This window comes from Mesorhizobium sp. WSM4820, from assembly GCF_055811075.1.
The window spans coordinates 1-54,779 of the sequence record NZ_JBVVQN010000010.1 but is presented as its reverse complement, the minus strand read 5'-3'; the positions used below and the strand labels follow the sequence as shown (position 1 = coordinate 54,779).

The 54,779-nt window shown below is 63.3% G+C and carries 56 protein-coding genes and 1 pseudogene; 28 read left to right on the top strand and 29 right to left on the bottom strand.

Going from position 1 to position 54,779, the window contains the following annotated elements; genetic code table 11:
- Positions 1-66: 66 nt before the first annotated feature.
- Positions 67-1,505: pseudogene (locus tag AC0L2R_RS17405) on the bottom strand (FAD-binding oxidoreductase).
- Positions 1,506-1,697: 192 nt separating this feature from the next.
- On the opposite strand from AC0L2R_RS17405, the gene AC0L2R_RS17400 reads away from it, so the two are divergent.
- Entirely contained in the window at positions 1,698-1,961 is a 264-nt protein-coding gene (locus AC0L2R_RS17400) for a hypothetical protein (protein WP_091600379.1), read from the top strand.
- 281 nt (positions 1,962-2,242) lie between these two features.
- Positions 2,243-2,539, top strand: coding sequence for a hypothetical protein (locus AC0L2R_RS17395; RefSeq protein ID WP_473510677.1), 297 nt, complete (start codon positions 2,243-2,245; stop codon positions 2,537-2,539).
- Between the two features lie 59 nt (positions 2,540-2,598).
- Here the strand turns inward: AC0L2R_RS17395 and AC0L2R_RS17390 are convergent, their stop codons facing one another.
- The 3 genes from AC0L2R_RS17390 to AC0L2R_RS17380 are packed head-to-tail and all read right to left on the bottom strand — an operon-like array spanning position 2,599 to position 5,644.
- On the bottom strand, positions 2,599-3,870 hold the full coding sequence (locus AC0L2R_RS17390; protein WP_473510441.1) for an NAD(P)/FAD-dependent oxidoreductase: 1,272 nt from the start codon (positions 3,868-3,870) through the stop codon (positions 2,599-2,601).
- Positions 3,867-4,580, bottom strand: coding sequence for a methyltransferase domain-containing protein (locus tag AC0L2R_RS17385; protein WP_473510439.1), 714 nt, complete (start codon positions 4,578-4,580; stop codon positions 3,867-3,869). Before AC0L2R_RS17385 ends, AC0L2R_RS17390 begins: the two co-directional genes overlap by 4 nt.
- Positions 4,577-5,644 (bottom strand): type III polyketide synthase, encoded by a 1,068-nt coding sequence (locus tag AC0L2R_RS17380; protein ID WP_473510437.1) that lies wholly within the window; start codon positions 5,642-5,644, stop codon positions 4,577-4,579. The genes AC0L2R_RS17385 and AC0L2R_RS17380 overlap by 4 nt, the downstream gene beginning before the upstream one ends.
- Before the next feature lie 888 nt (positions 5,645-6,532).
- Between AC0L2R_RS17380 and AC0L2R_RS17375 the strand changes: the two genes are divergently transcribed.
- On the top strand, positions 6,533-7,201 hold the full coding sequence (locus tag AC0L2R_RS17375) for a phytochelatin synthase family protein (protein WP_473510435.1): 669 nt from the start codon (positions 6,533-6,535) through the stop codon (positions 7,199-7,201).
- A 32-nt stretch (positions 7,202-7,233) separates the two neighbouring features.
- On the opposite strand, the gene doeB is transcribed toward AC0L2R_RS17375, so the two are convergent.
- The 10 genes from doeB to ehuR all read right to left on the bottom strand — a co-directional run bounded on the left by doeB (position 7,234) and on the right by ehuR (position 17,021).
- A complete protein-coding gene (gene doeB / locus AC0L2R_RS17370) occupies positions 7,234-8,235 on the bottom strand; it encodes a N(2)-acetyl-L-2,4-diaminobutanoate deacetylase DoeB (protein ID WP_473510434.1) in 1,002 nt (333 codons plus the stop codon).
- 5 nt (positions 8,236-8,240) lie between these two features.
- Complete coding sequence (gene doeA, locus AC0L2R_RS17365; RefSeq protein WP_473510432.1) at positions 8,241-9,431, bottom strand: ectoine hydrolase DoeA; 1,191 nt, start codon at positions 9,429-9,431, stop codon at positions 8,241-8,243.
- Positions 9,432-9,469: 38 nt separating this feature from the next.
- Positions 9,470-10,462 carry an ectoine utilization protein EutC gene (eutC, locus tag AC0L2R_RS17360; RefSeq protein ID WP_473510431.1) on the bottom strand — a complete coding sequence of 331 codons (993 nt, stop codon included), beginning with the start codon at positions 10,460-10,462 and terminating at the stop codon, positions 9,470-9,472.
- Complete coding sequence (gene eutB / locus AC0L2R_RS17355; protein WP_473510429.1) at positions 10,459-11,451, bottom strand: hydroxyectoine utilization dehydratase EutB; 993 nt, start codon at positions 11,449-11,451, stop codon at positions 10,459-10,461. The genes eutC and eutB overlap by 4 nt, the downstream gene beginning before the upstream one ends.
- Before the next feature lie 4 nt (positions 11,452-11,455).
- On the bottom strand, positions 11,456-12,232 hold the full coding sequence (eutA, locus tag AC0L2R_RS17350) for an ectoine utilization protein EutA (protein ID WP_473510427.1): 777 nt from the start codon (positions 12,230-12,232) through the stop codon (positions 11,456-11,458).
- 37 nt (positions 12,233-12,269) lie between these two features.
- Complete coding sequence (gene ehuD, locus AC0L2R_RS17345) at positions 12,270-12,929, bottom strand: ectoine/hydroxyectoine ABC transporter permease subunit EhuD (RefSeq protein WP_473510426.1); 660 nt, start codon at positions 12,927-12,929, stop codon at positions 12,270-12,272.
- 16 nt (positions 12,930-12,945) lie between these two features.
- The gene (ehuC, locus tag AC0L2R_RS17340; RefSeq protein ID WP_292595658.1) at positions 12,946-13,605 is read right to left on the bottom strand and encodes an ectoine/hydroxyectoine ABC transporter permease subunit EhuC; all 660 of its coding nucleotides are present in this window, start codon (positions 13,603-13,605) and stop codon (positions 12,946-12,948) included.
- A 176-nt stretch (positions 13,606-13,781) separates the two neighbouring features.
- On the bottom strand, positions 13,782-14,633 hold the full coding sequence (gene ehuB / locus AC0L2R_RS17335; RefSeq protein ID WP_029350588.1) for an ectoine/hydroxyectoine ABC transporter substrate-binding protein EhuB: 852 nt from the start codon (positions 14,631-14,633) through the stop codon (positions 13,782-13,784).
- A gap of 94 nt (positions 14,634-14,727) precedes the next feature.
- Positions 14,728-15,513: an ectoine/hydroxyectoine ABC transporter ATP-binding protein EhuA gene (gene ehuA, locus AC0L2R_RS17330; RefSeq protein WP_023797847.1), complete on the bottom strand. Its 786-nt coding sequence runs from the start codon at positions 15,511-15,513 to the stop codon at positions 14,728-14,730.
- A 122-nt stretch (positions 15,514-15,635) separates the two neighbouring features.
- A complete protein-coding gene (ehuR, locus tag AC0L2R_RS17325; protein WP_473510425.1) occupies positions 15,636-17,021 on the bottom strand; it encodes a MocR-like ectoine utilization transcription factor EhuR in 1,386 nt (461 codons plus the stop codon).
- A 90-nt stretch (positions 17,022-17,111) separates the two neighbouring features.
- Between ehuR and AC0L2R_RS17320 the strand changes: the two genes are divergently transcribed.
- The 4 genes from AC0L2R_RS17320 to AC0L2R_RS17305 all read left to right on the top strand — a co-directional run bounded on the left by AC0L2R_RS17320 (position 17,112) and on the right by AC0L2R_RS17305 (position 22,093).
- A complete protein-coding gene (locus AC0L2R_RS17320; protein WP_473510676.1) occupies positions 17,112-17,594 on the top strand; it encodes an Lrp/AsnC family transcriptional regulator in 483 nt (160 codons plus the stop codon).
- A 330-nt stretch (positions 17,595-17,924) separates the two neighbouring features.
- Positions 17,925-19,418, top strand: a complete 1,494-nt coding sequence (locus AC0L2R_RS17315; protein WP_473510423.1) for an NAD-dependent succinate-semialdehyde dehydrogenase — start codon at positions 17,925-17,927, stop codon at positions 19,416-19,418.
- Positions 19,419-19,453: 35 nt separating this feature from the next.
- The gene (locus AC0L2R_RS17310; RefSeq protein ID WP_473510422.1) at positions 19,454-20,833 is read left to right on the top strand and encodes an aminotransferase; all 1,380 of its coding nucleotides are present in this window, start codon (positions 19,454-19,456) and stop codon (positions 20,831-20,833) included.
- Between the two features lie 156 nt (positions 20,834-20,989).
- Positions 20,990-22,093, top strand: coding sequence for an alcohol dehydrogenase family protein (locus AC0L2R_RS17305; protein WP_473510420.1), 1,104 nt, complete (start codon positions 20,990-20,992; stop codon positions 22,091-22,093).
- Positions 22,094-22,397: 304 nt separating this feature from the next.
- Here AC0L2R_RS17305 and AC0L2R_RS17300 read toward each other — a convergent pair whose 3' ends face one another.
- Entirely contained in the window at positions 22,398-23,768 is a 1,371-nt protein-coding gene (locus AC0L2R_RS17300) for an aspartate aminotransferase family protein (protein ID WP_473510419.1), read from the bottom strand.
- A gap of 144 nt (positions 23,769-23,912) precedes the next feature.
- Here AC0L2R_RS17300 and AC0L2R_RS17295 point away from each other — a divergent pair, with 144 nt between their 5' ends.
- The 4 genes from AC0L2R_RS17295 (at position 23,913) to AC0L2R_RS17280 (ending at position 25,985) form a co-directional block, all read left to right on the top strand.
- Positions 23,913-24,038, top strand: coding sequence for a hypothetical protein (locus tag AC0L2R_RS17295; protein WP_023797838.1), 126 nt, complete (start codon positions 23,913-23,915; stop codon positions 24,036-24,038).
- Positions 24,039-24,040: 2 nt separating this feature from the next.
- Entirely contained in the window at positions 24,041-25,162 is a 1,122-nt protein-coding gene (locus AC0L2R_RS17290; protein WP_473510418.1) for an NAD(P)/FAD-dependent oxidoreductase, read from the top strand.
- A gap of 115 nt (positions 25,163-25,277) precedes the next feature.
- Entirely contained in the window at positions 25,278-25,496 is a 219-nt protein-coding gene (locus tag AC0L2R_RS17285; protein WP_473510416.1) for a hypothetical protein, read from the top strand.
- Positions 25,497-25,610: 114 nt separating this feature from the next.
- Positions 25,611-25,985, top strand: coding sequence for a YybH family protein (locus AC0L2R_RS17280; protein WP_473510415.1), 375 nt, complete (start codon positions 25,611-25,613; stop codon positions 25,983-25,985).
- Positions 25,986-26,152: 167 nt separating this feature from the next.
- Here AC0L2R_RS17280 and AC0L2R_RS17275 read toward each other — a convergent pair whose 3' ends face one another.
- On the bottom strand, positions 26,153-26,590 hold the full coding sequence (locus AC0L2R_RS17275; protein ID WP_287219515.1) for a CBS domain-containing protein: 438 nt from the start codon (positions 26,588-26,590) through the stop codon (positions 26,153-26,155).
- 221 nt (positions 26,591-26,811) lie between these two features.
- On the opposite strand from AC0L2R_RS17275, the gene AC0L2R_RS17270 reads away from it, so the two are divergent.
- Together AC0L2R_RS17270 and AC0L2R_RS17265 are read left to right on the top strand one after the other, a co-directional pair.
- Complete coding sequence (locus tag AC0L2R_RS17270; RefSeq protein WP_027151427.1) at positions 26,812-27,249, top strand: hypothetical protein; 438 nt, start codon at positions 26,812-26,814, stop codon at positions 27,247-27,249.
- 102 nt (positions 27,250-27,351) lie between these two features.
- Positions 27,352-28,542 (top strand): NADH-quinone oxidoreductase subunit D, encoded by a 1,191-nt coding sequence (locus AC0L2R_RS17265; RefSeq protein WP_473510412.1) that lies wholly within the window; start codon positions 27,352-27,354, stop codon positions 28,540-28,542.
- 16 nt (positions 28,543-28,558) lie between these two features.
- On the opposite strand, the gene AC0L2R_RS17260 is transcribed toward AC0L2R_RS17265, so the two are convergent.
- Positions 28,559-29,311, bottom strand: coding sequence for a metallophosphoesterase family protein (locus AC0L2R_RS17260; RefSeq protein WP_473510411.1), 753 nt, complete (start codon positions 29,309-29,311; stop codon positions 28,559-28,561).
- Positions 29,304-30,116, bottom strand: coding sequence for a nucleotidyltransferase family protein (locus AC0L2R_RS17255; RefSeq protein ID WP_473510410.1), 813 nt, complete (start codon positions 30,114-30,116; stop codon positions 29,304-29,306). Before AC0L2R_RS17255 ends, AC0L2R_RS17260 begins: the two co-directional genes overlap by 8 nt.
- Positions 30,117-30,279: 163 nt before the next feature.
- Here AC0L2R_RS17255 and AC0L2R_RS17250 point away from each other — a divergent pair, with 163 nt between their 5' ends.
- Positions 30,280-30,564 (top strand): acylphosphatase, encoded by a 285-nt coding sequence (locus tag AC0L2R_RS17250; RefSeq protein ID WP_473510408.1) that lies wholly within the window; start codon positions 30,280-30,282, stop codon positions 30,562-30,564.
- Positions 30,565-30,775: 211 nt separating this feature from the next.
- Here AC0L2R_RS17250 and AC0L2R_RS17245 read toward each other — a convergent pair whose 3' ends face one another.
- Entirely contained in the window at positions 30,776-31,210 is a 435-nt protein-coding gene (locus AC0L2R_RS17245) for a hypothetical protein (protein ID WP_287211789.1), read from the bottom strand.
- 296 nt (positions 31,211-31,506) lie between these two features.
- Between AC0L2R_RS17245 and AC0L2R_RS17240 the strand changes: the two genes are divergently transcribed.
- Positions 31,507-31,686 carry a hypothetical protein gene (locus tag AC0L2R_RS17240; protein ID WP_077374092.1) on the top strand — a complete coding sequence of 60 codons (180 nt, stop codon included), beginning with the start codon at positions 31,507-31,509 and terminating at the stop codon, positions 31,684-31,686.
- A 176-nt stretch (positions 31,687-31,862) separates the two neighbouring features.
- Here the strand turns inward: AC0L2R_RS17240 and AC0L2R_RS17235 are convergent, their stop codons facing one another.
- Positions 31,863-32,795: a GntR family transcriptional regulator gene (locus AC0L2R_RS17235; RefSeq protein WP_473510405.1), complete on the bottom strand. Its 933-nt coding sequence runs from the start codon at positions 32,793-32,795 to the stop codon at positions 31,863-31,865.
- A gap of 141 nt (positions 32,796-32,936) precedes the next feature.
- On the opposite strand from AC0L2R_RS17235, the gene AC0L2R_RS17230 reads away from it, so the two are divergent.
- From AC0L2R_RS17230 to AC0L2R_RS17210, 5 genes are read left to right on the top strand one after another with little or no spacing between them, the layout of a single operon-like run.
- Positions 32,937-34,133 carry a C45 family autoproteolytic acyltransferase/hydolase gene (locus tag AC0L2R_RS17230; protein ID WP_473510404.1) on the top strand — a complete coding sequence of 399 codons (1,197 nt, stop codon included), beginning with the start codon at positions 32,937-32,939 and terminating at the stop codon, positions 34,131-34,133.
- Positions 34,115-35,056, top strand: a complete 942-nt coding sequence (locus AC0L2R_RS17225; RefSeq protein ID WP_473510402.1) for an ABC transporter permease — start codon at positions 34,115-34,117, stop codon at positions 35,054-35,056. The genes AC0L2R_RS17230 and AC0L2R_RS17225 overlap by 19 nt, the downstream gene beginning before the upstream one ends.
- Positions 35,053-35,880, top strand: a complete 828-nt coding sequence (locus tag AC0L2R_RS17220; RefSeq protein ID WP_128166589.1) for an ABC transporter permease — start codon at positions 35,053-35,055, stop codon at positions 35,878-35,880. The genes AC0L2R_RS17225 and AC0L2R_RS17220 overlap by 4 nt, the downstream gene beginning before the upstream one ends.
- A 41-nt stretch (positions 35,881-35,921) precedes the next feature.
- A complete protein-coding gene (locus AC0L2R_RS17215; RefSeq protein ID WP_473510675.1) occupies positions 35,922-37,553 on the top strand; it encodes an ABC transporter ATP-binding protein in 1,632 nt (543 codons plus the stop codon).
- A gap of 7 nt (positions 37,554-37,560) precedes the next feature.
- Positions 37,561-38,313 carry an MOSC domain-containing protein gene (locus tag AC0L2R_RS17210; protein ID WP_473510400.1) on the top strand — a complete coding sequence of 251 codons (753 nt, stop codon included), beginning with the start codon at positions 37,561-37,563 and terminating at the stop codon, positions 38,311-38,313.
- Positions 38,314-38,638: 325 nt separating this feature from the next.
- Here the strand turns inward: AC0L2R_RS17210 and AC0L2R_RS17205 are convergent, their stop codons facing one another.
- On the bottom strand, positions 38,639-40,570 hold the full coding sequence (locus AC0L2R_RS17205; RefSeq protein ID WP_473510398.1) for an adenylate/guanylate cyclase domain-containing protein: 1,932 nt from the start codon (positions 40,568-40,570) through the stop codon (positions 38,639-38,641).
- Positions 40,571-40,762: 192 nt separating this feature from the next.
- Between AC0L2R_RS17205 and AC0L2R_RS17200 the strand changes: the two genes are divergently transcribed.
- On the top strand, positions 40,763-40,954 hold the full coding sequence (locus AC0L2R_RS17200; protein WP_473510397.1) for a hypothetical protein: 192 nt from the start codon (positions 40,763-40,765) through the stop codon (positions 40,952-40,954).
- 137 nt (positions 40,955-41,091) lie between these two features.
- On the opposite strand, the gene AC0L2R_RS17195 is transcribed toward AC0L2R_RS17200, so the two are convergent.
- On the bottom strand, positions 41,092-42,678 hold the full coding sequence (locus AC0L2R_RS17195; RefSeq protein WP_473510395.1) for an ABC transporter substrate-binding protein: 1,587 nt from the start codon (positions 42,676-42,678) through the stop codon (positions 41,092-41,094).
- A 28-nt stretch (positions 42,679-42,706) separates the two neighbouring features.
- A complete protein-coding gene (locus tag AC0L2R_RS17190; RefSeq protein WP_473510393.1) occupies positions 42,707-43,552 on the bottom strand; it encodes an alpha/beta hydrolase in 846 nt (281 codons plus the stop codon).
- A 238-nt stretch (positions 43,553-43,790) separates the two neighbouring features.
- On the opposite strand from AC0L2R_RS17190, the gene AC0L2R_RS17185 reads away from it, so the two are divergent.
- The 6 genes from AC0L2R_RS17185 to AC0L2R_RS17160 all read left to right on the top strand — a co-directional run bounded on the left by AC0L2R_RS17185 (position 43,791) and on the right by AC0L2R_RS17160 (position 48,407).
- On the top strand, positions 43,791-44,291 hold the full coding sequence (locus AC0L2R_RS17185; protein WP_473510392.1) for a hypothetical protein: 501 nt from the start codon (positions 43,791-43,793) through the stop codon (positions 44,289-44,291).
- A 272-nt stretch (positions 44,292-44,563) separates the two neighbouring features.
- The gene (locus AC0L2R_RS17180) at positions 44,564-45,421 is read left to right on the top strand and encodes an aldo/keto reductase (RefSeq protein ID WP_473510673.1); all 858 of its coding nucleotides are present in this window, start codon (positions 44,564-44,566) and stop codon (positions 45,419-45,421) included.
- 81 nt (positions 45,422-45,502) lie between these two features.
- Positions 45,503-46,180, top strand: a complete 678-nt coding sequence (locus AC0L2R_RS17175; RefSeq protein WP_473510390.1) for a DUF6064 family protein — start codon at positions 45,503-45,505, stop codon at positions 46,178-46,180.
- 215 nt (positions 46,181-46,395) lie between these two features.
- Positions 46,396-47,478, top strand: a complete 1,083-nt coding sequence (locus AC0L2R_RS17170) for a methyltransferase (protein ID WP_473510388.1) — start codon at positions 46,396-46,398, stop codon at positions 47,476-47,478.
- 66 nt (positions 47,479-47,544) lie between these two features.
- Positions 47,545-47,775 carry a hypothetical protein gene (locus AC0L2R_RS17165; protein WP_473510387.1) on the top strand — a complete coding sequence of 77 codons (231 nt, stop codon included), beginning with the start codon at positions 47,545-47,547 and terminating at the stop codon, positions 47,773-47,775.
- A 20-nt stretch (positions 47,776-47,795) separates the two neighbouring features.
- Positions 47,796-48,407: a LysE family translocator gene (locus AC0L2R_RS17160; protein ID WP_473510385.1), complete on the top strand. Its 612-nt coding sequence runs from the start codon at positions 47,796-47,798 to the stop codon at positions 48,405-48,407.
- A gap of 110 nt (positions 48,408-48,517) precedes the next feature.
- Here the strand turns inward: AC0L2R_RS17160 and AC0L2R_RS17155 are convergent, their stop codons facing one another.
- Genes AC0L2R_RS17155 through AC0L2R_RS17145 form a run of 3 tightly spaced genes read right to left on the bottom strand, consistent with a single transcriptional unit; the run spans position 48,518 to position 50,747 of the window.
- Entirely contained in the window at positions 48,518-49,159 is a 642-nt protein-coding gene (locus AC0L2R_RS17155) for a LysE family translocator (RefSeq protein WP_473510383.1), read from the bottom strand.
- A 13-nt stretch (positions 49,160-49,172) separates the two neighbouring features.
- Positions 49,173-50,102 (bottom strand): dihydrodipicolinate synthase family protein, encoded by a 930-nt coding sequence (locus AC0L2R_RS17150; RefSeq protein WP_473510382.1) that lies wholly within the window; start codon positions 50,100-50,102, stop codon positions 49,173-49,175.
- Positions 50,103-50,114: 12 nt separating this feature from the next.
- A complete protein-coding gene (locus AC0L2R_RS17145; protein ID WP_287173977.1) occupies positions 50,115-50,747 on the bottom strand; it encodes a LysE family translocator in 633 nt (210 codons plus the stop codon).
- A gap of 170 nt (positions 50,748-50,917) precedes the next feature.
- Here AC0L2R_RS17145 and pdxR point away from each other — a divergent pair, with 170 nt between their 5' ends.
- Complete coding sequence (pdxR, locus tag AC0L2R_RS17140; protein ID WP_473510380.1) at positions 50,918-52,408, top strand: MocR-like pyridoxine biosynthesis transcription factor PdxR; 1,491 nt, start codon at positions 50,918-50,920, stop codon at positions 52,406-52,408.
- Between the two features lie 180 nt (positions 52,409-52,588).
- Here pdxR and AC0L2R_RS17135 read toward each other — a convergent pair whose 3' ends face one another.
- The 3 genes from AC0L2R_RS17135 to AC0L2R_RS17125 all read right to left on the bottom strand — a co-directional run.
- Positions 52,589-52,924, bottom strand: coding sequence for a hypothetical protein (locus AC0L2R_RS17135; protein ID WP_473510378.1), 336 nt, complete (start codon positions 52,922-52,924; stop codon positions 52,589-52,591).
- A gap of 107 nt (positions 52,925-53,031) precedes the next feature.
- Positions 53,032-54,204 carry an acetate/propionate family kinase gene (locus AC0L2R_RS17130; protein WP_473510376.1) on the bottom strand — a complete coding sequence of 391 codons (1,173 nt, stop codon included), beginning with the start codon at positions 54,202-54,204 and terminating at the stop codon, positions 53,032-53,034.
- A partial coding sequence (locus AC0L2R_RS17125; protein WP_473510374.1) for a phosphoketolase family protein occupies positions 54,204-54,779 on the bottom strand: 576 nt, incomplete at its 5' end. The genes AC0L2R_RS17125 and AC0L2R_RS17130, both read right to left, overlap by 1 nt.

Here is a 54,779-nt window from a genome sequence, read left to right as displayed (position 1 = left end):
CGCATGACCCGAAAATGAGGCCCGCGTCCTCCGTCGGAGGCGCGGGCCTTGTCATGCCTGCGCAGCCTATGCGGCGCGCTGCGCTTCCATCGGCCGCAAATTCTGGTTCATGCGGAACAGGTTCAGCGGATCATATCGCTGCTTGATTTCCAACAACCGCCGATAGTTGCCGCCATAGGCTGCTTCGACCCTGTCGACCTCGTCCCCGGGCATGAAGTTCACATAGGCCGTGCCGGCGGCATAGGGCTTGGCTGCTTCATAGAGACCCCGCGCCCAGTCGATGCAGGCCTGGTCCATTTCGGGTTCGCGCCAGCGGGCGTGGACATTCATGACGTAATGCGCGCTGCGTTGTGGAAACGCCGTTGCATCCGCTGTCACCCGGCCCGCGGCACCGCCGACATGGCCGATGAAAATCTCGCATTCGGGGCCGGGAAGCCTGGGTATCGCCGCCGTGACGACCTCGACCGCGGTGTCGGAAAGCTCGGTGAAGTCGTGGCTCTTCCAGTAGTTGCGGGCGCCAGGCGTCAGCAACGGATCGAATCCCTGCTGCCAGCCGGTGAACGGGTTGGGACCGACCACGTCTGCAATCGGTGTGCCGATGGCGCGAAGTCTCTGTGTCGCCTTCTCGCCCTCCTGAAGGTCGCCGCAATAGCACATGGCCAGGACCAGCACCTCCTTGCCATGCCATTCGGCCGGCAGGAACGGCAGCGGCGGCGCCTGCCGCATGACCGCCCAGCAGGTCAACTCATTGGGCGCTGCTTCGAGCGCCGCTCGGTATTCCCGCAACACGTTTTCGGCATCGGCGAAGGGATGAACGACAAGCCCCGACAGCACCTGCGGACCGACCTGGTGGAGCTTGAACTCAAAGGCCGTGACGATGCCGAAATTGCCGCCGCCACCGCGCAGCGCCCAGAACAGGTCCGGATTTTCGGTCTGGCTGGCGCGCAGCAGCTTGCCATCGGCGGTAACCACATCGGCGCAGAGAAGATTGTCGATGGTCAGGCCGAATTTCCGCGTGATCCAACCGAAGCCGCCGCCCAGCGTCAGGCCCGAAATGCCGGTGGTCGAGTTGATGCCGGTCGGCACCGCCAGTCTGAAGGCCTGTGTCTCCGCGTCGACGTCGGCGAGCGTCGCGCCAGGTTCCACCCATGCCCGCCGCGTCGCCGGATCGACCCGCACCGACTTCATCGGCGACAGATCGATCATCAGGCCGCCGTCCAGACGGCGCTGCCGGCGATGTTGTGGCCGCCGCCGCGAACGGCGACGAGCAGCCTGTTTTCCCTGGCAAAATTGACGGCGGCGATAACGTCGGCGGCACCGGCGCAGCGCACGATCAGCCCGGGCCGCCGGTCGATCATGGCGTTCCAGACGCTGCGTCCCTCGTCATAGGCGGCGTCGCCTTCCCTCAGCACGGTGCCGCGCAATTGTGCCGAAAGCGCCTCCAGGGCCGCGGCATCGACCGTCGTCTTGCCGCGATCAAGCGTGGTGAGGCTCATGCTATCCATGGCTTTCCTCCCGATTGTTTTTGAGCCGTTTTCCCTCCACCCGTTTCCAAGTCTGCCTTTATATTAGAAGTCGCGCAAGTTCCTGATCGCTCGCTGGCCGGCATTGCGCAACCCGCACAACGGTCAGTGGAGGAACTACGCAGCGGTCCGCGGAGTTAGGCGTATGAGCAACCAATGCAGAGGAGAGCTCTGATGGCACCGCGCAAAAAACCCGACGTTTCGCCCGAAGGCCCGACCATCGAACAGCAGGATTGGGACGCGATCAAAGGCGGTAAAATTCTTCCAGACAGCGTGCCGGGAAACGCCGACATCCGCTACGAACTAGAGAAAGAGGCTGAACTGCCCGAGGAAGACGACGACAATCCATACCAGGAGAGCGACGAGGCTCTGCCGGACGACGAAGAGGAACGCGCCCTCTCGCGCAACCCCTCGAAGCAGGATATCGACGAGCCGTGAGCGGGGCTGATCTGGAGCGACCGTAGCGTCACGAAGGTGCAGAACCTTTGATCGCGGCGGGACAGCGCCCAGGACAGCGCCCCCTCTGTTCTGCCGGACATCTCCCCCACAAGGGGGGAGATTGGCCAAGGCGCTCGTTCGCTGCTTCGCCAGCATTGCTGCTGGATTGCCATCGGCTCCACTCTATTAATCACGATTTCTGTCCGATGGAACAACTCCAAAAAACGCTCGTTGGATAATCATCGCAACCAGCGATGCAACTCTAATGGAGACCGACCGTGATGAAAAAAATTCTCTCCGCAGCCGCACTCAGCATCGCCCTCGCTACTTCGGCGGTGGCGCAATCAAACGGTACTGGATCCGGCACCAACAATCCGGGAGCGGCCACCGGGACAGACACTGGCACCATGGCTCCCGGCACCGATAATGCAACTCCTGCCGATCCGAACGTAACCGGTTCAACCACCGACGGCGCCGACGGCATGGGCGATCGGTGCAAGGAAACCGCAGGCGCCGATGCGAATACAAACTCCGCCAGTGGCACTGCAACTTCGGACATGGAGAACTGCCCCAAGTGAGCTAGCGCTGTTGAGGTCGCTACTTCCCGTGGGAGCGCACGAATGCGCCGCGCCACCAGTCAGACAAAGCCGGGAACCGGCTTTGTCTTGCCGCTCAGTTGCGCACCCAACGTTAGCGCTTGCGGGAAATTCCGGATAATTGCCGCCATCAAGGTGGCGCTGCTTGGACTAACGGCAATCCCGGCAAGTGCGGCGGCGGCGTAGACCCGCGTTGAAAACAGACTTTTCCAGGCCGCCTCGTAGCGTCTGCCGGCCGTCTCGCGCCCTGCGCGGCCGCGTGGCGCGCATGAGAGTTCGCAAGCCAGCAGCCAGCCGGACTGAAGCGCCATCGAGATGCCCTCGGCGATGACAGGATGAGACTCTCCGGCTGCATTGCCGACGCGAAAGATGTCGCGTTCGTAGCAGGAGCGAACTCCTGGCCGGATCGGACCTGCGGCAAGCCAAGGCCCGTCGGCGTCAGCTGACTCTAGCGCATCCCTCACGCCCCGACATGATTCCATCAGATGACGGGAGACCGCCTGGGCGGCCGACAAATGTCTCTGGTGTCTGGGGTGTTTGCGCAACTGTGCGAGCATATCGCGCCGAATGCAGCAGGAGATCGACAGCCGGCCATGATCCGCCGAAACCATGCCGCCATAACCGCCAGGAAACACCAGCAGGGGCATCAAATCAGGCGCCAGGGACGACCCGGTGAAATGCGCCTTGAAGCCGAACAGGTCCGAAGGGCGGTTGGTCTTTCCGAGCTGGCTGGGCAGCGGTCCTGGCTCCCAGGAGCCGTGTGCGGCGACAATCACCGGCGCGCGCAGCATCGTCGTTTCGTTTCCGGCTTGAATTCGCACCAATTGCGCCTCGCCATCTGGGTCGATGGCGACGGCGCGGCAAGGCTGAAAGGTTTCGACGCCCGCCGATCGCGCCGCCTGCAAAAGCAGACAGTCGAAAACATCCCGGCCAAGCGCCCGGCCGAAACCATCTTTTTTCTCGCGGGGCCTATCTTTTGCAGGAGGCCCATCTTTTGCGGGAGGCCCATCTTTTGCGGGAGGCCCATCTTTTGCAGGAGGCATTGCCGCCTCGGCGCAGGTCTCGCCGGAAAACAAGCCGACGCGGCGGATTTCGGGGCCGGCATTGGCACGCCACGCTTCGCCGATCTCCAGCTGGTCCAGAAGCGCAAGATTGCTTGCCGATATATATTCGCCGCAGACCTTGCGGCGCGGGAACACGCTCTTTTCCACGATAGCCACGGCCCATCCGCGCCGGGCCAGCGTCAGCGCGACGGACGTGCCCGCCGGGCCGGCGCCTATGACGATCGCGTCATGGGTCGACAATCGAGTCATAGGTCATGACCGGCGCTGGTGCCGACGAAAATGTGGGAAAAAAGGCCGGCGCGCCGTTCCTCGACCGGTTTGCCGTTTGCCGCGAGCCAGAGACCGGAAAGCTCGTTGCCGCGAAAGCCGGCACGCACGCTTTGAGCCGCGTCGTTTCGTGTGACGTCATTGGCGCCGATCGCCGGGAGAAGGCGGGTCGCGGCCAATGCCAGTCTGGTCCGCAACGGCTCTGTCGCCAACAGCAGCGGGGCCTTGGGCGCCATCAGCGAAAACAGACGCACGATCTTGCCATCGTCGAAGTGATGCAGAAACAGATTGACGGTGATCGCGTCGAACCGCGTACCCTCGTTCTTTCTCGCCCAGTCGAAGACATCGGCGGTGACGCCTTCGACCGTCCATCCCAGCCTGGCGAAATCGCCACGCAATTGCGCGGTGATGAGGTCGACGCGGTCGAGCATTACCAGTTCGACCCCAGGCCAATGCCCGGCCATGCGCCGCGCCAACGCCAGCATGAAGGAGCCATCGCCGGCGCCGATCTCCAGAATCCGGCGCGGCGGCCCTGGCACGAATTTCTGCAGCAGCGATGCCATGATCCTGGCCTGAAACATCAGCGCGTTGATGCGACGGAGGTCGCGACGCGCCGCAAACGCTCGCGGATCGTCGGCCGCAAGTCCGTCGAGGATTTCCGGCGCAAGCTGGCGGTGCTCCAGGCTGCTCATGACGCCGTTCGGAAAAGCATGGTTTCGGCCGCCAGCCCGGGTCCGAACGACATGCCGCAGCCGAGCATGCCTGGTGGCGCCTTCAACATTTCTTTCATCACGAACATGACGGTCGCCGATGACATGTTTCCATATCGGCGCAACACCTCGCGCGATGGCTCCAGCGCGGTGGGCGCGAGTTCCAGGGCCCGTTCGACGGCGTCGAGCACCGAACGTCCCCCCGGGTGCACGGCCCAGAGGTCGATCGCCTCGGTCGGCCGACCGCCGAGGATGGCGTTGTGATTGCTCCGCAACGCTTCCTGGATTGCTGCCGGGACCTGGCCGGAAAGAACCATTTCGAAGCCGTGGTTACTAATGCTCCAGCTCATCAGATCCCGCCGCGCGTCCGCCACGATGCCGTAAAAGCTTTCGAGCTCGATGCCGTGCGGCTCGGCGGTGACGAGCGCAGCCGCACAGCCATCGCCCCAGAGGCAGAACGACAGCAGCTTTTCCAGTTCGCTGGTTTCCCGCAGATGCATCGTGCAGAGTTCGATATTGACCAGCAGGACCCTGGCCTGCGGGTCGGAGCGGACGATGTGGCGGGCAAGCTTGAGGCCATTGATCGCCGCGTAGCAGCCCATGAAACCGATCATCGTGCGTTCGACCCTGTCCGTCAGGCCGCATCGCGCAATCAGCTCCAGGTCGATGCCCGGCGCTGAAAAACCGGTGCAGGTGGTAACGATGAGATGGGTGATGCGGGAAGCGCCGCCACCAAGCTCCAATCCGTCGACGGCTTTTTGCGCCAGAACAGGTGCGGCATGACAGAACATTGCCATTCTCTCGGCCGTTCCAGGAAAGGCGCCCCGGATGAACTTCCCGGCCAGATCTGCTGATGGTCCTTCGGGGTCGCCGGCAGGTGCAAAGCAGGAATAGCGGTGCTCGATGCCGGCAACGTCAACCATGCGTTCGAAAATTCTTCGGCGATCGGCCGCAAGCATGGAGGCGGCGAAACGCAGATAGAATTGATGAACCTCGTGCTCCGGCACCGCTGTCGCGATCCGGTTAATATACGCTTTGGCCGGCATATTCGGTCTCCTCGGCGTCGCGCACGGTATTCTTTAGGACCACCGCCGGAGGTTGTTTGGTCATCGGCACCAGGTGTCGGGCAGCAGGCATTGAGTGTTGTTGATGAACGTTTCTGAGAACTGATTTCATCCCACCTGTGCTGTTGCCGGCGATGCTGCGGTTCGCCGGCAATAGGAACATAGGCTCCATTACCGAGGCGTCCACCGAAGTGCCCGCGCTTCGGGCCGAGGCGCCATTGCTTCCGGCCCTCGGTGGGCACGATATTTTCCGAGTGATGGAACATTAGCGCATACTAACAATTGTAGGTTGACAGCGAATATCTCCCGGATGTTGGCTGCTGGACCGGACCCCGGTCGGCCCGCGCTCCTCCAGAGGCGCGGGCCTCCGGTCCAAAGAGTAATTGGCGGCTTAAGGCTCAGTTTTGGAACGAGAATGCCGTGAGGGCGTTCGCCATAATTATCGCGAGCTGCCATAAGGCTCGCGGCAAAGAGAAGGAGAGCTGTCATGAACAATATCATCTGGCTGGTCGGGGCCGTCGTTATCGTAATTGCGATACTCAGCTTCCTTGGGCTTCGTTAGGTTTCGCCTTTAGCGACGCCTACGCCGAGCAAGTCGTAATTTGGGTCGTCTCTGGAAGCCTGAGGTTTGCAGGCGCAGCAGCTATTGGCGCTAACGAAACGACCCCGCTCTTTCACCGGCGAAGTTCCCTGCCCGATTCATACTCTCCCAGACCCAGCGCTCACGGCGATGAGCGGCGGCAGCCGGCTTGGCAAGCGGCCGGTTACGGTTGCTGCAGGACCAGATTGCGACTGGCCGGGTGCGGCGCCGATTGACGTTGCGGTGCCTTTTCTTCATTCTCCTGTTGCTGCCTGCTCCGAGATTCAGCAATGAAGCGCCGTCTCGCTTTCGGTGTGATTGTGATCGCCGTCGTCGGCCTGCTGGGCGGCGCCGCACTTTTGATTGCCGGCCAGTCCAGAGTTTCGCAAGACGCGATCCAGTCGTCGGTTACCCGCACCGCTGAATTGATCGACAGCGCCTGGAAGCTGCCCGTGGCTGCCACGTTCAATGCCGACGTCACATGGCAATCAAACGGATCAAGGTGCGGCCCGGCAAGTGTCGCAAACACATTCCGCTCAATCGGCGAGGAGGAGACAACCGAAGCCCAAGTTCTCGCTGGAACCGGAAAGTGCTGGACGGGCTTCTGCATCATTGGCCTCACGTTGGACGAGCTTGCCGAGGTCGCTCGAACGAACACCAAGCGGAAGGTCTCCGTGCTTCGGAATCTGAGCGCCGATGCATTTCGCGAGCACATGAAGCGCGCCAACGATCCCGACCGCCGTTACATCGTCAACTTTACCCGTGAGATGATTTTCGGCGCCGGCGCTGGCCATTTCTCCCCGGTCGGAGGATATCTGGAGGCCGAGGACATGGTCTTCGTCCTCGATGTAAACGAGGACTACAAGCCTTGGCTGGTCGAGCGTGAGCGCCTGTTCTCAGCCATGGACACAATCGATACCGATGGCGACAAGAAACGCGGCCTGCTGCTGATCGAGTAGCATTGTCGCAAGCAGTTTCGATTGCCTTGCCTTCAATCGACCAGCACGGCGACCACGGCGGTGCAGTCGCCCGCCTTGACCAGTCCGGGGAAATGGCGGGCAGCCAATAGGCCCGACATTCTTGCCCTGATTTCTTGAGGTGCGGCACCGGTGCGGCCAACTGAGTGGATGCGCGCCAGAACCTGGCCCCCTTCGACAGGCTCGCCGAGATCGATCATCGTTTCGATCATCCCGTCGTCTTCGGCGAACGAGAAGCAGTCGCCAGACGGCATGTCCAGCCAGCGGGTCGGCTGCATCTCGACCGCACCGGCGACGATGCCGGCATGGCGCAGCACATTGAGCACGCCGCGACGCGCGATCCGCACCGTTTCCGCGCGGGAGGTGCCACCGCCGCCAAGCTCCGTGGTGATGAACAGCTTCCCCATCTCTTCGGCGGCAGTGTCGAACATGCCGACCGCATCGATCTCCAGCATCTTCATCGACCACGGTGCCGAGAACGCTTCGACGGCCGCGAACCCTTTCGCCTCCAACTCCTTGTCGGGCCGGATATGGGCGGCGCAGAACGGCACGAAGTCGAGCGTCTTGCCGCCGGAGTGGAAGTCGAGCGCGATGTCTGCGCGGGGGAGCAACTCTCGTTGAAAATAGTCCGCGATCTTCTCGGTCACCGTGCCGTCGGGCCGGCCGGGAAAGCTGCGGTTCAGATTGCCCTTGTCGATCGGCGAGGTGCGGGTGCCGGCGCGGAAAGCCGGATAGTTCATTGCCGGCACGATGATGACCGTGCCGCTGACTTGCTTGGGATCGAGCGTGCGGGCGAGATCGTAGAGCGCCAGCGGCCCCTCATATTCGTCGCCATGATTGCCGCCGGTGAGCAATGCGCTCGGCCCGCTGCCGTTGCGGATCACGCAGATCGGAATCATCACCGATCCCCAGGCCGAATCGTCGCGGCTGTACGGCAGCCGCAGGAAGCCGTGCTGTACGCCGTCGCGGTCGAAATCGACGGTCGGCGTGATCGGCGATGGACGAAGGCTGGACATCGGGCTCAATTCTTCACCACCAGCTTGCGCGGCACATTGGCCAGGCACTCGACCCCGGTCTCGGTGATCAGGATGGATTCGGTGATCTCGAGCCCCATCGTCTCCAGCCACAGGCCGGTCATGAAATGGAAGGTCATGCCCGGCTTCAGCTCGGTGCGGTCGCCGGGGCGCAGGCTCATGGTGCGCTCGCCCCAGTCCGGCGGATAGGAAAGCCCGATCGGATAGCCGGTGCGGTTGTCCTTGACGATGCCGTATCTCTTCAGCACCGCGAAGAAGGCGTTGGCGATGTCCTCGCATGTATTGCCAGGCTTTGCCGCGGCCAGCCCCGCCTCCATTCCCTCCAGTGTCGCCTTTTCGGCATCGAGGAATTCCTGCGTCGGTTTACCGAGGAACACAGTCCGCGAAAGCGGACAATGGTAGCGGTTGTAGCAGCCGGCGATCTCGAAGAAGGTGCCCTCGCCCGACTTCATCGGCCGGTCGTCCCAGGTCAGATGCGGCGCCGATGCATCGGCGCCCGACGGCAGCAGCGGCACGATCGCCGGGTAGTCGCCGCCAATCTTTCCCTCTGGCCCGTCGACGCCGCGCGTGCCGGCATCATAGATCTCGGCGACCAGGTCGCATTTGCGCATGCCGACTTCGATCTTGTCGACGATGCGCTGGTGCATCGCTTCGACGATGCGGGCTGCCTTGCGCATGTAATCGATCTCGGTCGGGCTCTTCACCGCGCGCTGCCAGTTGACGAGTGCCGTGGAGTCGACGAAGCGGGCATTGGGCAGATGTTTCTGCAGCGAAGCGAAGGCAGCGGCCGAGAACCAGTAATTGTCCATCTCGACGCCGATGCTGAGCTTGCCCCAGCCGCGATCGCCCAGCACCTGCGACAGAAAATCCATCGGGTGGCGTTCGGTCGACTGCACATAATGGTCGGCATAGCCGACGATGTTGTCGTGCGCGAGATAGGCGGTGCGCTTGGCGCCGTTGGCGTCCTGGCCGCGCCCGTACCACACCGGTTCGCCCGACGGCGGCACGATGACGGCCTGGTGCACATAGAACGACCAGCCATCATAGCCGGTCAGCCAGGCCATATTGGACGGATCGCTGACAACAAGCAGATCGACGCCCTTGGCCTCCATGGCTTTCCGGGTCTTGGCGAGGCGATCCGCATATTCGCCGCGCGAGAATTTCAAATTGGGCTGCATTGTTCTTGGTCCTCGTTTGTTGGGCCTTGCGGCCGGTATCAGCTTTCGAAAATTGTCCCGGTGTTGGCCGCCTGGGCACGATCACGGGCGAGCGTGGCGATCGCCGTGTCCTGCACGCCGGTGCCGGTGAGGTCGGCGATAGTGATGTCGCTGTCCGAACGGCGGCCATGTCTATCGCCGGCGATGATCTGGCCGAGCTCTGTGATCTCGGCATCGGCCGCCATCACCCCCGTCGCGATGGCATGATGCAATTCGCCCAGCAGCCGCGTCTGCTTGGCGCTGTCGGCGACATAGAGATCGGCCATGCGCAGGATCGCCGGCGCGATCTCGTTCTTGTGCTCGGCGTCCGAGCCCATCGCGGTGATGTGCTGACCGGCGGAGACGAAGCCGGCCTTGATCAGCGGTTCGGTCGACGGCGTCGTGGTGACGATGATGTCGGCGCCGGCCGCCGCCTTTGCCGCGTCGGGTTCAGCGTGCACGACGATGCCCAGTTTTTCGCGCAATGCATCCGCTGCGGCTTCGGCCTTGGCGGCATCCCTGGCCCAGATCCGCGCTTCAGCGATCGGCCGCACCAGCATAAGCGCCTCGAGCTGCAGTCGAGCCTGGACGCCGGCGCCGAAGATCGCGGCGACAGAGGAGTCGGCTCGCGAAAGATGTTTCGCCGCGACCGCTCCGGCCGCCGCCGTGCGGATGTCAGTCAAATAGCCATTGTCGAGCAGCACCGCCTCGACCAGCCCGGTTTTTGACGACAGCAGCACCATCATGCCGTTGACGCTGGGCAGGCCGAGCTTCGGATTGTCGAAGAAGCCGGGACTGATCTTGATGGCAAAACCGTCGATCCCTGGCACATAGGCGGTCTTGACGTCGACCTCGCCGCGATGTTCGGGAATGTCGAGCCGCAGGATCGGCGGCATCGCCACCGGCAAGGTGGCAAGCGCTCGGAACGCATTTTCGACGCAGGCGACGGCATCGAGATCGAGCTTCACGATCGCGCGCAATTCGGCTTCGGTCAGTATCGTCATCCGGCTCATGCGGCGCTCTCCTCAAATGCTTCGCCACAAACGACTTTCCTGTGCAGCGTCATGTCGATGTTGCGGCCCGAAAGAATGAGCACAGTGGGGCCGCTCGCCCTGACTTTGCCGGCAAGCACGGCGGCGATGCAAACCGCGCCGGCGCCTTCGACGATCTCGCGCTCCTGTTCATAGGCATGGCGGATGCCGGCAGCGATCTCGTCCTCGCTGAGCAGGATAACATCGTCGAGCAGGTCGCGGCACATCGAGAAGGTCAGCCGGTTGTCGAGGCCGATACCGCCGCCGAGCGAGTCCGCCAGCGTCGGCAGTTCCTCGACCAAGACCGGATGTCCGGCATCGAGGCTTGCCTTCATCGCCGCACCCCGCGCCATCGAAACGCCGATGACCTTCGTGCCGGGGCTGACGCCCTTCACGGCAGCGGCGACACCAGCCGCCAGCCCGCCGCCGGACAGCGGCACCAGCACCAGGGCGGCATCCGCAACCTGCTCGATGATTTCCAGCCCGAGCGTGCCTTGCCCGGCGATGATATCAGGATGGTCGAAGGGCGGCAGCATGATCAGACCGTCTTCCGCGACCAGCCGGTCGACCTCCTGCTGCGCATCGTCCTGGCTGTTGCCGACGATGCGGATCTCGGCGCCGAGCCGGCGGATTTCGTCGAGCTTGTTCTGCGGCACCAGTCGCGACATGCAGATCGTCGCGCGCATGCCTTCGAGCTTTGCCGCATGAGCCAGCGCCCGGCCGTGATTGCCGGTCGAGGCGGCGACCACGCCGCGCGCCTTCTCCTCGGCGTTCAGCGAAGCGATGACGTTCGAGGCGCCGCGCAGCTTGAAGCTGCCGGTCGTTTGCCGATGTTCGAGCTTGAGATAAACAGGCGCGCCCAAGTGCCCGGAAAGACTCGCGGAAGACACGCTCGGCGTGCGCTCGACCTTGCCGGCGATGCGATCGCGGACTGACTGGATATCGGCGAGGGTGATGGGCGCAGGTGTCATGGCCTCATTGTCCCAACGGCAGCGTCATCAGACGGCCGAATTCGGCGCGCCGCTCGTCGTCGCCGCAAAGCCGCAGGCAGTTCCAGGCCGTTGCCTGGTTGCTGGTGACGACCGGGCGGCCGATCGCCTCCTCCATGCCGACGACGGCAAGTGCTGCCCGCAGCGCCGTGCAGGAGACGAACAGTGCGTCCGCTTGCGCGTCGGTCGTCTTGGCTGCCAGATCGACCAGCGTGGCCGGTGCAATCCGCGCCATCTCGCGGTCGTCGTCGAAGCCGAGACAGGTGAAGCTGGCGATCTCGAACCCGTGCGCCGCGAAATAGGCGGCCATCGGCCGGCTGGTCTCGACCGTGTAGGGAGTAAGAATACTGATCGTCCTGGCGCCCAGCGCCTTCAAGCCGCGCACCCCTGCCATCGGCGGCGTAACCACGGGTACGCCGGGCTTGGCCGCCTGCACCGCCGCCTCGATCTCGGCATCGCCGATGACGACCGAGGCCGAGGTGCAGGAATAGCAGACCGCGTCGAGCGGCTCATCGGGCAGGACGAGTGCGGCGCCCGCCGTCAGCGACGGCTGCATCTTGCGCAAATTGTCCGGCGTCGTCGGATTGGCATAGGGGATGCGCGCGACATAGACGCCGATCCGGTCGCTTGCCACCATGCGACGAAAATCCGGTTCGGTCGTATGGTCGGTGGCAAGGATGATCAGGCCGACGCGCTTTTCCAGCGGACGCGCGTCGAGCGCCGGCCGTGTCGAGTGCAAGCGGATGTCGACTCGAGCAGTCACCATGCGCTCCTTGCCAACGGTTTGGTCGAGGGAACTGTCATTTTTCAATGCGCCCGTAGCGGCGTTCCAGCCAGCGCAGCAGCACGACCGAGAACAGGCTGATGACGAGGAAGAAGGCGCCGACCAGGGTCATCGGCTCGACATAGCGGTAATAGGTGTTGGCGACGCTCTTGGCCTGGTTCATCAGTTCCAGCACGGTGATCGCCGAAAGCAGCGGCGTCTCCTTGAACATGGCGATAAAATAGTTGGCAAGCGCCGGGATCATCGGCGGGATAGCCTGCGGCATGATGATGTGGGTCCAGGTCTGCCTGGCGTTGAGATTGCAGGCCTTGGCGGCTTCCCACTGGCCGCGCGGCACATTGTCGATGCCGGCGCGATAGACCTCGGCCGTGTAGGTGCCGTAATGCAGCCCGAGCCCGATGACGCCCGCCACCAGCGGCGGCAGCAGGATACCGATATCCGGCAGCACGTAGAAGATGAAGTAAAGCTGCACCAAGAGCGGCGTGCCGCGAATGAACTCGGCGAGGAAGCCGACGGTGCGCGACAAGCCCTTGTTCGGCGAGCGCCGCGCCAGCGCGATGGCCAACCCCACGATCGCGGCCAGGACCGAGCCGAGCAGTGTCGCCAGGATGGTGATCTTCACGCCCTCGATCAGGGTCGGCATGATCTCCCAGACGAAATTCCAATCCCATTCCATTACGAGGCCCGATCCATCAGACGCGCACCCCGTCGAGGCCGCGCGCCATGCGGCGTTCCAGCGAACGCACACCCCAGGAAATGATCAGCGCAAGGGCGAAATAGATGACGAGGATGGTGGTGAACGGCACCAGCGTGTTGCCGGTCTGCGAGCGTACCACCTGGGCCTGGAAGGTCAGGTCGGTGAGCGAGATCAGCGAAACGACGGCGGTGGCCTTGAGCAATTCGATGGCGTTATTGCCGAAGGTCGGCAGCATCACCAGCAGCGCCTGCGGCAGGATGACATGGCGCATGGCTTGCCAGCGGCCGAGATTGACCGCGGTGCAGGCCTCGTACTGTTCGCGGCCGATCGACTGGATGGCGCCGCGCACCACCTCCGCGCCGTAGGCGCCGACATTGAGGCCAAGCGCCAGCACGCCGGCCTGCAGCGGCGTCAGCGAAATGCCGACGAACGGCAGCACGAAATAGGCCCAGAACAGCTGCACGAAGATCGAGGTGCCGCGGAAGAATTCGATATAGGCGGTGGCCAGCGCCCGAATGGCGAAAAAACGCGAGAGCCGCCCCAGCCCGGCGAGAAAGGCCATGATCAGGGCAAGCACCGACCCCATTAGCGTCAGCTCGATGGTGACAAGCGCTCCCTGCAATATCAGGCCGAAATAGCCGGACCATTGGGTCATGAAGTTCGAATTTCCAGCGTTTTACGGTTATAGTCTTGGCCTCTTCTCCCCGCTCACGGGGAGAAGATGCCGGCAGGTAGATGAGGGGCAGAGCCAATTTGGCAGAACTGGCGCTGCCCCTCATCCGTCACTTCGTGACACCTTCTCCCCGTGAACGGGGAGAAGGAAAAAGGCGCCTATTTCGCCGAGCAGAGCTTGTCGCGGCTCGTCGACATCGCCGCCGCGGCCGAAAAACCGTAGGGCTCGATGATCTTGGCGAATTCGCCGGACTCCTTCAGCTTGGCCAATTCGACGTCATAGGCGTCGCGCAGCGCCTCATCGCCCTTCTTGAACGCTGCGCCGTCGCAATAGACCGGCGCGCCGACCACCGGGGCGACGACTTCGAGGTTCGGATCGTTGGCCTTCTTGACCAGATCGTTGATCGACAGCACCGGCAGGGAATAGGCGTCGATGCGGCCGTCCTGCAGCATCTTCAGGCCGCTCTGGCCATCCGGCACGACGATGACGCGGTCACGCGGCACGCCGGCAGTGAGCGCCAGCTTCTCCTCGGTGCCGCCGCCCGGCGCCCCGATCGTTGCGGTGGCATCCTTGGCGACATCCTCATAGCTCTTGAAGCCCTTCGGGTTGCCCTTCTTGACCAGCATCGCCTCGGCGTCGCACAGCACCGGCTCCGAATAAACGACCGCCGCGCAGCGCTCCGGTTTCATGAACAGGCCGGCGGTGACGACGTCGAAACGGCCGGCCTGCAGGCCAGGGATCATCGCGCCATATTCCGAAATCGAGGCGACGATGTCGTTGACACCAAGACGCTTGAAGATTTCACGGGCCACATCGGGTGCCGCACCCGAAACCTTGCCGTCGGCCGCAACCGCCGTATAGGGCGGCTCGTTGGCGATGGCGACACGGGCGAAGCCCTGTGCCTTGAGCTCTTCGAGCTTGCTGTCGTCGGCCGATCCCGCGGTCGAAGCGGCCAGAATTGCGGTCAGCGCAACACCGGCGACGCCGGCCAGAATGCCAAGTTTCTTCATTGTTGCCAACTCCTTGTTTCTCTTTTGGTTTGGTCGTTCCACGGGACGGCTTCGCCGCCCTGGGAGGACGGCGTTGCCGCCCGGGGCATGGCAGTCAGACGCGATGTCCGGCCGCGATGATCTTCTTCAGGAAAGCTTGCGTACGCTCCTGCTTGGGGTTGCGGAAAATCTCGTCCGGCTTGCCTTCCTCGACGATCTTGCCGCGGTCGAAGAACAGAACCCGGTCGGCGAAATCATGGGCAAAACCCATTTCGTGGGTGACCAGCAGCATGGTCATGTCGGTCTCCGAGCAGAGCCGCCACAACACGTTCAGCACCTCCTCGACCAGTTCCGGATCGAGCGCCGATGTCACCTCGTCGAACAGCATGATCCTGGGCTGCAGCGCCAAGGCGCGAGCGATGGCAACGCGCTGCTTCTGGCCGCCGGAAAGCTGCGCCGGCATCGCTTTCGCCTTGTCGGCCATGCCGACCATGTCGAGCAGTTCCATCGCCCGCTTTTCGGCGGCGGCGCGCGGCATGCCCTTGGTCAGGATCGGCGCCAGCGTGACGTTGTCGATGACGCTCTTGTGCGGAAACAGGTTGAACAGCTGGAAGACCATGCCGATCTTCTGGCGCATTCTTGCCAGATGCCGTTCGTCGGCGGGCAGCAACTGGCCGTTGCGCTCCATGTGGTAAAGCTGCTCGCCGTCGATCTGGATGTGGCCGCTGTCGATCCTCTCCAGCGTCATCAGGATGCGCAGGATCGTCGTCTTGCCGGAGCCGGATGGGCCGATCAGCGCCAGCTTCTCGCGCGGCATGACCTGCATCGACAGTCCGTCCAGCACCTTGAAGGTGCCGAAGCTTTTCGAAATGGCGTCGATCTTGATGATGGGCGCGGACAAAGAATTTCCCCGTGCTGGAGAAGCTGTGCCTTAACGATGCGGAACGCGCCAAATCATGTCAATCAGGAAAATAAACTCATGACAATGTTTCTGACTCCGCAGAATTTCGCGGCAATGCTTGCCTAGATCGCCAGCAGCAGATGCTCCGGGTCGCCGAGCAGAAGTTTAGTGACAACACTGAGGCCGGCGCGCAGTTCCCCCTCGGTGGTCGAGCCCAGCGAGATGCGCACTGCCGGCTGCCAGGGCGCCGCCGAAATGCGAAACGATGTGCCTGGTGCGATCGCCACGCCCTGCAGGCGGGCCTGTGAGACGAAGCCCTCCTCGGCGCGGTCGCCGGGCAGTTCTAGCCACAGATGCAGCCCGTCACGATGGACGCGGTAGTCGACCCCGGCAAGCACCTGGGCGGCAATCTCCTGCCGCCGCCGCAGCGCCGACCGTTGCCAGCGGACGAGTTCCATCGCCGTGCCGTCGGTCACCCATTTTGTCGCGATCTCCGCCACCATCGGCGTCGCCATCCAGTTGGAGACGAGATGCCGGTTGGCGACGGCAGCGACATAGCGGTCGGGCGCCGCGAGATAACCGATGCGCAGGCCTGGCAGCACGATCTTGGTGAAGGAGGTGACGTAGAGCGTGCGCTCGGGCGCGAAGGCGGCGACCGGCGGCGGACGGCCCTCGACGAGCGGCCCGAGCACGTCGTTCTCGATGATGGCGATGTCGTGCCTGCGCGCCACCGCAGCGATCTGCTCGCGCCGCGCGGCATTCATCAATGTTGCAGTCGGATTGATCACCGAGGGCTGCACGAACACGGCGCGGATGTCGGAAACCCGGCACGCCTCGTCGAGCGCCTCCGGGATCAGGCCGTTGTCGTCGATCGGCAGACCCTCGAGGTTGAAGCCGAGATAGCGCGCCAGCGGGATCAGCGTGTGATGGCCGATCGCCTCGGTGGCGACGGTCGAACCCGGCGGCGCCACGCTCATCAGCGCCACCGTCATGCCGGCCGTGGCGCCGTTGGTCAGGCTGACATTCTGCGCCGACACGTCGAAACCGCACAGCCGCAGCCATTCGACCGCCACTGCACGGTGGCGCGGAAACACCATGTTCGGCCGGAACGACAGCGCCGAGGTCGACGGCAGGTTCTCGGCGAGCCAGCCCAGCGCCTGCTTCAGCCGCTCCAGATGCATCGGCTCGCAGACCGGCTTCAGGATCGACAGGTCGATGACCTCGCCAAGGCGCTCCGGCAGATAGGGCGGCTCCGGCTCGCGGCGCTGCGTCTGCACGAAGCTGCCGCGGCCGATCTCGCCGGAGACCAGGCCCCGGCGGATCAGTTCCTCATAGGCGCGGCTGACTGTCTGCACCGAAAGCTTCAAATCGTCGGCCAGCCGGCGATGCGTCGGCAGCCGCGCGCCGTTGGCCAGCCGTCCGTCATGAATGGCGCGCGCGAACTGGTCGGCGAGCGATTGATAGGCCGGCCGCCGGATAAGCGCGGGATCTGGACGCCACAATGTCATGACATATTAGAGATCGAAATCAGTGCAATTGACAATCGAAATAATGCGCCGTCATGGTGTCGCGGAAAAAAGTGGACGCTCATGGCCGCATTGAAACTGGATCAGATCGACCTGAAAATCCTCGACGCGGTTCAGCGCGACGGGCGCATCACCAAGCTGGCGCTCGCCGACAAGGTCGGCCTGTCGCCGACGCCGTGCTGGATGCGGTTGCGCAAGCTGGAAAAGGCCGGCATCGTCTCCGGCTATCACGCCAGGGTTGCAATGCGCGCCGTCGCGCCGGTCGCCACCGTCCTGATGGAGGTGACGCTGGCCAGCCACCGCCAGGCCGATTTCGACCGTTTCGAGCGCGTCATCCGCGACGTCCGCGAAATCGTCGCCTGCTGGTCGGTGGGCGGCGGCGTCGACTATCTGCTGAAAGTGATGGCGCGCGACATCGACGCCTATCAGCGGCTGGTCGACGCCCTGCTCGAACGCGAGATCGGCATCGACCGTTATTTCACCTACATCGTTACCAAGACGGTGAAGGAGGAGGTCGCCTTGCCGGTTGCCGATCTGTTGCCGGCACAGTCGTGAGGTCTGGCAAATCGCAAAGAGCCCCCTCATCCGGCCGCTTCGCGGCCACCTTCTCCCCGGCGGGGAGAAGAGAAAGGTGCCAGCGCTGCGATCTCCTCTCCCCTCGGGGGAGAGGTCGGATTGCCCCGAATTGCCCTTTGCAATTCGGTTGGCAATCCGGGTGAGGGGGCAGTTCCTCGATGAGATAGCCCAGCCTATAAGCTGAACAGATTGTCTGCCCGAGCAGCCCAATAGAGACAATCTCTCTACGCGTGCGCTCCGAAACAGCCTCTCTGTCTGCGCCGCGCGCATAGTCTCTCCGCATCACTCCGAAACCGGGAGACCTCGAACATGTCCGCGCATTTTGCCCGCCCACAACGCCACGAAGCGCTTGACCGGCTCGCCGACCGGCGGCTGCTGCGCCAACTCGCCTATGTCGACGGCCACTGGACGGCGAGTGAAGCCGCCGAGAGTTTTGGGGTGACCGACCCTGCTACAGGCGCCACAGTTGCCTGGGTTGCCGCGCTCGATGCCAGGCAGACGAGCAAGGCGATCGACGCGGCGTCGCGCGCCTTTCCCGCCTGGCGCGCGGCTCTCCCACAGGAGCGCGCAAGAATCCTGCGAAAATGGTTCGATCTGATCATCGCCGCCAAGGACGATCTGGCGCTGTTGATGACGCTCGAACAGGGCAAGCCTCTTAGGGAAGCGCTTGGCGAGATCGACTACGCCGCCTCCTTCGTCGAGTGGTATGCCGAAGAGGCAAAGCGCCTCAACGCCGAAAGCGTCACCAGCCATTTGCCAAACGCCGAGATGATGGTGCGGCGCGAACCGCTCGGCGTCGTCGGCGTCGTCACGCCATGGAATTTTCCTGCGGCCATGCTGACCCGCAAGGCGGCGGCCGCGCTTGCCGCCGGCTGCACCATCGTCGCGCATCCTTCCTCGGAAACGCCGCTGTCGGCACTGGCGCTGGCCGAGCTCGGCGAACGCGCCGGCCTGCCGGCTGGCGTCTTCAACGTTCTCACCGGCAAGGCCTCGACCATCGTTGGGCGGATGTGCGAAGATCCGCGCGTCCGCGCCATGAGCTTCACCGGCTCGACCGAGATCGGCAGGCTTATCGCCGCGCAAAGTGCGCCGACGATGAAGCGGCTGGTCATGGAGCTCGGCGGCCACGCGCCGCTGATCGTCTTTGCCGACGCCGATCTCGACAATGCGGTGACGACAGCCGTCGACGCCAAATTCGCCACTTCCGGCCAGGATTGCCTTGCCGCCAACCGCATCTATGTCCAGCGCCCGATTTATGATCGTTTCTGCGCCGCCTTCGCCAGGCGCATCGAGGCACTGCGGACCGGCAATGGCCTGGCCGATGACATCGACATCGGGCCGTTGATGCACGAGCGCGGCGTCAAGAAGGTCGAGGAGCAGGTCGCCGATGCGCTCGCCCATGGCGCGCGCTGCCTAACCGGCGGCGGCAGACATCCGGCCGGACCGCTGTTCTACCGGCCGACCCTGCTCGCCGATGTCACCGACGATGCGCTGATCATGCGCGAGGAAACTTTTGGTCCGGTCGCCGCGGTGACGCCCTTCGACAGCGAGGACGAGGTCATTGCCCGCGCCAACGCCACCGAATACGGGCTCGTCGCCTATGTCGTCACCGAGAACGGCGGCCGCCAATTGCGCATGGGCCGTGCACTCGACTACGGTATGGTAGCCATCAACCGCGTCAAGATCACCGGCGCGCCGATCCCGTTCGGCGGCGTCAAGCAGTCCGGCATCGGTCGCGAGGGCTCGCGCCACGGGCTCGAAGCCTTTACCGATCTTAAATATCTCTGCCTGGACGTAGCGTAAGCCGCGCCGGAGACGTTTCCTTAGGAGTCAAAAAAATGCTCGACCAGTCCAACGAACTCGCCGCCTGGGACCGCGATCACTTCTTCCATCCCTCGACCCATATGGGCACGCATGCGCGGGGTGAATCGCCGACCCGCGTGATCGCCGGCGGCGAAGGCGTCACCATCTGGGACAATAACGGGCGCAAGAGTATCGATGCCTTCGCCGGGCTTTATTGCGTCAATGTCGGCTATGGCCGCCAGAAGATATCAGACGCCATCGCCGCCCAGGCCAGGAACCTTGCCTATTACCACGCCTATGTCGGCCACGGCACCGAGGCGTCGATCACGCTTTCCAAGATGATCATCGACCGCGCCCCGCAAGGCATGTCGAGGGTCTATTTCGGTCTCTCCGGCTCCGACGCCAACGAAACCAACATCAAGCTGATCTGGTACTGCAACAACGTGCTCGGCCGTCCCGAGAAGAAGAAGATCATCTCACGCTGGCGCGGCTATCACGGCTCTGGTGTCATGACCGGATCGCTGACCGGGCTCGACCTGTTCCACAACGCCTTCGACCTGCCGCGCGCGCCGATCCTGCACACCGAAGCGCCCTACTATTTCCGCCGCGCCGACCGCTCGATGAGCGAAGAACAGTTTTCCCAGCACTGCGCCGACAAGCTCGAAGAGATGATCCTGGCCGAGGGCCCCGACACGGTCGCCGCCTTCATCGGCGAGCCGATCCTCGGCACCGGCGGCATCGTGCCGCCGCCCGCTCTGTACTGGGAAAAGATCCAGGCGGTTCTGAACAAATATGATGTGCTGCTGGTCGCCGACGAAGTGGTCACCGGCTTCGGCCGGCTGGGCACCATGTTCGGCTCCGACCACTACGGCATCAAACCCGACCTGATCACCATCGCCAAGGGACTGACCTCGGCCTATGCGCCGCTGTCGGGCGTCATCGTCTCGGATAAGGTCTGGCAGGTGCTGGTGCAGGGTTCGGACAAACTCGGCAGCATAGGCCATGGCTGGACCTATTCGGCGCATCCGATCTGCGTTGCCGCCGGTGTCGCCAACCTGGAACTGATCGACGAGATGGACCTGGTGACCAACGCCGGTGAGACCGGCGCCTATTTCCGCGCCGAACTGGCGAAAGCCGTCGGCGGCCACAAGAATGTCGGCGAGGTGCGCGGCGACGGCATGCTGGCGGCAATCGAATTCGTCGCCGACCGGGACGACCGCGTGTTCTTCGATGCCGCGCAAAAAATCGGGCCTCAGGTCGCGACCGCGCTTGCCGAGCTTGGCGTCATCGGCCGCGCCATGCCGCAAGGCGACATCCTCGGCTTTGCGCCGCCGCTATGCCTCACCCGCGAAGAGGCGGACATCGTCGTGTCGAAGACGGCCGATGCGGTGAATGGTGTGTTTGCCAGCATCTAATTATCGACCTTGGTGCCGCCGCTCATCCGCCTGCCGGCACCTTCTCGGTAGAGAAGGGACAAGCTCCAGCGCTGGCGACCCCTCTCCCCGTTGTTCATGGGGAGAGGGTAAGGGTGAGGGGCAGCGCCAACCTGGAAATATCTGGAAGCAACATCAATGACCTCCAAAGCCCTCCCCGCCACCATGGCCGCCGTGCTTCTGACCGGTCACGGCGGGCCGGAAAAGCTTGTCTATCGCACCGATGTGAAAGTGCCCTCGCCCGCCCCGGGCGAGGTTCTGGTCAAGGTCACGGCGTGCGGCATGAACAACACCGATGTCTGGGTGCGCCAAGGCGCCTATGGCACGGAGGAAGATGCTGCCGCCGTGTCGACCTGGCGGCGTCAGGGCAATACGCTGACCTTCCCGCGTATCCAGGGCACCGACACGGTCGGTAACATCGTTGCCGTCGGCGAGGGTGTTTCTTCGGCCCGCATCGGTGAGCGGGTGATGGTCGATTTCTCGATCTACAACCGCGACGATGATTCGCTCGCCGACATCGACTATATGGGCCATGGCCGCGACGGCGGCTATGCCGAGTACCAGACCGTGCCGGCCGAGAATGCCCATGTCGTCGCCACCGACCTGACCGACGTCGAACTCGCCACCTTCTGCTGCGCTTATCTTACCGGCGAACAGATGCTCGAACGCGCCGCATTGAAGGCCGGCGAGCGTGTGCTGGTCACCGGCGCGTCGGGCGGCGTCGGCTCCGGCATCGTGCAGTTGGCGCGGGCGCGCGGCGCCATTCCCTATGCCGTCGTCGGCAAGGGCAAGGAACAGGCGGTGCTCGACATCGGCGCCGAGGCGGTGATCACCCGTGGCGTCGCCGATCTGCCCGCCGCCGTGAATAACGCGACCGGCGGCCAGCCGATCGACGTGGTTGCCGACCTCGTCGGCGGCGGCATCTTCAATGACCTGTTGCGCATCCTTCGGGCCGAAGGCCGCTACACCACCGCCGGCGCGATTGCCGGCCCGGTCGTGCAGCTCGATCTGCGCACCATGTATCTCAAGCAATTGCAGCTGCACGGCTCCAGCCAGGGCACGCGACACGACTTCCGCCGTATCGTCCGCTACATCGAGGAGAAGAAAATCCGGCCGCTGGTCGGCGGTGTCTACAAGCTCTCCGATTTCCACCGCGCCCAGGCGGATTTCATCGCCAAGGATTTTGTCGGCAAACTGGTGGTCGTTCCGGATGCCGTTGCGGACCTCGCTGCAACGCGTTGACAATCAAGGCTAACAAGGCATGGCGTCGCCAGCGAAGCTGCCAATCTCCCCCCTTGCGGGGGAGATGCCCGGCAGGGCAGAGGGGGGTGCTGTCCCGGGGTGCTGTCCCTCCGACCTGTCAATCGATCGCAGCCACGCCCAAGCTGATTCGGGTTGGCAAGGCTGAAGTCGAAGTTGCGATCCTTCCCACCCCCCTCTGTCCTGCCGGACATCTCCCCCGCAAGGGGGGAGATTGGACGTCGCTACGACCTTCGCCAATCACCAACGCCCATTCAGCCTCTGCCTTCGGACGACCTATTCAGATCTATGATCCGACCTGCTTGACCGCGGCTTCAAGCGATCTTTCAAACGCGTCGATCACCTGATCGACCTGGGGCTCGGTGATGATCAGCGGCGGGCAGAAGGCCAGTGCATCGCCCATGTTGCGCGAGATGACGCCGTTCTGCTGCATGAAACCGTTGACGAGCCCGCCCAGCGCGCCGGACGTCTCCCACGGCGTCTTGTTCGCCTTGTCGCCGACCAGTTCGACCGCCGCGATCAGGCCGACGCCGCGCACCTCGCCGACAAGCGGGTGCGAAGCGAGCTTGCGCAACCGCTTCTGCATATGCGCGCCGACCGTGCGCGCATTGCCGACGAGATCGCGATCCTCGATCAGCTTCAGGTTCTCCAGCGCGACCGCCGCCGCAACGGGATGGCCGCCACCGGTGAAGCCGTGGCCGAAGGTGCCGATGCGATTGCTTTCGTCGGCAATCGGCTCGAAAACCTTCTCGTTGATCAGCAAGGCCGAGATCGGCAGGTAGGACGAAGAGATCTGCTTCGACAGCACCATGATGTCGGGCCTGATGCCGAAGGTCTGCGAGCCGAACATTTCGCCGGTTCGGCCAAAGCCGCAGATCACCTCGTCGGCGACGAGCAGGATGTCGTATTTCGACAGCACCGCCTGGATCTTCTCCCAGTAGCCGGCCGGCGGCACGATGACGCCGCCAGCGCCCATGATCGGCTCGCCGAAGAAGGCAGCGATGGTTTCCGGTCCTTCGGCCAGGATCAGCTTTTCCAGATCGTCGGCAAGCCGGCTCGAAAACTCTCCTTCGCTCTCATTTGGCAGCGCCTCGCGCCAGTGATGCGGCGTCGAGGTGTGCAGCACATTGGCGATCGGCAGGTCGAAGGAAGTGTGGTTGTTGGGCAGCCCGGTCAGGCTCGCCGAGGCAATGGTGACGCCGTGATAGCCGCGAATGCGGCTGATGATCTTCTTGCGCGCAGGCTGGCCGAGCGCATTCGACCGGTACCAGATCATCTTCATGGCCGTATCGTTGGCCTCGGAGCCGGAATTGGTGAAGTACGCCTTGCTCATCGGCACCGGCGCCATCTGCACCAGCTTCTCGGCGAGATCGATCAGCGGCGAATGCGATTTGGAACCGAAGTCGTGATAGTAAGGCAACCTGGACATCTGGCGCACCGCAGCGTCGACCAGCCGCTTCTCGGAGAAGCCGACCGCGACACTCCAAAGCCCGGCCATCGCCTCGATATAGCGGTTGCCGGCGAGATCCTCGACATAGATGCCGTCGCCCTTCTCGATGACCAGCGGCCCTGCCTCTTCATGCTTGCGGGCATTGGTGTAGCCGTGCATGTGGTAGCTGATGTCGCGGGCTTCGGGGGAATTCGGTCGAGCGTCCATGATGGCTCCTGTGCTGCATGCCGGGACGTGCGTCCTGCCGCCGTTCGGCGCGCGCATCGGCCTCTGGATTAATGCTGTTTGCTGCATCCGTTTCTTGTAAGGGTGTCAAGCCCTTTCGGAAGGGCCGGCGGATGGGCGAAAGACATGCAGAATTTCAGCTTCGAGGCTGCTGAACGCGGGAACCTGCGCCAAGCCGGCTGTGCGCATGGCCAAGACTTGATCCCCGAACGGCTCACCAGCAGGCACAACAACAAGGCTGAGGTGGCCTGATCGTGGACCATGTCGACTGCATCGTCGCCGGCGCCGGCGTCATTGGCCTCGCGATCGCGCGAGAGATGGCGCAGCGCGGCATGGACACCCTGATCCTCGAGGCCGAGAACGCCATCGGCACCGGGACGAGTTCGCGTAATTCCGAGGTCATCCATGCCGGCATCTACTATCCGGCCGGATCGCTGAAGGCCCGGCTCTGCGTGGCAGGCCGCGAAAGGCTCTACCGTTATTGCCAGGAGCGGGCGGTGCCGCATGCGCGCTGCGGCAAGCTCATCGTCGCCACGGATGCCGAACAGGAGCCGATGCTCATTTCGATCCTGACCAACGCCGCTGCTTGCGGCGCGGGCGATTTGACGCCCTTGACCGCAGCAGAGGCGCGCAGGCTGGAGCCCAAGCTGCGCTGCACGGCCGCGCTTTTGTCTCCCGCCACCGGCATCATCGACAGCCACGCGCTGATGCTTGCGCTGCTGGGCGACGCCGAGGAGCACGGGGCGGCGCTCAGCCTCAACACCCGCATCGCCTCGGGCCGCATTGAAAATGGACGCATCGTGCTCGACACGATCGACAGCACCAGCGGCGAGCGCTTTGAAATCGCCACCGCGCGCTTCGTCAACGCCGCCGGGCTTGGCGCCACGGCACTTGCCGGCTCGCTTGACGGGTTCGACCAGCAATTCCTGCCAGAACTTCGCTACGCCAAGGGCAATTATTTTTCGGTCGCCGGCCGGGCGCCGTTCTCGCGGCTGGTCTATCCCGTGCCCGAGCCCGGCGGGCTCGGCGTCCATCTGACGCTCGACCTCGACGGCGTCGCCCGCTTCGGGCCTGACGTCGAATGGACCGATCAACTCGACTATCGCGTCGATCCAATACGTGGCGAGCGCTTCTACGACGAGATCCGCAAATACTGGCCGGACCTGGCCGATGGCAGCCTGCGGCCGGCCTATAGCGGCATACGGCCGAAGCTCTCCGGTCCCGGCGAAGCCAATGCCGACTTCGTCATTCAGGACGCGGCGGTGCATGGCGTGGAAGGCCTGGTCAATCTGTTCGGCATCGAGAGCCCTGGCCTGACCTCAAGCCTGGCGATCGCCGACCATGTCGCGCAGCGCCTCGCGCCGAAGGCCAGCTAGTCGAGGGCGACCCGCGCGAGCGCGCCCGCTGCCAAAAGCATAATCCAAACGCCCGTAAGCCATCCGTAAGCCGGGGTCGCAGAACCTCGGTCCGACGATCACCGGGGCCATCGATATGAAGATCCGTTTCGAAGCCATACCGAACCCAAGCTGCCGGTTCGAGATCTGGGACAATGAGACCGGCGAGCCTGTCGTCCATCACGATCGGCTGCTCACCTTCGCCTCGGCGAAATCGGCGGCAAGAATCGCCGACTTCCTCAACGACAGCCACCGGCGCCGCGCCGGCGCCGCCGAATGGCGCGTTGCGGATCGCGATCTCGGCTGGGGAGGATGATCGCCAGGCTGCTCCACCTTGCGATCAGCATGGCGGAGCTTCCGCGGCTCGTCTTCCAACGAAACTTGGCGCAGGATCGAACGCTTTGCTACCGAGCGTCGGAGGAGTTTCGCCATGACCGATGAAGCAAGCCGCGAGCCGGCGCGTGATCCCCAGGATCTGGAGCGCCTGCTGATCTCCCGGCAGTGGGTGGGAGACATCGACGGCATGGCCGCGCTTTCTGAGCCGCATGCCGTCGTCGACAGCGGTGACGGGCCACTGACGCGTGGCCGCGAAGCGATCCGGGCACTCTTCGCCGACATCACCGCAACGGGCCAAAAATTTGCCGCCGGAAATCAGGCCCCGGCCGTTGTCAGCGGAGATCTGGCACTGACGTCAACCCGTCTTCCCGATGGCACCGTAACCACCGAGGTCGCCCGCCGCCAGGGCGACGGGACATGGCTGTGGGTCATCGATCGATTCTCCGTTGCGCAGCGTCGGCCCGGGTGACCCCGGAAATCGATTTTCGCTGGGAATCATGCCCAAACCAAGTGCTCGCGCCTCCGGGCGTGCGGCCCTGTAGCGCAAAGGGGTGATCCCAGTACGGTTGTGGGTTCGAAGTTCCTGAACGCCGATGCCGTCGATCGAGCAGGAACTTCAAATCTGTTTATGATGCATCAATGCGCCGTCTGCGAATGGTCGCCGCCCGGCTGCGAGATGCCGCCCAGCGCTTCGCCGGCCCATGCGGGTTCGCCATTCGTGGCGAGGTCGCCGAGCGAGACAATGCCAACCAGCCGCCGGTCGCGGCTGATCACCGGCATTCGCCGCACTTTGAGTTCGCGCATATTCTGAAGAACATCGCCGACTTCCTGGTCGTCATAGCAGCACTGTACCTCCGCGCTCATCACATCCCTGATCTTGGTGTCGGGACCTCTGCCCTCCGCGATGCCACGGACGGCAATGTCGCGGTCCGTGATCATGCCGACCAGCCGCTCATTCTCACCCACGGGCAGAACACCGGCGTCAAGATCGGCCATGACTCGTGCGGCATCCCGCAATGACTGGTCCGGACTGGCGACCTGAACTTTCCGTGTCATGCACTCGCTGATTCTCATGGCTTTCTCCTCGAGCTGCAGCGCCCCGCCGATCCTGTGATGAAGGTGTGATCAGGGGAGAATGAACGCCTGTCGGAATCGTTCCATCGTTCGACCGCTCGCGCCAGGATAGGCTCCACCATGGCCATATCCGTGACGGACGGGAACCATAATCCGGGACAATGGTTGTGTGGTCACCAGGTGATCCTCCTCGAGCCAAACGAAAAACGGAAGGAACGATCATGCGCATGTTGACGACAATTGCCGCCCTCTCGGGATTGGCCCTGGCGCAGCCGATTCACGCGCAATCCACCGACCCGCAGCTTCCCCAGATCGCACCTCCGGCTCCGGAAGCCCTGCCCGATCCAAGCTTGCCCAACCAAACGCCTGACCAGGCCCTGCCTGATCAAGCCCTGCCTGATCAAGGTTTCACCGACCAGAATTTTACTGGCATTGCCATTGTCGCCCTCGAGGATTTGCCGCCGGAACTCAAGACGCAAGCCGAGGCCGTGATCACCCAGACCAGCGTTGAAGATCTGCTTACCCTGCAGAGCTCGATCGATGCCTCGCCACAGGCGGCATCGGTGCTGGCGGCGAACGGGCTGGACTCCTCGCAGGTTGTTGCCGCCAACATCGACGGCGACGGCATGCTGACTCTGATCATCCAGACAACCACGTGATTGGCGGGCACGTGATTGGCGGGCACCTGATCGGTGGTCCGGGCGTGGCGGGCCGGAGCACTCGGCTTCAGCCCTGAAAACCCGGTACAGCGGAGCAGCGTCATGGTCGAAGCCGCAGTTCGCAACTTCACCCTCAACTTCGGACCGCAGCATCCCTCTGCTCACGGCGTGCTGCGGCTGGTGCTGGAACTGGACGGCGAGGTCGTCGATCGCGCCGATCCCCATATCGGGCTGCTCCACCGCGGCACCGAAAAACTGATCGAATACAAGAACTATCTGCAGGCCCTGCCCTATTTCGACCGGCTCGACTATGTCGCGCCGATGAACCAGGAGCATGCGTTCTGCCTCGCCGCCGAGAAGTTGTTGGAAATCTCGGTCCCGAAGCGCGGACAGCTCATCCGTGTTCTGTTTTGCGAAATCGGCCGGCTCTTGTCGCATCTCCTCAACGTCACGACACAGGCCATGGATATCGGCGCGCTGACGCCGCCGCTCTGGGGTTTTGCCGAGCGCGAGAAGCTGATGGTTTTTTACGAGCGCGCCTCCGGCGCCCGCATGCATGCGAATTATTTCAGGGTCGGCGGCGTGCACCAGGACCTGCCTGAGAAGCTGCTGGACGACATCTGGGCTTTCTGCGATCCGTTCCTCAAGGTCTGCGGCAACCTCGACGAGCTGCTCACCGAAAACCGTATCTTCAAGCAGCGCAACGTAGATGTCGGCGTGATCGGCCTCGACGACGCCTGGGCCTGGGGCTTCTCCGGCCCCATGGTGCGCGGGTCGGGCGCTCCGTGGGATTTGCGCAAGGCACAGCCCTATGAATGCTACCCGGAGATGGATTTCGACATTCCCATCGGCAAGAACGGCGACTGCTACGACCGCTATCTCGTCCGCATGGAGGAAATGCGCCAGTCGGTGCGGATCATGAGGCAATGCCTGGAGAAATTGCGATCGCCCGAGGGCCAAGGTCCGGTGGCGATTCCAAACCACAAGATCACGCCGCCGCCGCGGGCGACGATGAAACGCTCGATGGAAGCGACGATCCACCATTTCAAACTCTACACGGAGGGTGTTCGCGTGCCCGCTGGAGAGGTCTACGCCGCCGTGGAGGCGCCGAAGGGCGAGTTCGGCGTCTACCTGGTTTCGAACGGCGGCAATACTCCCTATCGATGCAAGATCCGGGCGCCGTCCTTTGCCCATCTGCAGGCGATGGATTTTCTGTCGCGCGGGCACATGATCGCCGATGTCGCTGCGATCATCGGATCGCTCGATATCGTGTTCGGCGAGATCGATCGCTGACGAGGCGCGGGGTGTTTCAGATTTCGAGCAGGGCGTAGGGACGGCCGGTCGGCTTCGCCACGTGCATGGCGACGTTGTAGACCGGGGCACCGCCGGGCGTGCGACCTTCATAGATGCCGCGATGCGCGTGGCCATGCACCACGGCGCTGACCTTGAACCGATCGATCGTCTCCGCCAGCCGCGACGAGCCCAGGAACGGAAAAATCTCCAATGGCTCGCCGGCGACTGTCTCGACCACCGGAGCGTAGTGCAGGACGACGAGCGTGCGCTCGGTGCGGACCTGGCGCATTGCGTTTTCGAGCCGCATCGACTCGCTGACGCTTTCGGCGACCATCGCCTTGATCGCCGGCTCGCCGAAGGAACCGAGCATGCGCGATCCAAATCCGCCAATGAACCCCTTCACGCCGACAAAGCCGACGTCCTTGATTTCCGTGGTCTGGCCGTCAAGAAGATGGACGCCCGCCTGCCGAAGGATGTGGGCGACGTCCTCGACCGCGCCGGATTCATAGTCATGGTTGCCGAGCACGGCGACGACCGGGATTGCGCAGGCGCGCAAATCCTCCGCAAGGATTTCGGCCTCACGCGGCTTGCCGAGATTGGTGAGGTCGCCAGTGAGCACGAGGACGTCCGCTTCGCGCGAGACCTCGCCGAAGAGATCACGGCAGGAGGCCTGCGCGTCTTCCCGCACATGCAGGTCGCCGACAGCCGCAATCCTCACGGTGCCGCCGTTCCCAACCCTTGCCGTAGCAGCCTTGTTCCTCTCAGCCATCGCGAAATTCTCCTGTTCCGCCGACGCCGGCAAAGCCCCATTCCTTGACGTCGATCTCGTAGTCGGTCGGCGAAAGCAGGCGCCCGCGGCAGATCTTCATTCGGGGCGTAGGCAACTCCCTCTGCTTGGCGAGCCGGTCAAGCAATTCGTCGAGCAGCCAGGCGGGAACGTGATCGCGCTCGCTCGGATAGATCCATCGAAAATTCAGAAGCTGCATCAACAGCACCTCCCAGTGAACTTCGAGGTAGGAAAGCAGCCGGCGCCAGTCGATCTGATCCTGCGCCTTGAGGATGGTGTGAGCGATGTCGGCGCCGTCGTGGCGGCCCCTGTCCTGGATGAAGCATTTGGACCAGATAAGCTCGGTCGGACCGACGATCCGCACCTGACTGCCCAGCAACTCGATCTGCCGAGCATGCTCCAGCCACTCGTCGCCGACCGGCATGGTGCCGTTCGCGGATGCGAATATGACGTCAAAAAAATGTGTGCTCTTGAAGACCTTGCCAAGCCACCGGTCGTCCACGATCTCGACCGCAAAACCGGCCTGCTTGAAATGGGCGAGGATGCGGGCAAAGTCGCCGGCCTTGCAGAAAATGTCGAGGTCTTTGGTCTGGCGCGTGACGCCCGTATAGGCGCTCACCGCGTAGGTGCCGGCGACAAGAAAGGGAATGTCCGTCGCGGCGAGTTCGCGGATCGCCTCTGTATAAAAGACCTCGGCCTCGGCGTGTTGAAGCGTCGGCGCCGCTTTCGGGTCGATCGTCGGAACGGATGCCGGGATGGCGCCTCCCGTTGGAGAATCGTTGGTCATGAAATCGTGGCTCCGAGGCCCAGCAACCTGCAGCTGTCCGTCTTTTAAACAAAGCCGCCGCCGCATGGTTCCGTTGCCGAGATCATGCGTAAATGTGATGGCGGAGCCTTTTTCGCCGCTGGTGAGTTGAAGGTGTGAACAAACCAACTCCACGGAGGTGACCATGGAGAACGGGCGCAAGGCGGTACGCGTCAGACTGAGGGGAAGGGTGCAAGGCGTCTCGTTTCGCGTGTGGACGCGAACCGAGGCCGAGAGGCTCGGTCTGTCCGGGTGGGTTCGCAATGAGGAGGATGGATCCGTAACCGCACTGATCGTCGGAGCCGACGGCGCGGTTTCGACCATGTTGGACCGGTTGTGGAAAGGGCCGACCGGAGCGTCGGTCTCCAGCGTGACATCCCAGGACGTCGATGCCGGCCAGCAGCCGAACGGATTCAGGATCATCGGCTAGAAGTGTGTACAGCGCGCCCGCCGACTGAAATCCGCGCATCCCTGTGGTATCGAGCCTATGGTTCGAGCTTCGCCGATGGCGGATCGCCGCCGAAACGGCCTATCCGCTCATCAACCACCACTGATGCGAGGCGTGGAAATCACTTCGCCGCCCCCTCACCCGAACATGCCGGCCCTGGTATAAATTGCCGGCGGCGTGAATGCCCGTAGCGTCAGTGCATGAATATTCCTCGCAGCCAGGCGAAGAAACCAAACCTCTCGGACATTGCCGCGCGGACGCGAGAGGCAGCCCATCGCGCTCGTATCGAGGCGCCGACATGGCAATGGCAGACGATTTCGTGCAGCTGCCAGTCGGTCAGCTCGAAGAAGCGCTTGGCTTCACCGTAGGTGTCATCTCTCAAGCCTTGCGCGCGAAAGATCGGGTCCTCGAAGGCAACCGTGAGAGGCGAGTCGTTGTAACGCATTTTCTCGCGTATCTCAGGGGACTTGTATTCGGTGCCCGTCAACGCTTCGAGACGTCGATCGGGATTTTTCTCCAGCAGTTTCGCCCAACGTTCGAGACGCTGGCTTCGAGTCGATACGAGGTCTGTTGCTTCAGCGTGAACGTCGGCAACGGTATGCAGTTGGTCAAGTGTTTGGTGCTTCACGGCCGCCTCCTATTCAGCAGGTGAGTTCGTCCCACCCTGAAATGGAAATTATGGCGCTCCACGACGCCGGCAAGGCCCTCATGGGCGAACCATTCGATCACTTTTCTGACGGCCCCGTCCGGCCACGAATGCTGATGCCTGCGTGGATCATCGGAGCTCGCGTCGGAACCATAGGCATGCGTGGTCGTTCTGCGTGCGTCAGCCCGAGCGAAAACCGATCGGAACGGGTGGCTTCAAAAATCCCAGCCGACGTCGGCGACCCGCCAGGCAGAGTGCGAGCGGAAGGAAATCACACCATGGCCATTCTTCCCACTCCCGAACCAACACCCACTCCCGCGCCCACACCGCCGCCGTTTCCTGAACCGAAGCCGGTGCGTGAGCCGGACCCGGACAGACTTCCCGACGAAGCTCCTGTTCCCAATCCGGATGAAAATGATGCGCCGCTGAAAATCGGTCCCAAAAATCCCGGCATTTGACGGAGCGGAGACGCTCGTTCCAGATCGGCCAGTCCCGCATGGATGCCGGATGGCGTCAGCGCATTGGCTCACTGAGCGGCCAGCATGCGGGCTGCGGTCGCCGTCGTCTCGGTGCTGTCAGTGGCGATCAGGTGCGGAAAATGACGACGGAAATGCTCATCGTCGCGGACATCGCATCAGATCGAGCGCTGCGGCGAAGCGAACTCGGATGCCTGCCTTAGATGCTGGCGCAGCAGCGCCTCGGCCCATTCGATCTCGCCCGCCTCGACGGCATCGAGGATGGCCAGATGTTCCCGGCAGGACTGCTCGATGCGTTCCGCCGGCAGTTCCTCGAAACCCGCCGACTCCTGCAACCGGCGCAGATTGTTCTGCTGGCGCACCGCATCCGCCAGGAACCGGTTGCCGGAACAGGCCGCAAGCCCTTCGTGAAAGGATGCGTTGATCCGGAACCATTCGTCGCCGCCGATCAGCGTCTTGCCCGTCGACACGATCGCCAGGATGCGCTGGTGAGCGCGGCGGACCGGCGCCAGCTGCTGAGGATCCGCATTGAACATGGGCGACCGCAGCGCCGCGCATTCGACGGCCGCCCGGAATTCATAGCTTTCCCGGTAGGCGTCCTCGCCGACCAGTGTGTCGGCAAAACGCCAGCCATGCCCCGGCAGGCGCTGCACCAGCCCTTCGGCGGCAAAGCGGAGCAAAAGCTTGCGCACGACGCCGCGCGACACCTGATAGCGCGGCATCAGTTCCGCCTCGGACACCTCCTGCGGCAGCTGGCCGAGCGCGCGCTCGCGCATCATCCTGCGGTAAAGCTCCTCGAGCGGTGAACTGGGCAGGATATCTTCAGGGTCGAGGTCGGCGACCTCGCGCGCCAATTGCAGCCCCCTCGTCTCGAAGGGACTCAAGATGCCCTGGGCGACCAGCAGCTCCAACGCTGCGCTGATCGGAGAACGCGAGACGCCGAAGGTGCGGGCAAGGTCGGGCACCGAGACGCGGGTTCCAACCGTCCAGCCCGAATCCCTGATCCGCTCCAGGATCCGCCGCGCCAGATCGATCTGCAGCGGACTGGCCGCCTCGCCGCGTGCCGGCCGGTCAATGATCGTTTCATTCATAGGCACTTCCTCAGTGCGTTCGCATTTTCGCATTATAGATATGCGCCACGCAGTTCGAACTGGCAATCTATCGAATTTTCCTGCTTTTCATTCAATCAAAATGCATTAGTATCCGAACTCAACGAGTTGAGGCTTCCCTTGATGACAACAGTCGCACCTTTTCCGCTTGTCGAGATCGAAGGAGCGCCGAAAGCGCGCGGCATGGCCTATGGCGAACAGGCGCGCGGGCGCATCGGCGCTTCGGTGGCGCTCTACGCCGGCCAGCTCGACCGGTTCGGCTTCGGGCGGGACGATGTCGCGCGGTTTTCCCAAATCTTCCTGCCTCGCCTGCGGCAATGGGCGCCCGATCTCGTCGAGGAAATGCAAGGGATCGCGTCAGGCGCCAATCTCGACCTGTCCTCGATCGTCCTGGTCAATGCGCGTACCGAAATCCTGCAGCTCGCCCGGCGCGAGAAAGGCATTTCCGACGACGAGCCCGACGGCTGCACGGGCGCTGTGATCTTGCCGGAGGCGACCCGCAACGGCAGGCTCATCCATGGCCAGAACTGGGACTGGAAGGCCGAATGCGCCGAGACCTCGGTGGTGCTGCGCATCCGGCGAACGGACGGGCCGGATCTCCTCACCTTCACCGAAGCCGGCGGACTGGCGCGCAGCGGCTTCAACGCGGCCGGCATCGGCATCACCGCGAACTATCTCGAATCGGACCGCGACTATCGCGACATCGGAATTCCGCTGCCCTTCATCCGGCGCCGGGCACTTGAAGCGCAGCATTTCGCCGACGCCATCAAGGTGGTGGCGACGACACCGAAATCCGGCTCCAACAACATGATGCTCAGCACCGCCGAGGGGTTTACGGTCGATTTCGAATGCGCGCCGGACGAGGCCTTCGCCATCTATCCGGACGACGACATGATCGTCCATGCCAATCACTGGCAGAGCCCGGTGGCGTTGTCGAAGCTGCGCGAAACCGGACTTCGCGACGTGCCGGACAGTCTCTATCGCGACCACCGCGTGCGCCGTCGCCTGTCGGCGCGGCATGGGGACGTCACCATCGACGATTTGAAGGAAGCCCTGTTCGACGATTTCGCTTCGCCGTTCAGCGTCTGTCGTCCGCGGATCAGGAAGAAAGGCGGCAATCTCTCGGCGACGGTGGCGATGATCGTCTTCGAACCAGCCGCCGGCGTCATGGAGATCGCACCGTTGCCGGCCGAGAACCGCGAATTCACCCGCTACGAACTCACCCTCGACGACGAGGTCCGCGAGCGCTCCGAGAAGGCGATGTCGGCACGGGCGAGACCTTCGATATCACAGGAGAAACGATGGTCCGCTTTGTCCTGACCCGCATCGCCAGCGCCATACCGACACTCGTCCTGGTGTCAGTTGCGGTCTTCGTGATGATGCGCTTCATCCCGGGTGACCCTGCGACGCTGATGCTGGGAGACCTCGCACAGCCCGGACAGGTCGAAGCCATGCGGCATCAGATGGGGCTCTACCAGCCTGTGGTGGTGCAATATCTGATCTGGGCCGGCAACGTGCTTGCAGGTGATTTCGGGCGCTCGATCGGCAGCGGGCAAGAGGTGCTGCCGCTGATCCTCGACCGCTTCGCCGTCTCCTCGATCATCGTCCTCCTGGCCGTGCTTGTCGCCTCCGCCATCGCCGTGCCGGCCGGCATGCTGGCCGCCTGGAAGCAGGACAGTTTTGGCGACATCACCGTCGTCGCCACCTCGACCATCCTGCTCTCGATCCCCAGTTTCTGGCTGGGTCTGATGCTGATGCTGATCTTCGGCCTCTATCTCGGCTGGCTGCCGATCGTCGGCTACGTGCCCTTCAGCCGCGACTTCGCGCAAGCCGCTCTCTATGTGATCCTGCCCGTGGCCACCCTGGTGCTCGTCGAGTCCGGCCCGATCGCGCGCATGGCCAGGGCCAGCACGATCGAGGTGGCGCGGCTGGAATACATCACCCATGCGCGGGCAAAGGGACTTTCCGAAAGCGCTGTGATGTGGCGCCATGCTTTCAAGAACGCCTTCGCGCCCACCTTGACCCTGATCGGCCTGGTGCTCGGCAGCCTGCTTTCCAGCATCGTCGTCATCGAGACCGTCTTCACCATTCCCGGCCTCGGCCGGCTGCTGGTCGACGCCATCTATGCCCGCGACTATCCGGTGATTCAGGGAACGATGCTGTTCATCGCCTTCATCTATGTCGTGGTCAACCTTCTCGTCGACCTCGTCTATCCGCTGCTCGATCCGAGGGTCGCCGCATGATCGCCCGTGCGCTCGGCCGGCCCGGCCTGAAATTCAATGCGACCTTCGGGATCGCCGTCACCGGGGCATTGATCCTTCTGGCTGTGTTCGGTCCATGGATCGCCCCCTACGATCCGCTCAAGCTTGATCTGCCGTCGCGGCTCAGCGGGCCGTCGCCCCAGCACCTGCTCGGTGCCGACGAGTTCGGGCGCGACGTGCTCAGCCGCCTCGCCAGCGGCGCGCGGACCAGCGCCTGGATCGCTTTTGCGACAGTCGCCTTCGCCTTGATCCTCGGCATCGTGTTCGGCGTTCTCGCCGGTTTCCTGCGCGGCTGGGTCGATCGCGTCGTCATGATGGTCAACGACGCCTTCCTCGCCTTCCCCGGCCTGCTTCTGGCGCTCGGCCTGATGGCGGTTATCGGCGCCAGCCGCGAGGGTATCATCGTTGCGCTCGGCCTTGCCTACATGCCGATCGTGGTGCGCGTGGTGCGGGCCTCGGTGATGTCCATTCGCGAGCGGGAATATGTCGAGGCCTCGCGGGTGATGGGCAACAGCGAGATCATCACCATGGCGCGGCACGTGCTCCCCAACTGCGTCGCCCCGATCATCGTGCTCGCCACCACAATGTTCGGCTGGATCATCCTGTCGGAGAGCGCGTTGAGCTTTCTTGGACTGGGCGTCCCACCTCCAGCGCCGAGCTGGGGCAACATGCTGTCGACGGCTCGGCCCTATATCGGCCAGGCGCCGCATCTGATCATCCTGCCGGGTCTCTGCATCTCGATCACGCTGCTCGGCATCAACATGCTGGGCGACGCGGTGCGCGACTGGCTCGACCCGAAAATGTAGGTCCTGGAAACATGCTCGTGCCGACCGCGGACAACAACACGATGCTTTCAGTGCGCAATCTGTCGATCTCGGTCGGGCCATCGGGAAAGCGGATCGTCGACGGGCTGAATTTCGACCTCGCCCCCAGTGACATGCTGGCGCTGGTCGGCGAATCCGGTTCGGGCAAGACAATGGCGGCCCGCTCGATCGTGAGCTTGCTCCCTGCCCCGCTGGTCACGACGCCGGACAGCAGCATCCACTTCGAAGGACAGGAGCTCACCGGCCTCGCTCCAAAGGCGCTGCGCCAGATACGCGGTGCGCGGATCGGCATGGTTTTCCAGGAGCCGATGGTCTCGCTCAATCCCGCCGTCACCATCGGCGAGCAGATGGCGGAGGGCCTGCGCCTGCATAGCGCCATGTCGCGCGCCGAGATAAAGGACCGCTCGCTGGCAATGCTGGAGAGGATCCAGATCAAGGATCCCGGCAAATGCCTTGCGGCCTATCCGCACGAATTCTCCGGCGGCATGCGCCAACGCATCATGCTCGCATCGGTCATGCTGCTCAAGCCGCGCCTGCTGATCGCCGACGAGCCGACCACCGCGCTCGACACGCTGGTGCAGCGCGACGTGCTTGACCTGATGGTCGAGCTGACGCGGGAGAACGGAACCGCCGTCCTGCTGATCAGCCACGACCTCGGCATGGTGTCGCACTATGTGAACAACGTGACGGTGATGTGCGAAGGCAAGGCGGTCGAACAGGGAAGCAGCACCCAGGTGCTTCACGCACCGCAGCACGATTACACGCAGCGGTTGGTGGATGCGCTTCCCAAGCGCAGCGCCGGTGGATCGAGAAAAGCCGTCGACGGCCCGCCCCTGGTCGAGATCAGCAATGTCGTCATCGACTATCCGGGCCGTCCCAGGCTGTTTGGGCGCGCGCAGCCGAAGCGCGCCGTCGACGGCGTCGACCTGACCATCCGCCGCGGCGAAACCCTGGCGCTGGTCGGCGCGTCGGGCTCCGGCAAGACGACGCTCGGGCGCGCCATTGTCGGTCTCGTCAGGCCGGCCAGTGGAACGATCTCGTTTCTTGGCACGGCGATTGCCAACGATCGATCCGCTGACGCGCGTGCGCAGCGTCGTGACATGCAGATCGTCTTCCAGGACCCCTATTCGTCGCTCGACCCTCGCCAGTCGATTGCCGAGATCATCACCGAGCCGCTGAAGCTCGACACCGAATTGGACCGCAAGCGGCGGACCGCGCGCATGGATGAGGTCATCGAGGAAGTGGGGCTGACGCGCGACCTTCTCAAGCGTTTCCCGCATCAGCTTTCGGGTGGCCAGCGCCAGCGCGTCGCGATCGCCCGGGCGATCGTCAGGCGACCGGCCTTCGTCGTCGCCGACGAGCCGGTCTCGGCGCTCGACATGACGGTGCAGAAACAGATTCTGCTTCTGATCCGGTCGTTGCAGGAACGCTACGGGTTCGCCTGCCTGTTCGTCTCGCATGATCTGGGTGCGGTGGAGCAGGTTGCCGATCGGGTCGCCGTCATGCAGGACGGAAGGATTGTCGAGATCGGCGACCGCGACGACGTCTTCGATCGACCACGCCACGCCTACACACGCGCCCTTCTCGATGCCGCGATGCTGATCGATCGCCATTTCGCCGATGGCGCGGGCGCACGCAAGGCAGTGGCTCGATGAGGACGGCATGGCTCGTCGCCGCATCATGACAGCGTTTGGCCGTATCACGGAGATCTGGCGATACCCCATCAGTTCGATGGGTGGCGAACGGCTGGACGGGACCGAGCTTGCGCAGGGCGGGATTCCGGGCGATCGGATCTGGGGCATCATCGACCGGCGCGACGGCGCTGTTGCCGCGCCGGAGAAGCGAAAACACTGGCGACCGCTGCCCAACCTTGGTGCAAGGCTGAAGGGTGACTGGCCGGAAATCGGCTTGGACGGCTCCTGGATCGATGCCGGCTCCAGCCTCGCAGGCGAGCTGGTTTCGGCCTTCCTCGATTTCCCGGCGGCGCTGCACCCACATGTCCCCTTCGGCTCGGAAGCCCAGGATCATATCGCGCCACGCTATCAGCGCGCCGACATCCACATCGTCACGTCAGCCTCGATGAACAGGCTTGCCGGCCTGCTTGAGGATCCTTCGCAAGTGGATTCCAGGCGGTTCCGGCCCAACATCGTGATCGAAACCGACGCCTCGCGGGAGGGTTTCGTCGAGCAGCAGATCATCGGGAAAGTGCTGTCGATCGGGACGGCACGGATCGTGATCTCGGAACCGTGCGCGCGCTGCACCTTCACGGCGCTGGCGCAAGGCGATCTCGCCTTCGAGCCGGCAGTGCTGCAAACCATAGCGCGCCATGGCGAAGGCGGCTTCGGCGCGCTCTGCCAAATCATCGAACCGGGCAAGATCAGGCTGGGCGACCAGGTCACCTTGAACGAAGCCTGACCTTATCCAGCTTTCGTCGCCGGACGGCGGCGCGTCGTGACCCTGGTGGTGAACATCCAACGCTTGGCGCCGGGGGCGAATACAGCTCACGATCACTTTTCTCCCCTTCCGCAGGAGAGTCCGAAGGGAATTGGTGACCCAAACCGGTCCTTGCTGGGCCGATTTGGCGGCTCGTAACCGGACGTTGCCCGGAACCAGCGACTTTGCACCGTTCCTGCCGTTCCAATTGAAATCAGCTACGGCGCTAGGTGACCCGGCTCCAGTCATTCCCAAGGCCGTCGGCTTCTTCAAGCCGCCGATCAGCGGCATGGAAGTGGCATGTTACTCAGCCCGCTTGGGCGCGGTGAACGTCCATAGGGGGCGATGCTGACGTCGCGACTTTGCCAAGCTGGAAGACCTCCGTCGCCTCGCCGCGGCCGCGCAGCCGGTGCTTGCCCGCCGGGATCCTTTCGAACCCTTCGTCGAGCCGCGACGCGGTCTCGCCGGAAATGGCGATTGCGGCGGTGGCGCCCGGTTCGAGCTGCTTGCCGAGGTCCTGCAGCCGCTGGCTGACGTTCACGGTGTCGCCGACGATCGTATAGTTGACGCGGTCGGATGCGCCGATATTGCCGACGATGACGGAGCCCGTGTGGATGCCGATGCGGACATGAAGCGGAGGCCGGCCTTCGCCAGCCGCTTCCAGATTGTCCTTGTCCAGCTCCTCGCGGATGGCCGCGGCTGCGCGGACGGCCGCGGCGGCATGGCCCTTCAGACGATCCGGCGCGCCGAAGAACGCCAGCATGCCGTCGCCCAGGAACTTGTCGACAGTACCGCCATGTGCATCGACCGCGCCGCACAGGATCGCGAAGTGGTGGTTCAGCAGCCTGGCCGCGGCGGCGGCGTCCATCTGCTCCGACAGCGTGGTGAAGCCGGCGATGTCGGTGAACATGACGGTGACGACCGCTTCGCGCGGTTCGGCGATGCCGATCTCTCCGGTGCGCACCAGCTTGGCCACCAGCGAGCGCGGAATATAGGTCGAGAATGCACGCAGACCGATCAGCATGGCATTGAAGGCCGAAGCCTGGTTGTCCAACTCCAGCACCCTGCTGCGCGGCAGGGGGGTCACGCCGTCGAGATCGAAATCGGCGACGCGCGTGGCCTGGCCGGCAATCGCCTGGATCGGGCGCGACAGGCGCTTGCCGAGAAGAATCGCGACGATGACCGCCACCGCCATCGCGCCAAGACCGAGCAGAGCTGACCCCATGACGCGCTCGATCTCATCACTGATCTGACTGCTTTCGAAATACCCGCCGATCGTCCAGGGCTTATCGCCGTAGCCGGTGATCTTGCGGGTGATGGCGATGTAAGTGTTCTCTCCTTCCCATGAGGTAGGATCGTCTCGGTCATCAACGCGGATCTCGGCGATTTCTATGTCGCGGGCGTGGCGCGTGTCGAACTCCCGTTCTACCTTGCGCGAGCTATATGCGGCCAATACTGGATCGCCATACGTGGCCAGCGGCGTCAGCGGCAGGACGCCATTCTTCAGACCGTCGGGATCGGCCAGCCTTTGGTCGGCGAGCACGCGATCTTCGCCATCGAGAATGAAGGCATGCGTGCCAAATCGCGATGACAGCTCCCGCGTGATATCGGACAGTTTCTGCAATTCGACCGCCGCGATCACCCAGGCCTGCGTCACGCCATCACGTGCCAGCGGCACGGAGACATGCGCGTACAGGCCGAACTCGTTGGCCACGAACGCCCCCCACTGCCGGCCGCCGACCCGTCGGCGTTGCTCGAGGGCGGCGCGGACTTGAGGCGACTTCTCGGGCTCGGCCGGAAAATGCTCGATCGCGCCCGTTGCAACGTTGTTATCTATGGAGCGCGCGGCGCCGCGGCAGACCAGGTCTGGGGTGCAGATCAGCATCGCCTCGACCCCCGAAGCGGCAGCCAGAGCACCGGCAACGGCTGCAGACATCGCCTCGTCGTCCATCTGGAACTGGCCCTGGGCATAGAGCTGCGCGATGCCGTTCACCGCGTTCTCGGCGTCTCCCATCTCGGCGCGCAGCGAGTCCTCCATCGCATCGATAAGAAGCGTTGATTTCGCGCCGAGCAGGTCGAACGTGTTGCGAAAATTGGCGCCGACCGACAATGCGAGCACGCCGCCGACCGACAGGAACACGAGGCTGCCGAAACTCATCGCCATGATGACTGCAATGGGTATGCGACGCCGCTTCTTTTCGGGGCGGACCAGACGCACTGGTTGTGCGGACGTACTCATGCAGCCAACGTCATAATGCGCCACGGCATTGCAAGCCCGGTGACGGCTTTAAGGAGAGGACGCGCCGAAGCATTCGCACCAATGTGGCGCCGATGTTTCCAGCGCCGATGATTCCGATCCTCATAGGGGTGTTCCTCGAAGATGCGCCCCTTTCTCGCGCAGTGTCGAGAGTGTCAACTCCCGGAAAGGCGCATGCACCACATGATCGTCGCCGCCATGCAGGAGAACCGGGCGATCATCAAGTCGCATATCGAGCGAATGGTGACGATCTTTGAGCCGATCATTCGCGTGGGGACCGAGGCGGGCGAACTCAAGGTCGAGGACCGGCAGAAGCGGCCTGTGCGGTCAACACCGCGTTCACGCCGTTCTTCCACCCGATTCTGATCGAGCACTGCGTTCAACACGGCGAAGAGACCGACGCGGCGGGTACCAACCGTCAGGTTTTCACCACCAGGTACCTTCAAACGAAAGATCGGAGGGCAATACGCCTCCGATCTTTCGGTGACAGGAGAAGCGCCGGCCTATTCGCTTTTCCAGACACCCCATACATGGGGGTTTGCCGCGGGCCATACCGAATAGCCCTTTACTTTCGGCGACACGGCATCGAGGGACGGCTCGTAATAGAGGCCAAGGATCGGCACATCCTTTGCCATGAGTGCATGGAGTTGCTTGAACAGTGCCTTGCGTTGCCCGGCGTCGGTCGTGGCCATCGACTTCGTGTAGAGATCGAGGGCCTCCTTGCTGTCCCACTGCGCCGTCGGGTCGGTCGCCTTGTCGCCAAGGATGACGCCATACATCAGCGACGGATCGAGACGAGCCGAATAGCCAAAGGACTGGATCTGGAATTTGCCGACAAGGTAGTTGTCGAGCTGTGCCGCCCAATCCAGCACTTCGAGCTGGGCGTTGAAGCCCGCAGCCGTCAGCATCGCCTGCAGCAGCACGGCGTTCTCGTACATGCCCTGATAGCGGGTGTTGGTCTGAATCTTGATCGGCTCGCCCTTGTAACCGGCTTCGTCCAGCAGGGCCTTGGCCTTGGCCGGGTCGTATTCCGGCCATTTGAGGAAGTCGTCGTCGAAGAACGAGCTCGCCTGGGCGACGGCCGACGGACCTCCCGTGGCGGCACCGCTGGTGCTGGCGGCGGCGATCTGGTTGATGTCGGCGGCATGCGCCAGCGCCTCGCGTATTTTGACGTTCGACAGCAGCGGGTCCTTGGTCTGCAGCAAGATCACCGTCCACGACAGGCCTTGCGTCGACAGCACCGTCATGCCGCGCGACTTGGCTTCCTCGGCACGCGATGATTCAAGATCGGGCAGGACATCGAGCTCGCCGGCAAACAGCGCGGTTTCCGCCGCCGCCGTGTCAGGGATGACCATGAAGCGCACCTCGTCAACATAGGCCTCACGGCTGCCGGCAAAGCCGCTCGGTGCCTCCTTCACCGGCTTGTAGTCGGCAAAGCGCTCGAGCGCCAAATACTGGCCCTTGACCCATTCCTTCAGCGCGAACGGGCCGCTGCCGATGGCGGAATCGGCGAGCCACTTGCCGTCGGCGCCGACATTCTTCGGGCTGGCGACCCAGCCATTGCATTGGACACTGGCGAGTTGCGCCAGAAAGAGCGCATTCGGTGCCTTGAGCGTGAAGACCACGGTGCGTGGATCAGGCGTCGCCACTTGCTCGACCTTGAGGCCCTGGCTGCCGTCGAAGAAGGGAATGCAGAACCACTGATTGGCCGGGTCCATGCGGCGGTCCCAGTTCCATTTGACGTCGGACGAGGTCACGGCGTCGCCATTGTGGAAAACCGCGCCGTCGCGCAACGTGAAGGCATAGGTCTTGCCGTCGTCCGATACTGTCCAGGATTCGGCCAATGCCGGGCCCACCGTGAGATCGGCGCGATAAGCCACCAGCGTCTCAAAGATATGGTGCAGCACAGTGTCGGTGTTTGCGTCGCGATTAAGACCGTCGGTGGCGCGGATGTCTGCGTTGATGCGGACCTTGAGCGTGCCGCCGGTTTTCGGCTGCTCCTGCGCCATCGCCGGCAGTGCACAAATCATCACCGCGATTGTCGCCAGCACCTGGAACAATCGTCTTCCCATCATCAATCCTGTTCCCATTTTTTATCTCCAGTTTGACCGCAGTTTTTCAGGCGGGCGCCGCATTCAATGTCCGCGCAAAGAACTCCTTGACCTTGGCGATGAGCGCGCAGTCGTTGTGAGCGATGCCAGGCACGACATCCAACTGCACCTCGACGCCATGTCTCTCCAGGCTGCCCTTCAACGATCTGATCCGGTCGTTGCGGGTCGCGCCGGCGAGATCGGCGCCGGGCATCCACCAGTCATCCTCCGGTTTGATGGTGATCTCCCAGGTTTGGAGATCGTCACCACCGATCACCATCTGCACGGCGACCTTGCGCATGGCGTCGATGTCGATGGCCTTGCCGAACACTTTCTCGAAGTCGCGCACCCCGACCCAGAAATCGTGATCGAAGTCGAGCAGGGTCACGACGCCCGGCGCACCGATCGATGCCGCCAGCAGACGTTCGGGATGGAGGAACAGGAAACGATGGGTGAAATGGCCGCCGCCGGAGAAGCCGTACATCAGCACGCGGTCGCCACTGATGCGATAGCGCTCGCGCATCTCCTCGACCATGTCGAGCAGCACGGCATCGTAATGCAGGTCGCCCTGGCGCAGCATCTTGTAAGAGGAAAGATCGCCCGGAAAACAGACATTCGCCGGGAACAGCGGGGCGAGCACGATCACGCCGTTCTGTTCGGCGAAGTCGGCGAAGGCGTCCCGGTAGGCGAGCATGCCTCGCTCGGTGCCATGCACGATCACCGCCAGCGGATAGGTCTTGTCGCTGTCCTCGTCATAGTCGTCGGGGACATAGGCGCAATAGGGGAAGCGCTGGTCGAAGCGGGAGGCGTACACCGTCGTGTGCCCGAAATCGTAATAGGACAGGCGCTTGCCATGTCCGCTGACGTTGCGCATCGAATTTTCCCTGATCTCAATCTCATTGTTTCATCATTTTGTGTGACTGAAAAGCATTTGTTTATCCACATCGTCAGGAAAGTACGTATTTTACATCGCGTAACGCCTGACATCATCGGGCAAGCATGAGAAGCTATCCGGGCCGTCGCGCGTCAAGTCCAGCCGAGCGGCACGACCAACGACATCGTGAAGTTGTGCAGGTTGACTCGGTTGTCTGCTCGCCTAACTTCGCGGTCACATGATATTTTCCCGCATCCGCAAGCTTGTCCCTCTTGTTCTCCTGGCCGGCAGTTCGATCGTGTCCTCCTGCGTCGCCCCTGACGACACGTCGAACCTCCCGAAGGAAGACGCCACAACGTCGGCAGCCCGCAAGGAGATGGTCGGTCTCAGCGAGGCGGACGTTCGAATGTGCGCCGGCTTTCCGACTGCCACCGCTGATGCGGCGGGAGGCCAGATCTGGACCTATCAGCGTACCGTTCAACGCGGCAATCTCAACGTGGTGATTCCAACCTTGGCCGTGGGCGCGATCCCGACGGTTGGAGGATCGCTCAATGTCGATCCCGGCGGCTATTGCAACACGCAAATCCGAATGGTCGACGGCCGTGTTGCCGAGGTTGCCTACGCCGGCGACAACAACACGCCGAACCACCGCGATGCGCTCTGCGTCAGCACGGTAGACGGCTGCGTGGCCTATGCCCGCCGGCGCCATCAAGTCAGGACAGGAGCCAGCCCCAGGTAACCGGCCAGGTAATCTGGCTCCAGCTAATCGGGCTGGCTGGCGCAACCCAGGCCCTGCAGCATTCGTTCCTGTTTCAGGCAGACGTTCCATATCCGAACCGTTGCCAGAGACGACCGCCGGCTCCCGCCGATCGGCCTTGCGGAAAGCCGGTCGGCCGGAACCATTCTTGGGGTCGGGAGTACAAGAGGTCGAAAGGACAGGGATGGCAGACGATGATCATCACCCGCAGGACGTTCGTGAAGACTGCCGCCGCTTCCGGAGCGGCTCTGGTGATGCCGGCAGCCGCACCCGGCGCGCCGCCCGCGCCGGCGATGCGCGCCGTGCCCTCCTCGGGAGAAATGCTTCCCGCTGTCGGCCTGGGCACCTGGATCACCTTCAATGTCGGCGACGATCCGGTGCTGCGCGACGAGTGCGCCGAGGTGATGGCGGCCTTCTTTGCGGCAGGCGGCCGCATGATCGATTCCTCGCCCATGTACGGCTCCTCGCAGCCCGTGATCGGCTATGGCCTCGAAAAGCTCGGCCGGCCCGAAGCGCTGTTTTCCGCCGAGAAGGTCTGGACCTCCTCCGCCGCCGACGGGCCCGCGCAGATCGAGCAGTCGCGCCGCTTCTGGGGTGTCCCGCGCTTCGATCTCGTGCAGGTCCACAACCTCGTCGCCTGGGAGACGCATCTCGAAACCCTGTTCGCCATGAAGGCGGACGGGCGGATCCGCTATGTCGGCATCACGACGTCCGAAGGACGGCGGCACGATTTGTTCGAACAGATCATGCGCGCGCATCCGCTCGACTTCGTGCAGCTCACCTATAACGTCGTCGACCGCGAAGCGCAGCAACGGCTGCTGCCGCTGGCGGCCGAGCGCGGCATGGCTGTCATCGTCAACCGGCCGTTTCGGCAAGGCGCGCTGACGCGTCAGCTCCAGGGCGAGACGCTACCGGACTGGGCGGCCGGGATCGGTGCCGCGACCTGGGCGCAGTTCATACTGAAATTCATCGTTTCGCATCCCGCCGTCACCGTCGCCATCCCCGCCACCACCCGCGTCGACCACGTGCGCGAGAACCTGTTGGCAGCGACCGGACCCCTCCCCGACACGGCCATGCGCGAGCGGATGGCGGCCTACGTCCGGGACCTCTAAGCAGGCATTCGTGGGCTGGAATGCCTGCGTGGATTCTGTTGTTTGTCGCAGGCTCTTGTCGCAAAACCGTGGGAGGCTTTTGTGGAACCTGCTTGGATGTCGGAATGGTGGACCTACCGGCTGGAGGATTTCCTGCTCTTCTCGCCGCGCGTCTATTGGCGCATGTTCGAGTTGGCCAATGCCGCGTTCTGGCCGCTGCATCTCCTGACGCTCGCCGCCGGCCTCGCCATTGTCTTGCTCGTGCTTAGGCAGCCGCGTCGCCATGATCTGTGGATTGCGCTCGTCCTCGCCGCGCTCTTTGCCTTCGTCGGCTGGTCCTTGCTGTGGAGCCGCTATGCCGCGATCAACTGGGCGATCGCCTATGTCGCGCCGGCCTTCGGCCTGCAGGCGCTGCTGCTGGTGATCGGCGGTGCGCGCGGCGGCCTCGCCTTTGACCGGCGGGACATCGCAGGGCGGCTCGGGCTGCTGATCGCGGTCGCTGCCCTCGTCGTCTATCCCCTGCTGCCGCCGCTCTTCGGGCGGCCATGGGCGAGTGCCGAGGTCTTCGGCATCGCGCCGGACCCGACGGCGATCGCAGCGCTCGGCGTCCTGCTTGCCGCGAGCGGCGGGCTTGTGCCGCTGCTGTTGGCGATCCCGCTGCTGTGGCTGCTGCTCAGCGGCCTGACGCTGCATGCCATGGGCGATCCGCAAGCCTGGCTGCCGCTTCTGGCAGCGGCCACCATTTTAGCTGCCTTGACCCTGCGCCGCATCGCCCGGTGATGCCGGCACGATCAAGAAATCAGCCGGCTCCGGCCAGATAAATACAAGTTTCAGATGTAACAGAATTTTCTCCTTCTGAAATCGTCGCGTAACGCCGTACCGCCAGGTTCGCACTTCAGCAGACCGCAGCCACACGCTCGCCGCGTGGATTGTCACAAGCCAGCCGGTTGCGCCAGCCGGTTGCGGATGTGACTTGCTCTGAAAGAGAGGTAATCATGGCCAATCAACTTTCGCGGACAGCGCCTCCGGCCAAAGATGCAACCGTCCAACCGATTGCCGCCACGCCGGAACTTCCTTCCGCCGTCCCGCTGATGGCGCTGTCGACCGGTTTCTGGGCCTTCAAGACCTTGGCGGCTGCGCATGAGCTGGACCTCTTCAGCCGCCTTGCGGGCGGCGCCGGCACCACGGTTGCCGAGCTGGCCGAAGCGCTCAGCCTGCATCAACGCCCGGCCGAGATGCTGTTGACCGGCTGCGCTGCACTCGGGCTCCTGGAGAAAACCGGCGGCCGCTATCGCAACACGCCGTTAAGCGAAACCTATCTCGTGCGCGGAAAACCGTATTACTTCGGCGGCTTTGTGCAGATGCTCGACAAGCGGCTCTATCCCGGTTGGGGCAGACTGACCGAGGCGCTGCGCACGAACCGGCCGACGACGTGGGACCCGGCGGTGCAATCCTCGGTGTTTGACGGCGAAGATCCGATGATGCTGGCGCTGTTCTGGGAGGCGATGCATTCGGTCTCCACGATGACCGCGCGCAAGCTCGGCGAAGCGATGGATTTCGGACATTTCCGCCGCCTCCTCGACATCGGCGGCGGATCGGGCGCGTACGACATCGAGCTTTGCAAACAATATGGGGCGCTGCGTGCGACCGTGTTCGACTTGCCGCATGTCGCCGCGATCGCCGCGGGAAAGATCGCCGAGGCCGGCTTGACCGACCGGATCGAGACCGCAGGCGGCAACTTCTTCGAGCAGCTTCCCGGGGGTCACGATTTGCATCTCCTGTCGATGATCCTGCACGATTGGGACGAGGCGAAGAACCGCGCCCTGCTGCGCCGGTCGTTCGGGGCTTTGCCGAGCGGCGGCGCAGTCGTCATCAGCGAGCTTCTCGTCAATGACGAAAAGACCGGACCGGCGCCGGCGGCGCTGATGAGCCTCAACATGCTGATCGAGACGGAAGGGCGAAACTACACGCCGGCCGAATATTCGGCGTGGCTCGAGGAAGCCGGATTCCGGGACATCGAGACGGTCTGGTTCGAGGCACCCGGCGCGAACGGCGCCGTGATCGGCCGCAAGCCGTAAGGCGCGAAGCGCAGTGGAATAGGCGCCCTGCAGTTCAACCCTGCCGACATGATGATGGAGGCCGAAATGGCTCACACGCAAAATCGCATCGATCGTCACCGTCTGCTTGAACTTGTGCTGAAAACCACAGCAACCGCAATCGCGGCTCTCAAGACCTGGCAACGGACCGTCTCAAGACGTCGGGCAATCGCTGATTTGACCCCCGATCGGTTGCGGGACATCGGTCATGCCGAGGCACCCGCGCCTGTGCTTGAGGTCAAGGCGGGTCTAGTCACGAACCTGATGTCGATGAGGTAAGCGAATTCGAAAGCGATAAGATGGACTGGAACAGTCTTGCCCAATTCTCGGCCGCAACACTTTTGATTCTCATCACGCCCGGCCCGATCATGGTGATCATTACCTATAATACGCTGCGGCACGGGGCGATGGCCGGTTTCTCGACCGCGATTGGCGTAGCGTTCGGAGAGGTGTGTCTGCTCGGGGCAATGTTCGTCGGCCTGTCACTTTCCGGTGAGCTCTTGCCAGTGCTGTTGCGATGGCTTTCGCTGGCCGGAGCTCTTTATCTCATCTGGCTCGCTGCGGGCGCGTTGCGCCTCCGCCGTCGGCTTTCGCGCTCTCCGAATTTGTCTCGCGCTCGTCCGCCGGTCCTCGATGGGCTGACGATGGCCTTTGCAAATCCCGCAGCCCTTCTGTTCTATGCCGCCTTCTTTCCACAATTCGTGGATCCGGATCATTCGGTCTCTATGCAAATAGCCTTGCTTAGCGCGATGTATGTTTGCTTGCGCTCGGTCACCGCCTCGGCTTGCGTCTTCACAGTCGCGCGCCTCCGGCTGCCGGTCGGCTGTGCACAGGTCGGCAGGTTTGCAAATCTGGGCAGCGCCGCAGTCTATCTCTCAATCGCAGTCATCACCGTCCTCAGACTCATGTGAAATCGCACCGAACGGTGACCAATGTCGCCACGTTCGGCGGCAGCGCGGCCGGCCGTCATCGCAGGTACAAGGCGAGCGGTCGTCATGCATTTTTGCTCCTTCTCACAAGCTCAGGCAACCGGGCGCTTTGCCAGCAGCAGCCCACATCCAAGCATGATCATGGCACCGCCCGAGCCTTCACGAAGACGGCGAACGAGATTCCCACGCGACGCCGCGCCATCGCGAAGCCTTCCGGCTGCAAACGCCACGACAATATCGGCGAGCGTGTTGAGGGCAACCGAGACGGCGCCGAGGATCAGGAACTGCAGAACGACGTGATCCGACGATGTATCGACAAACTGGGGAATGAAGGCGAGGAAGAATGCGGCCGTCTTCGGGTTCATCACTTCGACAAGAACGCCATCCCTGAAGGCCCGCATCGTGCCGACGGGCGGCTCCGAATGACCCAGCGACTTGTAGTCGAGCCTGGCATGGCGAATGGTTCGGTATCCCATCCAGACCAGATAGAGCGCGCCGACCACCTTGAGTGCCGTGAACAATTCGGCGCTTGCCAGCACGATCGCCGAGACGCCAAGGCTGCCGGCCACGACATGAAACAGCCCGCCGAGACCATTGCCAAGGCTCGAAGCGATTCCTTCCGAGCGACCGCCGGAAAGGGTTCGGGCGGCGACATAAAAAATCCCCGGACCCGGGGTAATCGCCAGCAGGAATGCCGTGAACAGGTAGACTGTGAAGGCGTTGGAATCCAGCATGGAAATGTCCTGATTAAGACTGTCTATCGAGCTTGCATATAACCAGCGGAGAAACCGCATCGAGATGGTCGAGAGCGGCGGCGACGCGCTGCCCTGCCTGGTCCTTCAGCGGGAGGACGGGGCGTGGCGGATCGACGTCGCACAGGTTCAGAAGACTGGCGAGGACATACATCACCCTGAAACTGCCGAATTCCTTGAACAGCGCCCAAAGCGGTCCGAAGGCGGCGTCAAGTCGCTCGACGGCCGCAGCGTCCCCGGCTTGCGCCGCTCGCGTCAGGGCCAGGGCCGGTGACGGCAGAAGTCCTGCGACGACGGAATACCAGGCGTCGCTCCCGGCGAGCAGCGCAGGCGCGCCGCCCCAGTCGCCGCTGTAGCCGATCCTGAATGCCGACCCGGTCGCAGACCGGAGGGAGGCAAGTTCGGACGCGAAGTCACCACCGGACGGCAAAGGCATCTTCACGGCTTCGATGTTGACCACCTTCGACAAGCGGGAAATGAGGTCCAGACTGAAGGTGAACCTGGTCGTGCCGGGATTGTTGTAGATGCAAAGCGGGAGTTGCCCCGCGTCGGCGACTGCGGTGAAGTGTTCGAAGACCTCGTCGTCGACAAGCGGCGTATAGGAAACCGGAGCGAGCAGCAGGCCGTCGGCGCCCGCAGCCTTCGCGTCACGGGCAAGGTCCACCGCATCGCTGGTCCGGATCGCTCCGACGCCGACAATAACCGGGATTTTGCCGCCGACCGTGTCCATTGCCGTTTCGACCGCCCGTCGACGCTCTTGTCGCGTGAGGAAAGCGTAGGCGCCGGTACTGCCGAGCAGTCCGATGGAGTCCGCTCTCGCCTCCTCGATGTTCTTCAGAAGGCGCGCGAGGGCGGCGGTGTCGAGCCTGCCGGAAGCGTCCGCCGGGGTGATCGGGAATGCTGAAAGGCCTTGGAAGAGTGACATGAAGGAACCTTTTCAGATGCGGGTCAGGAGAAGCTTTAGCCCGGCAAATCCGAAGAATACCGCCAGCGTGCCTTCGATCCAGCGCCGCGCCCGCCGATACAGGGCGATCATGGGAGCGGTCGAAAAGACGATCGCGTAGCCGCAGAAGATGGTGACGCTCAGCACCGCGCAGCCCGCGAGGATCACCAGAACCGTATGCGACGACGACCCGGGCCCGAGTCCCAGCGTCATCAGCGCGATCCATGCCAGGATCGATTTCGGATTGGTGAGATGCATTAGCAGTCCGCGCTGGTAGAGAGTGGCCGCCGTCGCCTTCCGTTCGTTGGTCGGGCGAAGCTGATCCTTGTCTGAAGAAAGCGCAGCCTTGCCCGCCTTGAAGGCGAGATAGAGAAGATACAGGCCGCCGAGCAGCTGCAGGACCACAAGTGCGTGCGCGTATCGACTGAGGATCGCCGAAACACCTGACGCCGCCATCAGGCCCCAAAAGATCGAGCCACTGACGACGCCAGATGCGATTGCCAGCGCGGCCCCGCGGCCGTCGTTCATGGCGACGGCCATGATGCGCATATTGCTCGGCCCGGGACTGCCGGCAGCGATGACGTAGGCGGTAAAGACGATGATGAATTGGTGGAACTCGGCCAGCATTTTACTTCCCAGGAGGTGCAATCTGGCCTCATCAATACAAGCACAACTGGCCCTGACCTAGAACCAGTTTTGAATAAAAAGCGCTGGTCCAGTTGGCCTCGGGCCTTTGCCTGGCTGATTTTCCCGGTAATGTCTGGATCAACGAAACGTCTTCATTTGGGTAATCGCGAATGGTCCAGTCCCGCAAGCAGAATTCGTCGTCGGGAAGTTCGTCGTCGGGATTGGGCGCGCGCGGGATCTATGAGAACCTGCGGGAACAGATCGTGGCGGAGGTCTACGGCCGCGGAGACGTGCTTCCGTCGGCTCGTGCACTGGCGGTCGAGCTTGGCGTCTCGCGAACGACTGTGACGTCCGCTTACGAACAGCTCGCCGCCGAGGGCTTCGTGGTCATTCGACATGGCGCTCGGCCACGGGTGGCCATCAAGGTCGCGCACAGCGAGCCGGGAAACCTCGTTGATACAGCCGCAGAGCCACACAGCCTCTCCGCTTTCGGAGAAAGGCTTCGATCCCGAGCCATCCCGATGCGGGTTGCGTCGGAGAAGCTCGTCGCCGACTTCCGCTACGGCGACATGTCGGCCTCTGACTTCCCGACCCTTGCCTGGCGAAAGGCCATGAACGATGCTGCGCTGGGACGGCCGCTCAAGCTGTCCTATGGCGACCCCTGTGGCTTGACCCGCCTGCGTGCCGCCCTGCAGGGCTATCTATGGCGAGCGCGCAGCATCCGCTGCGAGGTGAGCGAGATCGTCGTCGTCAACGGTTCTCAGCAGGGACTGGATCTCTGCGCCCGCCTGCTTCTCGATGAGGGCGACGGCTTCGCCATCGAAGAGCCCTGCTACCCGATGGCACGGAGCGTCTTCGAGATGACAGGAGCCATCGCCGCCCCGGTGGAGGTCGACGCCGAAGGCATCAGGGCGGACTTGTTGGCGGATGTTGACGCGCGGCTGGCTTACGTCACGCCTTCACATCAGTTTCCCCTGGGAAGCGTCATGTCGATGGGGCGACGCCAGCAACTGCTAGGATGGGCGAAAGAGAAGAGGGCCTACATCGTCGAGGACGACTACGACAGCGAATATCGTTTCGACATGAACCCGATACCGCCGCTTCGCGCGCTGGGAGGCGCGTCGAACGTCATCTATATCGGAACGGTCTCGAAGACACTGTCGCCGTTGCTGCGGATCGGCTACGTCGTCGTTCCGCGTGAGTTGCAGGAGGTTTTTGCCCATGCCAAGCGGCTGACGGACAGGCATGCCCCCAGCCTCGAACAGGAGGCGCTTGCGACCCTGCTGGAATCCGGCGCCTACGAAAGCCACGTGCGCAAGGCCCGGCGTCAAAATGCCCGCCGACGTGCAGCGCTCCTCGACGCTCTGCAGGCGGAATTCCGCGATCTTGTTCGGGTCGAAGGCGCAGAGGCCGGTCTGCACGTCGTCGTCTGGTTTCACGACACGCCGCCCTCCATGGCGACATCATTCATCGAGAAAGCCGCCTCGCTTGGGGTCGGCATCTATTCCATATCGCCGCATTATTTCGACCAGACATTGGATCGCAGCTGCCTCGGCCTGGTGATGGGATACGCAAGTCTGACCGAGAGCCAGATCCACAGAGGACTAAAGCTCCTTCGACGCGCTTACGAGGAGGCAACAGGCAGCGGCGACGTATCGTAGGTGCTTTACGGCCTGCCTGAGGGAACAGGCGCGCGCGACCCCGAAGGCAGCCTCGGCATCGCGCGGGTGGTGATCTGCCGCTAGAGCGCTTTGCGTTTTGGTGGACTAAAACCGCGCTCTAACTCCTTGTTTTACGCATTTTGTCGGACGCCAAACCAAGATTTTTGGCTGCAAAATGCCCTAGAACCACCGCCGTTCAGGCTCGGAGCTCTTTGCAATCACAATTCCCAAGAGAACGCCGAGCACGCCGCCAAGCATCATCGCCGTAGAGATCGTGCCTGGATTCTGCTGGACGGTTTCGGTCACGGTGTGTGCCTGGCTACGCAATTGCCGGGCTGCGCGCGAGGCTCGTTCGGCGGCGCTCTCGTACCAGCCCTGTGCCTCCTCGGCACGGTCGGAAAGGGTCCGGTTTATTTTGGCGATTTCGCGACGAAGCTCGGCGATCTGTTTCTTCATCACTTCCTGCGCGTCGTTTGCCGCCTTTGAGGTGCCTGCCATATTGGTGGTCTCCGCCATTGGATTTCTCCCTTTGGTAATCATATCCCCCAAGGTCATCAGATAGCGGAAACGGTCGCGGACGCGCAGGGTTCCTTGCCCCAGAAAACGCGCCGCTGATTGCGTTATCAAGCATCCCCTTGCACCCGCGCGTGGCGGGCAATGATGCTCTCCTCGTCGGTCGCGACGACGCGTATTTCGACCTTGCTGTCGGGTCGGCTTATGATCCCGGCATGGGCGGCATTGGATGGCTCGTCGATCGCCACGCCAAGCCAATCAAGCCTTTCGCATATTGCCTTGCGGACCGGCGCCGAGCGCTCGCCGATGCCGGCGGTGAACACCAGGCATTCGAGGCCGCCCAGCGTGTTGGCGAGCGCGGCAGCTTCCCGTGCCGCCCTGAAGGCAAAAAGCTCTACCGCTTCGCGGGCGTGGGGGCCGTCGCTCGCTTCCAGCGTGCGCATGTCGCCCGAGATGCCGGATATTCCAAGCAGCCCGGATTGCTCATAGAGCATATGCTGCAGAGCCTCTCCGGCGATGCCTCGTTCCAGGACGAAGTACAAAAGCACGCCCGGATCGATGGCGCCGCAACGCGTGCCCATGACCAGCCCGTCGAGCGCGGAAAAGCCCATCGTCGTGTCGAAGCTTCTCCCGTCGCGCATGGCGCACAGGCTCGCCCCGTTGCCGAGATGGGCGACGATCGTCCGCTTCGCTGCAAGCGCCGGCGACATCGCCTTGAGCCGCCCGGCGATGTACTCGTAGGAAAGTCCGTGAAACCCGTAGCGGCGGATTCCGTCCGCATCGTATTTGCGCGGCAGCGCGAAGCGGCTGACGATCGGATCGATCGTCTGATGGAAGGCTGTGTCGAAGCAGCCGACCTGCGGCAGATCCGGCCGCAGCGCCGCAAGTGTGCGGATCGGCGCGAGACTGCGGGGCTGGTGCAGCGGCGCAAGCGGCGTCAGCCTGTCCAGGGCCTCGATCACGACCGGCGTCAGGCGGACGGGTTCGACGAACTCGCGCCCACCATGCACGATGCGGTGACCGGCGCAGACCAGTTTCCTGCCGCCAAGTTCGCTCTCGATCCAGCGCAGCAAGTCGCCGATGCCCGTATCGCGTGCGTCTGCGGCAAGCCGCCGATCACACTGCACTGTTCCGTCGGCCGCTTTCGCGCTGAGCCTCGGCGCATCGCCCAGATCCAGCGTGCCACGCGAGACAAGCTGCAGTTCGGCGGAGGGTTCCAGATCGTATAGTCCGAACTTGATGCTGGAGGAGCCGGCGTTCAGTGCCAGAATTGCCTGTCGCATCAATCGCCAGCCTTCGCCGCGCTGTTCTCGGGCCAGTTCCACTCCTGGATCTCGGGCATGTCTTCGCCGTGCTTGCGAACATAGGCCTTGTGTTCGGCAAGCTTCCCGTGAAGTTCGGCGGCAAGGTCTTTCGCCCGTTCGGCGAGCCCAGGCACGCGTTCGATCGCGGCGAGCGCCAGGTGGTAGCGGTCGAGCTCATTGAGCACGACCATGTCGAACGGCGTCGTCGTGGTGCCTTCCTCACGAAAGCCGTGCACGTGCATGTTGTCATGGTTGGCGCGTCGGTAGGTCAGGCGGTGGATGAGATAGGGATAGCCATGATAGGCGAAGATGACCGGCCTGGCCTTCGTGAACAGCGCGTCGAAATCCTCGTCCGCCAAGCCATGCGGATGCTCTGAATTCGACTGCAGCGTCATCAGGTCGACCACGTTGACGACGCGAACCTTCAGGTCAGGAAGCGCCGAACGCAGAATATCGGCGGCCGCGAGCGTCTCCAGTGTCGGCACGTCGCCGGCGCAGGCCATGACCACATCCGGATCCTCGCGCTCCGCAACCGTCCCGGCCCACCCCCAGAT

What these genes read in the sequence shown, in the direction of transcription:
- eutB (WP_473510429.1), bottom strand. Translation starts at nt 11,451, where the DNA reads ATGACACCTGCGCCCATCACCCTCGCCGATATCCAGTCAGTCCGCGAT.
- AC0L2R_RS17310 (WP_473510422.1), top strand. Translation starts at nt 19,454, where the DNA reads ATGCTCGACCAGTCCAACGAACTCGCCGCCTGGGACCGCGATCACTTC.
- AC0L2R_RS17315 (WP_473510423.1), top strand. Translation starts at nt 17,925, where the DNA reads ATGTCCGCGCATTTTGCCCGCCCACAACGCCACGAAGCGCTTGACCGG.
- AC0L2R_RS17270 (WP_027151427.1), top strand. Translation starts at nt 26,812, where the DNA reads ATGCGCATGTTGACGACAATTGCCGCCCTCTCGGGATTGGCCCTGGCG.
- AC0L2R_RS17135 (WP_473510378.1), bottom strand. Translation starts at nt 52,924, where the DNA reads ATGGCGGAGACCACCAATATGGCAGGCACCTCAAAGGCGGCAAACGAC.
- AC0L2R_RS17215 (WP_473510675.1), top strand. Translation starts at nt 35,922, where the DNA reads ATGCTTTCAGTGCGCAATCTGTCGATCTCGGTCGGGCCATCGGGAAAG.
- AC0L2R_RS17210 (WP_473510400.1), top strand. Translation starts at nt 37,561, where the DNA reads ATGGCTCGTCGCCGCATCATGACAGCGTTTGGCCGTATCACGGAGATC.
- AC0L2R_RS17160 (WP_473510385.1), top strand. Translation starts at nt 47,796, where the DNA reads ATGGACTGGAACAGTCTTGCCCAATTCTCGGCCGCAACACTTTTGATT.
- AC0L2R_RS17225 (WP_473510402.1), top strand. Translation starts at nt 34,115, where the DNA reads ATGGTCCGCTTTGTCCTGACCCGCATCGCCAGCGCCATACCGACACTC.
- AC0L2R_RS17375 (WP_473510435.1), top strand. Translation starts at nt 6,533, where the DNA reads ATGAAGCGCCGTCTCGCTTTCGGTGTGATTGTGATCGCCGTCGTCGGC.
- doeA (WP_473510432.1), bottom strand. Translation starts at nt 9,431, where the DNA reads ATGCAGCCCAATTTGAAATTCTCGCGCGGCGAATATGCGGATCGCCTC.
- AC0L2R_RS17255 (WP_473510410.1), bottom strand. Translation starts at nt 30,116, where the DNA reads ATGACCAACGATTCTCCAACGGGAGGCGCCATCCCGGCATCCGTTCCG.
- AC0L2R_RS17240 (WP_077374092.1), top strand. Translation starts at nt 31,507, where the DNA reads ATGGCCATTCTTCCCACTCCCGAACCAACACCCACTCCCGCGCCCACA.
- doeB (WP_473510434.1), bottom strand. Translation starts at nt 8,235, where the DNA reads ATGTCCAGCCTTCGTCCATCGCCGATCACGCCGACCGTCGATTTCGAC.
- AC0L2R_RS17305 (WP_473510420.1), top strand. Translation starts at nt 20,990, where the DNA reads ATGACCTCCAAAGCCCTCCCCGCCACCATGGCCGCCGTGCTTCTGACC.
- ehuD (WP_473510426.1), bottom strand. Translation starts at nt 12,929, where the DNA reads ATGGAATGGGATTGGAATTTCGTCTGGGAGATCATGCCGACCCTGATC.
- AC0L2R_RS17395 (WP_473510677.1), top strand. Translation starts at nt 2,243, where the DNA reads ATGAAAAAAATTCTCTCCGCAGCCGCACTCAGCATCGCCCTCGCTACT.
- AC0L2R_RS17265 (WP_473510412.1), top strand. Translation starts at nt 27,352, where the DNA reads ATGGTCGAAGCCGCAGTTCGCAACTTCACCCTCAACTTCGGACCGCAG.
- ehuC (WP_292595658.1), bottom strand. Translation starts at nt 13,605, where the DNA reads ATGACCCAATGGTCCGGCTATTTCGGCCTGATATTGCAGGGAGCGCTT.
- AC0L2R_RS17190 (WP_473510393.1), bottom strand. Translation starts at nt 43,552, where the DNA reads ATGCGCAACGTCAGCGGACATGGCAAGCGCCTGTCCTATTACGATTTC.
- AC0L2R_RS17300 (WP_473510419.1), bottom strand. Translation starts at nt 23,768, where the DNA reads ATGGACGCTCGACCGAATTCCCCCGAAGCCCGCGACATCAGCTACCAC.
- AC0L2R_RS17260 (WP_473510411.1), bottom strand. Translation starts at nt 29,311, where the DNA reads ATGGCTGAGAGGAACAAGGCTGCTACGGCAAGGGTTGGGAACGGCGGC.
- pdxR (WP_473510380.1), top strand. Translation starts at nt 50,918, where the DNA reads ATGGTCCAGTCCCGCAAGCAGAATTCGTCGTCGGGAAGTTCGTCGTCG.
- AC0L2R_RS17280 (WP_473510415.1), top strand. Translation starts at nt 25,611, where the DNA reads ATGACCGATGAAGCAAGCCGCGAGCCGGCGCGTGATCCCCAGGATCTG.
- AC0L2R_RS17380 (WP_473510437.1), bottom strand. Translation starts at nt 5,644, where the DNA reads ATGCCGGCCAAAGCGTATATTAACCGGATCGCGACAGCGGTGCCGGAG.
- AC0L2R_RS17185 (WP_473510392.1), top strand. Translation starts at nt 43,791, where the DNA reads ATGATATTTTCCCGCATCCGCAAGCTTGTCCCTCTTGTTCTCCTGGCC.
- ehuB (WP_029350588.1), bottom strand. Translation starts at nt 14,633, where the DNA reads ATGAAGAAACTTGGCATTCTGGCCGGCGTCGCCGGTGTTGCGCTGACC.
- eutC (WP_473510431.1), bottom strand. Translation starts at nt 10,462, where the DNA reads ATGAGCCGGATGACGATACTGACCGAAGCCGAATTGCGCGCGATCGTG.
- AC0L2R_RS17200 (WP_473510397.1), top strand. Translation starts at nt 40,763, where the DNA reads ATGCACCACATGATCGTCGCCGCCATGCAGGAGAACCGGGCGATCATC.
- AC0L2R_RS17195 (WP_473510395.1), bottom strand. Translation starts at nt 42,678, where the DNA reads ATGGGAACAGGATTGATGATGGGAAGACGATTGTTCCAGGTGCTGGCG.
- AC0L2R_RS17285 (WP_473510416.1), top strand. Translation starts at nt 25,278, where the DNA reads ATGAAGATCCGTTTCGAAGCCATACCGAACCCAAGCTGCCGGTTCGAG.
- AC0L2R_RS17385 (WP_473510439.1), bottom strand. Translation starts at nt 4,580, where the DNA reads ATGAGCAGCCTGGAGCACCGCCAGCTTGCGCCGGAAATCCTCGACGGA.
- AC0L2R_RS17205 (WP_473510398.1), bottom strand. Translation starts at nt 40,570, where the DNA reads ATGAGTACGTCCGCACAACCAGTGCGTCTGGTCCGCCCCGAAAAGAAG.
- AC0L2R_RS17145 (WP_287173977.1), bottom strand. Translation starts at nt 50,747, where the DNA reads ATGCTGGCCGAGTTCCACCAATTCATCATCGTCTTTACCGCCTACGTC.
- AC0L2R_RS17165 (WP_473510387.1), top strand. Translation starts at nt 47,545, where the DNA reads ATGGCTCACACGCAAAATCGCATCGATCGTCACCGTCTGCTTGAACTT.
- AC0L2R_RS17230 (WP_473510404.1), top strand. Translation starts at nt 32,937, where the DNA reads ATGACAACAGTCGCACCTTTTCCGCTTGTCGAGATCGAAGGAGCGCCG.
- AC0L2R_RS17220 (WP_128166589.1), top strand. Translation starts at nt 35,053, where the DNA reads ATGATCGCCCGTGCGCTCGGCCGGCCCGGCCTGAAATTCAATGCGACC.
- AC0L2R_RS17295 (WP_023797838.1), top strand. Translation starts at nt 23,913, where the DNA reads ATGCAGAATTTCAGCTTCGAGGCTGCTGAACGCGGGAACCTGCGCCAA.
- AC0L2R_RS17170 (WP_473510388.1), top strand. Translation starts at nt 46,396, where the DNA reads ATGGCCAATCAACTTTCGCGGACAGCGCCTCCGGCCAAAGATGCAACC.
- AC0L2R_RS17130 (WP_473510376.1), bottom strand. Translation starts at nt 54,204, where the DNA reads ATGCGACAGGCAATTCTGGCACTGAACGCCGGCTCCTCCAGCATCAAG.
- AC0L2R_RS17155 (WP_473510383.1), bottom strand. Translation starts at nt 49,159, where the DNA reads ATGCTGGATTCCAACGCCTTCACAGTCTACCTGTTCACGGCATTCCTG.
- AC0L2R_RS17235 (WP_473510405.1), bottom strand. Translation starts at nt 32,795, where the DNA reads ATGAATGAAACGATCATTGACCGGCCGGCACGCGGCGAGGCGGCCAGT.
- AC0L2R_RS17275 (WP_287219515.1), bottom strand. Translation starts at nt 26,590, where the DNA reads ATGAGAATCAGCGAGTGCATGACACGGAAAGTTCAGGTCGCCAGTCCG.
- AC0L2R_RS17400 (WP_091600379.1), top strand. Translation starts at nt 1,698, where the DNA reads ATGGCACCGCGCAAAAAACCCGACGTTTCGCCCGAAGGCCCGACCATC.
- AC0L2R_RS17150 (WP_473510382.1), bottom strand. Translation starts at nt 50,102, where the DNA reads ATGTCACTCTTCCAAGGCCTTTCAGCATTCCCGATCACCCCGGCGGAC.
- ehuR (WP_473510425.1), bottom strand. Translation starts at nt 17,021, where the DNA reads ATGACATTGTGGCGTCCAGATCCCGCGCTTATCCGGCGGCCGGCCTAT.
- AC0L2R_RS17390 (WP_473510441.1), bottom strand. Translation starts at nt 3,870, where the DNA reads ATGACTCGATTGTCGACCCATGACGCGATCGTCATAGGCGCCGGCCCG.
- AC0L2R_RS17250 (WP_473510408.1), top strand. Translation starts at nt 30,280, where the DNA reads ATGGAGAACGGGCGCAAGGCGGTACGCGTCAGACTGAGGGGAAGGGTG.
- AC0L2R_RS17180 (WP_473510673.1), top strand. Translation starts at nt 44,564, where the DNA reads ATGCCGGCAGCCGCACCCGGCGCGCCGCCCGCGCCGGCGATGCGCGCC.